This window comes from Prosthecobacter sp. Pr1 (genome assembly GCF_057652315.1).
Map to the genome: position 1 here is coordinate 114,194 of NZ_JBYFBS010000004.1, position 57,671 is coordinate 171,864.

The 57,671-nt window shown below is 60.6% G+C and carries 46 protein-coding genes and 2 tRNA genes (1 of these 48 cut by a window edge); 21 read left to right on the plus strand and 27 right to left on the minus strand.

The genetic code is table 11. The annotated features are described in order from the left end of the window. Positions 1-296, minus strand: the 5' portion of a protein-coding gene (locus AC24GY_RS08135) for an NAD(P)-dependent oxidoreductase (RefSeq protein ID WP_487681854.1). The gene continues 532 nt to the left of window position 1, outside the view; only the first 296 of its 828 coding nucleotides appear in the window; it begins with the start codon at positions 294-296; its stop codon lies off the left edge, out of view. A gap of 116 nt (positions 297-412) precedes the next feature. Here AC24GY_RS08135 and AC24GY_RS08140 point away from each other — a divergent pair, with 116 nt between their 5' ends. Next, a complete protein-coding gene (locus AC24GY_RS08140) occupies positions 413-3,094 on the plus strand; it encodes a cation-translocating P-type ATPase (protein ID WP_487681856.1) in 2,682 nt (893 codons plus the stop codon). Here the strand turns inward: AC24GY_RS08140 and AC24GY_RS08145 are convergent. Further along, the gene (locus AC24GY_RS08145; RefSeq protein WP_487681858.1) at positions 3,073-4,122 is read right to left on the minus strand and encodes a peptidylprolyl isomerase; all 1,050 of its coding nucleotides are present in this window, start codon (positions 4,120-4,122) and stop codon (positions 3,073-3,075) included. The genes AC24GY_RS08140 and AC24GY_RS08145 overlap by 22 nt on opposite strands. A gap of 154 nt (positions 4,123-4,276) precedes the next feature. Here AC24GY_RS08145 and AC24GY_RS08150 point away from each other — a divergent pair, with 154 nt between their 5' ends. Together AC24GY_RS08150 and AC24GY_RS08155 are read left to right on the plus strand one after the other, a co-directional pair. Next, entirely contained in the window at positions 4,277-5,068 is a 792-nt protein-coding gene (locus tag AC24GY_RS08150; protein ID WP_487681860.1) for a hypothetical protein, read from the plus strand. A 199-nt stretch (positions 5,069-5,267) separates the two neighbouring features. Next, positions 5,268-7,019, plus strand: coding sequence for an MbnP family protein (locus AC24GY_RS08155; protein ID WP_487681862.1), 1,752 nt, complete (start codon positions 5,268-5,270; stop codon positions 7,017-7,019). A gap of 50 nt (positions 7,020-7,069) precedes the next feature. Here the strand turns inward: AC24GY_RS08155 and AC24GY_RS08160 are convergent. Then, a tRNA-Gln gene (locus tag AC24GY_RS08160) sits at positions 7,070-7,143 on the minus strand. A gap of 296 nt (positions 7,144-7,439) precedes the next feature. Between AC24GY_RS08160 and AC24GY_RS08165 the strand changes: the two genes are divergently transcribed. After that, the gene (locus tag AC24GY_RS08165; RefSeq protein ID WP_487681864.1) at positions 7,440-8,183 is read left to right on the plus strand and encodes a hypothetical protein; all 744 of its coding nucleotides are present in this window, start codon (positions 7,440-7,442) and stop codon (positions 8,181-8,183) included. 19 nt (positions 8,184-8,202) lie between these two features. On the opposite strand, the gene ptsP is transcribed toward AC24GY_RS08165, so the two are convergent. From ptsP to AC24GY_RS08190, 5 genes are all read right to left on the minus strand, one after another. Further along, positions 8,203-9,963, minus strand: coding sequence for a phosphoenolpyruvate--protein phosphotransferase (ptsP, locus tag AC24GY_RS08170; RefSeq protein WP_487681866.1), 1,761 nt, complete (start codon positions 9,961-9,963; stop codon positions 8,203-8,205). A gap of 52 nt (positions 9,964-10,015) precedes the next feature. After that, a complete protein-coding gene (locus AC24GY_RS08175) occupies positions 10,016-10,864 on the minus strand; it encodes a tetratricopeptide repeat protein (RefSeq protein WP_422318653.1) in 849 nt (282 codons plus the stop codon). Between the two features lie 129 nt (positions 10,865-10,993). Further along, a complete protein-coding gene (locus tag AC24GY_RS08180; RefSeq protein WP_487681869.1) occupies positions 10,994-12,076 on the minus strand; it encodes an alpha/beta hydrolase family protein in 1,083 nt (360 codons plus the stop codon). Between the two features lie 141 nt (positions 12,077-12,217). Then, entirely contained in the window at positions 12,218-13,879 is a 1,662-nt protein-coding gene (locus AC24GY_RS08185) for an esterase/lipase family protein (RefSeq protein ID WP_487681871.1), read from the minus strand. Next, on the minus strand, positions 13,879-14,529 hold the full coding sequence (locus AC24GY_RS08190) for a 3-keto-disaccharide hydrolase (RefSeq protein WP_487681873.1): 651 nt from the start codon (positions 14,527-14,529) through the stop codon (positions 13,879-13,881). Before AC24GY_RS08190 ends, AC24GY_RS08185 begins: the two co-directional genes overlap by 1 nt. Positions 14,530-14,595: 66 nt before the next feature. Here AC24GY_RS08190 and AC24GY_RS08195 point away from each other — a divergent pair, with 66 nt between their 5' ends. The 7 genes from AC24GY_RS08195 (at position 14,596) to AC24GY_RS08225 (ending at position 22,400) form a co-directional block, all read left to right on the plus strand. Next, complete coding sequence (locus AC24GY_RS08195; RefSeq protein ID WP_487681875.1) at positions 14,596-15,108, plus strand: gluconokinase; 513 nt, start codon at positions 14,596-14,598, stop codon at positions 15,106-15,108. Continuing rightward, positions 15,105-17,933, plus strand: coding sequence for a PD-(D/E)XK nuclease family protein (locus AC24GY_RS08200; protein ID WP_487681877.1), 2,829 nt, complete (start codon positions 15,105-15,107; stop codon positions 17,931-17,933). The genes AC24GY_RS08195 and AC24GY_RS08200 overlap by 4 nt, the downstream gene beginning before the upstream one ends. Positions 17,934-17,965: 32 nt before the next feature. Next, positions 17,966-18,703 (plus strand): 4-hydroxy-tetrahydrodipicolinate reductase, encoded by a 738-nt coding sequence (gene dapB / locus AC24GY_RS08205; protein ID WP_487681879.1) that lies wholly within the window; start codon positions 17,966-17,968, stop codon positions 18,701-18,703. Between the two features lie 375 nt (positions 18,704-19,078). Further along, positions 19,079-19,543: a 2-amino-4-hydroxy-6-hydroxymethyldihydropteridine diphosphokinase gene (gene folK, locus AC24GY_RS08210; RefSeq protein WP_487681881.1), complete on the plus strand. Its 465-nt coding sequence runs from the start codon at positions 19,079-19,081 to the stop codon at positions 19,541-19,543. Positions 19,544-19,565: 22 nt separating this feature from the next. Further along, positions 19,566-20,072 carry a hypothetical protein gene (locus AC24GY_RS08215; protein WP_487681883.1) on the plus strand — a complete coding sequence of 169 codons (507 nt, stop codon included), beginning with the start codon at positions 19,566-19,568 and terminating at the stop codon, positions 20,070-20,072. 67 nt (positions 20,073-20,139) lie between these two features. Then, positions 20,140-20,898: a hypothetical protein gene (locus AC24GY_RS08220; protein WP_487681885.1), complete on the plus strand. Its 759-nt coding sequence runs from the start codon at positions 20,140-20,142 to the stop codon at positions 20,896-20,898. Then, positions 20,895-22,400, plus strand: a complete 1,506-nt coding sequence (locus AC24GY_RS08225; RefSeq protein ID WP_487681887.1) for an NAD(P)H-hydrate dehydratase — start codon at positions 20,895-20,897, stop codon at positions 22,398-22,400. Before AC24GY_RS08220 ends, AC24GY_RS08225 begins: the two co-directional genes overlap by 4 nt. Positions 22,401-22,705: 305 nt before the next feature. Here AC24GY_RS08225 and AC24GY_RS08230 read toward each other — a convergent pair whose 3' ends face one another. Further along, complete coding sequence (locus AC24GY_RS08230) at positions 22,706-24,160, minus strand: DUF1501 domain-containing protein (RefSeq protein WP_487681889.1); 1,455 nt, start codon at positions 24,158-24,160, stop codon at positions 22,706-22,708. A gap of 192 nt (positions 24,161-24,352) precedes the next feature. On the opposite strand from AC24GY_RS08230, the gene AC24GY_RS08235 reads away from it, so the two are divergent. Further along, positions 24,353-25,009, plus strand: a complete 657-nt coding sequence (locus AC24GY_RS08235) for a hypothetical protein (protein ID WP_487681891.1) — start codon at positions 24,353-24,355, stop codon at positions 25,007-25,009. Between the two features lie 14 nt (positions 25,010-25,023). Here the strand turns inward: AC24GY_RS08235 and AC24GY_RS08240 are convergent, their stop codons facing one another. Continuing rightward, positions 25,024-26,553 carry an SIS domain-containing protein gene (locus AC24GY_RS08240; protein WP_487681893.1) on the minus strand — a complete coding sequence of 510 codons (1,530 nt, stop codon included), beginning with the start codon at positions 26,551-26,553 and terminating at the stop codon, positions 25,024-25,026. A 100-nt stretch (positions 26,554-26,653) separates the two neighbouring features. On the opposite strand from AC24GY_RS08240, the gene AC24GY_RS08245 reads away from it, so the two are divergent. Both AC24GY_RS08245 and AC24GY_RS08250 read left to right on the plus strand, forming a co-directional pair. Then, a complete protein-coding gene (locus AC24GY_RS08245; protein ID WP_487681895.1) occupies positions 26,654-27,673 on the plus strand; it encodes a chorismate-binding protein in 1,020 nt (339 codons plus the stop codon). Further along, a complete protein-coding gene (locus AC24GY_RS08250; protein ID WP_487681897.1) occupies positions 27,670-29,202 on the plus strand; it encodes a thiamine pyrophosphate-binding protein in 1,533 nt (510 codons plus the stop codon). The genes AC24GY_RS08245 and AC24GY_RS08250 overlap by 4 nt, the downstream gene beginning before the upstream one ends. 274 nt (positions 29,203-29,476) lie before the next feature. Here the strand turns inward: AC24GY_RS08250 and dhaL are convergent, their stop codons facing one another. The 9 genes from dhaL to AC24GY_RS08295 form a co-directional block, all read right to left on the minus strand. Then, positions 29,477-30,112, minus strand: a complete 636-nt coding sequence (dhaL, locus tag AC24GY_RS08255) for a dihydroxyacetone kinase subunit DhaL (protein ID WP_487681899.1) — start codon at positions 30,110-30,112, stop codon at positions 29,477-29,479. 95 nt (positions 30,113-30,207) lie between these two features. Further along, the gene (locus AC24GY_RS08260; RefSeq protein WP_487681901.1) at positions 30,208-30,579 is read right to left on the minus strand and encodes an HNH endonuclease; all 372 of its coding nucleotides are present in this window, start codon (positions 30,577-30,579) and stop codon (positions 30,208-30,210) included. A 36-nt stretch (positions 30,580-30,615) separates the two neighbouring features. Beyond that, positions 30,616-30,888, minus strand: coding sequence for a hypothetical protein (locus AC24GY_RS08265; protein WP_422318684.1), 273 nt, complete (start codon positions 30,886-30,888; stop codon positions 30,616-30,618). Positions 30,889-32,000: 1,112 nt separating this feature from the next. Continuing rightward, the gene (locus AC24GY_RS08270; protein ID WP_487681903.1) at positions 32,001-32,363 is read right to left on the minus strand and encodes a Crp/Fnr family transcriptional regulator; all 363 of its coding nucleotides are present in this window, start codon (positions 32,361-32,363) and stop codon (positions 32,001-32,003) included. Between the two features lie 13 nt (positions 32,364-32,376). Continuing rightward, positions 32,377-33,390 carry a dihydroxyacetone kinase subunit DhaK gene (locus AC24GY_RS08275; RefSeq protein ID WP_422318688.1) on the minus strand — a complete coding sequence of 338 codons (1,014 nt, stop codon included), beginning with the start codon at positions 33,388-33,390 and terminating at the stop codon, positions 32,377-32,379. Between the two features lie 98 nt (positions 33,391-33,488). Next, positions 33,489-34,094: a Pycsar system effector family protein gene (locus tag AC24GY_RS08280; RefSeq protein WP_487681905.1), complete on the minus strand. Its 606-nt coding sequence runs from the start codon at positions 34,092-34,094 to the stop codon at positions 33,489-33,491. A gap of 81 nt (positions 34,095-34,175) precedes the next feature. Further along, positions 34,176-34,706: a YraN family protein gene (locus AC24GY_RS08285; RefSeq protein WP_487681907.1), complete on the minus strand. Its 531-nt coding sequence runs from the start codon at positions 34,704-34,706 to the stop codon at positions 34,176-34,178. After that, positions 34,703-35,320: a ribonuclease HII gene (rnhB, locus tag AC24GY_RS08290; protein ID WP_487681909.1), complete on the minus strand. Its 618-nt coding sequence runs from the start codon at positions 35,318-35,320 to the stop codon at positions 34,703-34,705. The genes AC24GY_RS08285 and rnhB overlap by 4 nt, the downstream gene beginning before the upstream one ends. Before the next feature lie 32 nt (positions 35,321-35,352). Further along, a complete protein-coding gene (locus AC24GY_RS08295) occupies positions 35,353-36,225 on the minus strand; it encodes a hypothetical protein (protein ID WP_487681911.1) in 873 nt (290 codons plus the stop codon). A gap of 171 nt (positions 36,226-36,396) precedes the next feature. Between AC24GY_RS08295 and AC24GY_RS08300 the strand changes: the two genes are divergently transcribed. Beyond that, the gene (locus tag AC24GY_RS08300) at positions 36,397-37,269 is read left to right on the plus strand and encodes an alpha/beta hydrolase (protein ID WP_487681913.1); all 873 of its coding nucleotides are present in this window, start codon (positions 36,397-36,399) and stop codon (positions 37,267-37,269) included. Between the two features lie 154 nt (positions 37,270-37,423). Then, complete coding sequence (locus tag AC24GY_RS08305; RefSeq protein WP_487681915.1) at positions 37,424-40,234, plus strand: M16 family metallopeptidase; 2,811 nt, start codon at positions 37,424-37,426, stop codon at positions 40,232-40,234. 123 nt (positions 40,235-40,357) lie between these two features. Here the strand turns inward: AC24GY_RS08305 and thiE are convergent, their stop codons facing one another. Next, a complete protein-coding gene (gene thiE, locus AC24GY_RS08310; RefSeq protein WP_487681918.1) occupies positions 40,358-40,981 on the minus strand; it encodes a thiamine phosphate synthase in 624 nt (207 codons plus the stop codon). A 409-nt stretch (positions 40,982-41,390) separates the two neighbouring features. Here thiE and AC24GY_RS08315 point away from each other — a divergent pair, with 409 nt between their 5' ends. From AC24GY_RS08315 to AC24GY_RS08330, 4 genes are all read left to right on the plus strand, one after another. After that, positions 41,391-43,319, plus strand: a complete 1,929-nt coding sequence (locus AC24GY_RS08315) for a TonB-dependent receptor plug domain-containing protein (RefSeq protein WP_487681920.1) — start codon at positions 41,391-41,393, stop codon at positions 43,317-43,319. Positions 43,320-43,528: 209 nt separating this feature from the next. Further along, positions 43,529-44,305: a helix-turn-helix domain-containing protein gene (locus AC24GY_RS08320; protein WP_487681922.1), complete on the plus strand. Its 777-nt coding sequence runs from the start codon at positions 43,529-43,531 to the stop codon at positions 44,303-44,305. A gap of 162 nt (positions 44,306-44,467) precedes the next feature. After that, positions 44,468-44,542 (plus strand) — tRNA-Val (locus AC24GY_RS08325). 188 nt (positions 44,543-44,730) lie between these two features. Next, positions 44,731-45,666, plus strand: coding sequence for a hypothetical protein (locus tag AC24GY_RS08330; RefSeq protein WP_487681924.1), 936 nt, complete (start codon positions 44,731-44,733; stop codon positions 45,664-45,666). 71 nt (positions 45,667-45,737) lie between these two features. Here the strand turns inward: AC24GY_RS08330 and AC24GY_RS08335 are convergent, their stop codons facing one another. Next, positions 45,738-46,082 carry a hypothetical protein gene (locus tag AC24GY_RS08335; RefSeq protein ID WP_461526415.1) on the minus strand — a complete coding sequence of 115 codons (345 nt, stop codon included), beginning with the start codon at positions 46,080-46,082 and terminating at the stop codon, positions 45,738-45,740. Between the two features lie 339 nt (positions 46,083-46,421). Between AC24GY_RS08335 and AC24GY_RS08340 the strand changes: the two genes are divergently transcribed. Then, positions 46,422-51,476 carry a beta strand repeat-containing protein gene (locus AC24GY_RS08340; RefSeq protein ID WP_487681926.1) on the plus strand — a complete coding sequence of 1,685 codons (5,055 nt, stop codon included), beginning with the start codon at positions 46,422-46,424 and terminating at the stop codon, positions 51,474-51,476. Positions 51,477-51,506: 30 nt separating this feature from the next. Here the strand turns inward: AC24GY_RS08340 and AC24GY_RS08345 are convergent, their stop codons facing one another. The 6 genes from AC24GY_RS08345 to AC24GY_RS08370 form a co-directional block, all read right to left on the minus strand. Then, positions 51,507-54,428 (minus strand): transglutaminaseTgpA domain-containing protein, encoded by a 2,922-nt coding sequence (locus AC24GY_RS08345; protein WP_487681928.1) that lies wholly within the window; start codon positions 54,426-54,428, stop codon positions 51,507-51,509. A 4-nt stretch (positions 54,429-54,432) separates the two neighbouring features. Beyond that, positions 54,433-55,362: an AAA family ATPase gene (locus AC24GY_RS08350; RefSeq protein ID WP_487682358.1), complete on the minus strand. Its 930-nt coding sequence runs from the start codon at positions 55,360-55,362 to the stop codon at positions 54,433-54,435. A gap of 120 nt (positions 55,363-55,482) precedes the next feature. Then, positions 55,483-55,728 carry a hypothetical protein gene (locus AC24GY_RS08355; RefSeq protein WP_487681930.1) on the minus strand — a complete coding sequence of 82 codons (246 nt, stop codon included), beginning with the start codon at positions 55,726-55,728 and terminating at the stop codon, positions 55,483-55,485. Then, positions 55,725-56,465 (minus strand): hypothetical protein, encoded by a 741-nt coding sequence (locus AC24GY_RS08360; RefSeq protein ID WP_487681932.1) that lies wholly within the window; start codon positions 56,463-56,465, stop codon positions 55,725-55,727. Before AC24GY_RS08360 ends, AC24GY_RS08355 begins: the two co-directional genes overlap by 4 nt. Positions 56,466-56,481: 16 nt before the next feature. Beyond that, the gene (locus tag AC24GY_RS08365; protein WP_487681934.1) at positions 56,482-56,886 is read right to left on the minus strand and encodes a biopolymer transporter ExbD; all 405 of its coding nucleotides are present in this window, start codon (positions 56,884-56,886) and stop codon (positions 56,482-56,484) included. A 72-nt stretch (positions 56,887-56,958) separates the two neighbouring features. Next, the gene (locus AC24GY_RS08370) at positions 56,959-57,648 is read right to left on the minus strand and encodes a MotA/TolQ/ExbB proton channel family protein (protein ID WP_294400131.1); all 690 of its coding nucleotides are present in this window, start codon (positions 57,646-57,648) and stop codon (positions 56,959-56,961) included. Positions 57,649-57,671: the final 23 nt, after the last annotated feature.

Here is a 57,671-nt window from a genome sequence, read left to right on the forward strand (position 1 = left end):
AGCTGGGCGGCCTGCAACGTGGCTTTTTTACTGACGGTGGCGTGATTCATGACGAGATGCCCGGCCTTGAGAGCGGGCTTCATGTCCTCGATCGCCTCGATCAGCGCCACACTGTCGCGCACGAAGATCTGGATGATGCCAGCCGCCTCGGCCACCTCATGAGGTGATGCGAGAAAGTTGGGTACGGGGCGCGCGCTGCGGCTCCAGACAAACACCTCATGCCCTGCCTTGCGCAGATTGTCCGCCACACGACTGCCGATGATGCCGAGCCCGAGAATGCCAACGTTTTGTTTCATGCCCACGCCCTTAGCGCGCATTTGCCACAGCGCAACGACCGCCTCTGTGTCAGGTCATTTGCACCCATGGGGTGCATTACCCATGGCGCTTGTCGTGATCCAATTTATCGTGGGGCATGCAGGCACTTACACCGCTCATCTGGCACGCTGTAGAATCTGACAAGACTGTGACGGCGCTGCAGACCGATGCACAGGCCGGACTGAGCGGCAGCGAGGCCTCTGAACGACTGAAACAGCATGGGCTTAATGAGCTTCCAGAGGACAAGCACAAGCCGCTGTGGCGGGTGTTTGCGGCGCAGTTTGCGAGTCCCTTGATCTACATTCTGTTTGTCGCGGCGGTGATCTCCTTTGCAATGGGGCATGCCAGTGATGCGGTGGTGATCCTGATCGTCGTGCTGATCAATGCGCTCATCGGTGCGGTGCAGGAAGGCAGAGCGGAGCATTCCATGGCGGCGCTGCGCAAGCTTTCGGCGCTGAAGGTGCGCGTCATTCGGGATGGCAAGGAGTCGATCATTGAGGCACGGGATTTAGTCCCGGGAGACATCCTTTTGCTGGGAGCTGGAGATCAGGTGGGCGCCGATGCGCGGCTGCTGGAAGCCGCTGCATTGGAAGCCACTGAGGCCGAGCTCACGGGAGAGTCGCTGCCAGTGGTCAAAAGCACGGAAGTGGTGACTGAAGACGCAGGTCTGGGAGACCGCAGGAACATGATCTACTCCGGCACACACCTTACCGCAGGCCGTGGGCGTGCGGTGGTGGTGGCCACGGGCCTGCAGACGGAGGTGGGAAAAATTGCCCGCATGACGACGTCTGCGGAGCAACCCAAAACACCGCTGGAAGTGCGGCTCAAGCAGTTTGGGAACTGGCTGGTGATTGCGTCCATTGTGCTCTTTGTTTTGATCGTCGCCTTTGGCCTGCTGCGCGGCATTCCCTTCGTGACCATTTTCATGGTGGCCATCAGTCAGATGGTTTCGATGGTGCCCGAGGGCCTGCCGGTAGCCATGACGATTGCGCTGGCAGTGGGCATGCAGCGCATGGCACGGCGCGGTGCCATCGTGCGGCGACTTGCCGCCGTGGAGACGCTTGGATCCACCAGCATCATCTGCAGCGACAAGACTGGCACGCTGACGAAGAACGAGATGACCGTCACCAAGCTGATCCTGCCGGATGGACGACAAATTGAAGCGACGGGAGCAGGTTATTCGCCCGAAGGCAAACTTACCGGCGATGGCCATGACGACGATGCGGTCAAAGTTTTGCTGGAGGCCATCTCCCTGTGCAACGATGCGAATCTGGTGCCGCCAGATGGTGAAGAAACGCGCTGGCGACCGCTGGGAGACCCCACCGAGGCCGCGCTGCTCACGCTGGCGCACAAAGGTGGAGTGAAACCTGAAACGCTGAGCCTGGACTGGCCGCGCGGCGCGGAGATCCCCTTTGACTCAGCCGAGAAGATGATGGCCACGCAGCATGACAATGATGGGAAGTACCGGGTGTTGTTCAAAGGGGCGCCTGAGAAGCTGCTCGAACTCTGCGATCAAACGACGCTGGATTTGGCCAAGCTTCAGCAAACGTCCGAAGAACTCGCGGCGCAGGCTCTGCGGGTGCTCGCCGTGGCGGAGATCTATGACGTCCCGCTTGATGAGAAGGCTGGTTTTGAACCCTGGCGCGGGAGGCTGCGCTTTCTCGGGCTGCTGGGCCAAATGGATCCACCGCGTGAAGAGGTGAAGGCGGCGGTGGTCGAGTGCCTGGCGGCGGGCATCCGGCCGGTGATGGTCACGGGAGATCACAAGGCCACCGGGCTTGCGATCGCGACTGAGCTGGGCATCGCGAGGCCGGGAGACATCGCGGTGGATAGTGCCGAACTCGAAGCGATGTCTGAAGATGAGCTGCGCAGCAGCCTGGGCCGCATCTCGGTTTTTGCGCGGGTGCATCCGGCGCAGAAGCTGCGGATCGTCAAAGCCTTTCAGTCGCAGAAGCAGGTCGTGGCCATGACCGGAGACGGCGTGAATGACGCACCGGCGCTGGCCGCAGCAGACGTGGGCGTGGCCATGGGCATCACCGGCACGGAGGTGGCCAAGGGTGCGGCGAAAATCATCATCACGGATGACAACTTCGCCACCATCGTGAAAGCCATCGAGGAGGGACGGCTGGTGTATCAAAACCTCAAGAAGGTGGTGCTGTTCCTGTTTGCCACCTCCATTGACGAAGTCGTCATCCTGCTGCTGGCGCTGCTGTGCGGCTACCCGCTGCCGCTGGCGGCGGTGCAGATCCTGTGGATCAACATTGTGACCGAAGGAGCGGTGACGGTGAACCTGATCATGGAAGGGCTGGAGGGCGATGAAATGCGCCGCCAACCGACGCCCATGAACGAACAGCTCATCACAGGACCGATGCTGCAACGACTGCTGCTCATGGTCATCACCGCGGTGGTGGCGGTCTTTGGTTTCTTCATGTGGCGGCAGGCCAGTGGCGTTCCGTTTGCCCTGGTGCAGACGGAGACCTTCACCCTGATCGCGGTGACGCAGTGGTTCAATGTTCTCAACTGCCGCAGCGCCACCCAATCCGCGATCAGCCTCGATGTGCTGCGCAACCGGTGGCTCGTCGGTGGACTCATTCTTGGGAATGCGCTGCACCTCCTCGTCATCTACAACGCATCGATGAACCACATTTTCCACACGGTGCCGATCCCGCTGGCGGACGTCTTCCTCCTCGGCCTCATCGGCAGCAGCGTGCTGTGGATTGAAGAAATCAGGAAGTGGCGCGCACGCCGCCGATTGGATCAAGGTGCCGGTGCAGCGTGATCAATGACCGCAGCGTGGTAAACCACCGGCTGCGGCGAGCGTTCCCGTAGTTCAGCGAGGAGGGCCTTCAGCGCCACTTCGCGCCGTTTGGTGGTGAGCAGCGCGGTGATCTCGGGTGTCACTTCTGCCAAGGCAGGGAGCCGTGAGGCATGGCGCTCCAGCACGAGAATGAGGTGCCAGCCGAGCTGGGTCTGTACGGGCTCGCTGAGCTGGCCGACCTTGATCTTTTCGACCACCGCGATGAAATCCGACGGCATTCGCTGCTGTGTGAACCAGCCGAGATCGCCGCCCAGATTTTTGCTGCGATCGTCCTCGGAATGTTCCTTCGCAAGTTGCGCAAAGGTCTTCTCCTTTGCCAAGAGCTGGCGATGGATCTCGCGGATCTCTGCTGAACGGTCTGGCTTCGCTGGGTCATGCCGGGTGAGGAAAATGTACGCGGCATGATGTGCCTGAGGAATGCGCAGCGTCTCTTTGAATTCGGCATACCAGGCGCGCAGTTCCTGCGGCGATACAGCCTTGAATCGAGCCTGAATTGCCGTCTCAATCCATGCTTCATCCTGCTGTGCGTCCTTGATCCGGGCTTCCAGAGATTTTGGCGTGAGGTGCTGGGCAGCCAGACGTTTGGGAAATTCCGCCGCATCGGCAAACTGCCGCTGCATCCGCTCCGACTCACGTTTCACTGCGTCCTTTGACAAGCCTGTGTCGGAACTGCTTTTGCTGCGGCTGGCGCGCAGGAGGCGATCGTTCACCAGATTTTCCAAAACCTGTGAGCGTGTCTGCTGGCGAGCCTCTGGACTGAGACTGTCCCATGCTGCATTGCACTTCCACAGTTGCTCCCGCATCGCCGCCTCCAGTTCCTGCCGTGTGATCGGTTGGCCATCCACCTCTGCGGCTACTCCCCTGCCCTGACTCTTTAGACACATCTTATGCAGCGGGCCTTTGAAGGCGTACAGGTCTGCCAGAAGATAGCAGACAGCCATGAAAGCGATGGCAAGCCGCCACGGAAAGGCTTGAGAGGAACGAGACATCAGGATTCGCAGCGTAGGATCGGACCACCCATTGGCAAGCCAGCGCTTTGGCTGATTAATTAGTGGCGAAGCACTGGTTAATTGTTATATTTTTATAATTGTCATAAAAATAAAGCTAGATTTATTGAGTGATGATCATAAATTTCACATAACAATGACATTCCGAAGTCTCATTCCCCTGTTATTTGCGGCCTGCACCGTCACGGCAACGGCTGCAACCGTCAGCGTGACCGGACTGGATAACAATGGCGATGCGATTGGCGAGTATGTCATTGGCGGGCAGACCTATTGGTGGTTTTGCATCGAGCCTGGCGAGCCTGCTTTGAGCAACCAGACCATCAGCGCAGACACCTTGTCGCTTCAGAATGGCTGGACAGTGCAGAACGTTGAACGGAACAACATCTACCAGTCCGATCCTCTTTTCTATTCCGGCATCGTTCCGAAACAAGTGGCCGTGATGGAGTACGTTCTCGACACGTATCTGCCTTGGAACACCCTGGCTGGTGCCTCGGGCCGGTTCCTCGAGCAGAGCGGCGACTACCATGACTTCGGTAACAACGACCCTTTCTTCAATGCGATGTTCGCCATTCAGGACTTCCTCTCGCAGACCGCAGGCAAGCCTCCGAAGTCGGACTTCACGGACATGAGCGACTACCTGGACTACTTTGCCACGCTCGGCACGCCGACGGGTGACGCCCGCTCTGCGCTTTTCCAGAGCATCCTGAGTGACGTGGCCTCCAAAGACACCCCGGGCTTTTTCGACAGCTACGTGGCCCAGCACAGCTACTTCACCGTTAATACTTTCTATAGCGAAGCCGACCCGAACAACTGGCAGGATGGGCTCGTGATCGGTGGTTTTACCCCCGTGCCGGAGCCCGGCGGAGCCGTCCTCATTGCGAGTTGCGGCCTGGCATGGACACTGCGTCGTCGCCGTCGGATTGGCTGAAGGCGGACTAAGTCCTCTCAATGCCGGGTCCGTAGTACTCAAACCGAGTGAGCTGACTTTAAGGCATGGCACTCAGGCCACAGCTGGGACGCGGCGGCCCGTGTGTCTCCGTCTTACAAATACCTGACTTGTGACTCCAGGCTCATTCTAGAAAGTGTGCGGCCACCGATAAAGGGCGTCTTTTATGCACCGCATCTTCATGAGAACTCTGCTTTCCATGGTGCCACTTGGGGCTTGGGCGATGGTGACTTGGATGCTCGCGCTGTCTGCATGGGGGCAGGACCTGCAGTTGCAGATCGTGCCCATGGTGAATGGTCAGTCGCTACGGCTGGATGAACCGCTGGAAGTTGTGGGGGGTAGCCAGGTGACGCGACTTGATTGTCTGCTCTCAGGGCTGGCTTTGCAAAAAGAGGACGGCACCTGGCTGGAGTCGAAGGACTGGTTTGCGTACCTGAGTGCTGCGGCGGGTCGGCAGACAGCGAAGGTCTCAGGCATGCCAGCGGGCGAGTACAAGGGGATCCGCTTTCGCATCGGTGTGGATGAGGCCACGAACAAATCGGACCCGAATGGTTATGCGCCCACTCATGCGCTCAATCCTCAGGTCAACGGCTTGCACTGGGGCTGGCAGGGGGGGTATATTTTTATGGCGCTGGAAGGCCGATTCTCGAAGGACGGCAAGGAGAATGGGTTCTCGTATCACATTGCCAATGCGCCGCAGTTGATGACGGTGGAGGTGCCAGTGGCCTTTCGTGGAGGGCGACCGCTGACGGTGGTGCTGGGGTTTGATGTGCAGAGAGCGCTGGCAGGAATCGACTTTGCCAAAGATGGTACTTCGACCCATTCGCGCGCGGGTGATGCCCTCGCGGCGAAGCTCAAGGCGAACATCGAGAAGGCGTTCCGGGTGCGCAGCATGCACTACGATGTGTATCAGACACCGGCGTTTGCCACCAAGCCTGCTCCCCTTCCCGCTGGCACTCATGCGCTGACCCCGGCGATGACGCAGCGTTTTCCTCAGGTGCAGCTGCCGTCCGACAATCCGCTGACGCAGGAAGGCGTGGCGCTGGGCCGGCAGTTGTTTCATGACGCGCGGCTGTCGGTCAACCAAACGCAGTCCTGCGCCTCCTGCCATGACCAAGCGCGTGCCTTTGCCGATGCACGGCGTTTCAGCCTCGGTGCGCAGCAGCAGATGGGGAAGCGCAATGCGATGCCTTTGTTCAATCTGGCCTGGCAGCCTTCTTTCTTCTGGGATGGGCGTGCCGCCACGCTGCGGGAGCAGGTGCTGATGCCGATCCAGGATGTGCATGAGATGAATGAGACGCTGCCCAAGGTCATCGCCAAGCTGAGCGCGGATCCGGAGTGCACGCAGGCGTTTGCGAAGGCGTTTCGCTCCGCAGAGATCACGCCGGAACGTGTGGCGAAAGCGCTGGAGCAGTTTTTGCTGACACTCGTCTCGCAGGAATCACGCTTTGACCGTGCGGCACGCAAGGTGGCGGAACTGAGCGAGAGCGAGAAGCGCGGGCTGCAGCTCTTTGTGACGGAGTTTGATCCCAAGCGCGGGCTGCGCGGTGCGGATTGCTTTCACTGCCACGGAGGCACGCTGTTCACGAGCCAGCCGTTTGCCAGCAACGGGCTTGAACTTGCGGAGGATGACCTCGGACGCATGGCGGTGACGAAGAACGCCGCTGACCGTGGGAAATTCAAAACGCCGAGCCTGCGCAACGTGGCACTCACCGCGCCCTACATGCACGACGGTCGCTTCAACACGCTGGAGGAAGTGGTGGAGCATTACAGCAGCGGGGTGCGACGCAGCGCGACGCTGGACCCGAACCTGGCCAAGCATCCGGAGGCTGGCATTCAACTCACGACGCAGGAGAAAGCGGATCTCGTGGCGTTTCTCAAGACGCTGACGGATGAGAGTTTCACGGGTGCTGCTGCCACTGCCGCCCGATGATGGGTGGCGGTGAGAAGTGGATGTCACCCAATCCAACACCCTATTTGTGGTGGTTACCCCGCAAGGATTCGAACCTTGAACGAGAGAATCAAAATCTCCTGTGTTACCATTACACCACGGGGTAGGAGGTGCGCCGAGCGCGATATTAGAGCCTCATTTCCGCTGTGCAAGGACGGCTTGGCGCTGAATTAGGCAGTCCGAAGGAGATTTGCAGCGTGCACCGGGGGTAAAGGGGCGGCTCGACCAAGGTTTGAGTCACTTTTTTCACCATTGGGCGAATGACGCTCCAAGCCTTGAATCTACTAGCCTCCAGCTCCTAAAGATATCCTTAGGGTGTTGAAATTATGGAAATGCGAAATATTTATTCTTGCAATGTTTATTATAACCACCATAATAACTTTGTAATTTAAGAAAATCATTATGAAGAAGCTCATCCTCATCCAAAACGATTATCCTGGCACCGGCAAGAGCACCCTGGCGCTCTGCTTCCACCGTTACCTCCAGCAGTATGGAGTCTCTCATCAGCTCCTCTCCCTCACCGAAGAGGATTCCTACAATGCTTCCGGTGTTACCGCGCTTGATGCCAGTTCATTGACCCCGAGATCTTTCCTCGCCCATGTGGATGCCTCCCCGCTGACCATTTTGGACGTGAGCACGGGCTTGGGTGAATTCTTCAACAAGTTCTATCAAGGCTGCGAAATGGACCAGATTCTTCAGGCGGCGGGAGTGGCCCTCTCCGTGGTCTTGCCGGTGACGGTTGATCATGAGAGCTTTGATTCGGTCATCGATGCGGCGGAGGTTTACTCCGACAACGCCGAATACCTGATCGCCCATCTGGTGACGAGCTGCTATGACGAAGACGACAAGGTCTGGGACACCAGCTATGCCGCGCGTGTGATGGACATGTTTGAGGCGGTGGAGCTGCACATCCCAGAAATCACCTTCCAGGCCGAACTGAGCACTGAGCGCATGAGCCTCGACAGCGCCCTGCAGCACGATGACGCCGAGGAACGCCTGGGCAAGGAATACACCAAATGGCACCGCCGCGTGATGGGCCAGGTGGACAGCGCCCGCCAGTATCTCTTTGGTGATGCCTTCCGCCCCACGATGGCTCCGAAGCCAGCCAAGCTGATGCGCAAGAGCAAGTCCAAGCTCGCTGCTTAATCCCCTCAAAACCAAAGGACTACTCGAACAATTCGGGATAGTTCTTGTCCGCCACAGCCCGGCTGAGAGCCCGTATCTCGGCCGGGCTGGTGCATGTCAGGACGGCTTGAGCCAGAGCTTCGCACTCCGGCACGTCGAGACGACGCACGGCATGCTTCACACGGGCAATTTGCGTGGTGGCCACACTTAATTCATTCAATCCCAGACCGATCATCAAGGGAGTGAGCGTCAGATCCGACGCCATCTCACCGCACATGCCGATGCGGATGCCAGCCGCACGCGCCGCCTTGACTGACATGCCGATGAGCCGCAGCACGGCAGGATGGGTGGGCTGGTAAAGCTTTGCCACACGGTCATTGAGCCGGTCCACCGCAATGGTGTATTGAATCAGGTCATTCGTCCCGAGGCTGAGGAAATCGACTTCTGCCGCGATCAAATCTGCGGAGAGGGCTGCGCTGGGAATCTCGATCATGGCACCGATCTCGATCTCATCCGGCACATCCACGCCTTCTGCGGTGAGTTCATCCGCGCAGTCGTTGAGGACGGCTTTTGCCTCCAGCACTTCCTGGACGCCGGACACCATCGGAAACATGATGCCCACGCGACCATGCACGGCGGCACGCAGCAGGGCACGCAGCTGGCGCTTGAAGAGATCGAGCCGGCCCAGTGAAAGGCGGATGCCGCGCCAGCCGAGGAAGGGATTGGGCTCCGGCTCCACAGCGAGACGTTCGTCCACCTTGTCACCGCCGAGATCCAGGGTGCGGAACACGACGCGCTTCGGAGCCTGGGACTGCACCACTTTGCTGTAGGCCTTGGTCAGCTGATCTTCGGTGGCATCCGGATTTTCCAGATGCAGGAACTCCGTGCGGAACAGCCCGACTTCCTCGGCGCCGCTGTCCTCCACGATCTTCATTTCCTCGATGAATTCCGCATTCGCACCCACGCAGATGGCGGTGCCGCAACGTGTGAGGGAGGGTTTGTGCCGTTCCAGTTGAAAGACATCCTCGCGCCGTTCAGCTTGCTCTTCCCGCAGGCGGTAGCGCGCCAGGGTTTCAGCCGTTGGATTTTGAATCAGCAATCCGCCTTCACCGTCCAGCAGGACGGTGTCGCCGCTGTGCAGTTCATCGCAGATGCCATGAAGTCTCACCACCGCTGGCAGTGCCAGAGAGCGGGCGATGATGGCCGCGTGCGATACGGCACTGCCCGTCTCCAGTGCAAAGCCCAGGACCTTGCTGCGGTCCAGCTGCACGGTATCGGAAGGGGTCAGATCATGCGCCACGACGATGACCGGCTCATCAAACATCGGGTGATCCAGAAGTTCTCCGCGCAAATGGCGCATGACGCGATGCGTCACGTCTTTCACGTCCAGAAAGCGTTCACGCAAGTAGGCGTCCGAAAGCCCGCGCAGGGCGTCCATGTGCTTGCACATGAGCTTGTAGTAGGCCCAGTCCACACACACCTGCTGCTCGCGCACGGTTTTTTCCGTCTGCTTCAGAATCGTGGAATCCTGCAGGATCAGAAGATGAGTCTCGAAGATCTCGCTTTCGGCGCTACCGTGCTCCCCTGCCATCACACGCTGCAGTTCCTCGATCTCTTTGGCTGTGACGGCCAGAGCGGCATGCAGGCGCTCCATTTGGTTAGCTTCCGTCCCGGGCTCGATGGTATCCTCATCCGGTTCATCAAAGTGATCCTTAAGGACATGCACCACCGCATGCGCAACCCCATCGGACACCGCGGTGCCGGTCCAGGTTTTTTCTTGCAAAGGGGGTGATGAAATCATTTCCGCTCCTACCTTTCATGCGGACGAAGCGTTTGGCAAACGCCACCGTGCATCAAACTGACGCCAGAACCTTTTCCATGCGCTTTTTCAAGGCGCTGGCCTTGCCTTCCTCGCCAATGATCTCAAGCATGGCGACGTAATCGGCCCCGATGGCCTCATAGCTGCGTTCTTCCTGGGGCAGCTGGGCCTCCAAGATCCTCAGGCTTTTCTCAAAATGCTGCTGAGCCGCCTCATTATCCTTAAGTTCATGGCATGCCGTGGCCAGATTGCAGAGGGACTGGGCCACATCCCGGTGGTTCTCACCGAGGACCTCGATGCGGATCTGCAGCCCGTCCTCAAACATTTCCTTGGCCTGATCTGGAAAGCCGGCCGCGTAGTAAAGGCTGCCCAAGTTGTTGAATACGCAGGCCACGGACTCGGATTGACGCCCGCGCTTGTTTTCCAAGGTTTCCAGCGCACGCAGGTAGTGCTGCTCCGCCAGGGCAAACTTGTCCATGCACTTGTAGGTCATGGCCAGGTTGTTGCGCAGCTGGGCCGCCACCTCGAGATTGTCACCGCCCAAGGCTTCGTGGTTGCTGATCGCCTCCTCGTAATAGGGCAGCGAATCCGCCTCCCGCCCGTTGAAATCCAGCAGAGTCGCGAGACTCGTGCGAACATTGGCCATCACATCCGCCGGCATTTCAAGCTTTTTCCCAGCCTCCAGAGCATCGAGAAAGGACGCTTCCGCTCCGGCGATGTCGCCCGCGTCGCGCTGGGCATCTCCCAGCGCCTGAAGCGCGCGCACCAGACCGGGAGCTTTCCCCGGAAACTCCTTAACAGCTTCGCGCTGAACCTCCACCGCCTTGCGAGCGGCATGGATGACAGAATCGGCAGTGGCAGCTGAAGAAGTAATTTCGGGCATGATCTCGACAAAAAGCTGGTCGGGGTGGTGGAAGTGTACCTTCGTGGACAGAGCCGCCCCCCGTCAAGTGCCGCGTTTGCCCCAAAGCACAAAACTCGGGCAGACTGGACGAGCCGCCAGCCCCCTGGCTCACGGCTTGAGCCAGTATTCGAAGAAGCGGTAGATCTGCTCGTTGGATTCCTCGTTGGGATCGTGCTTCTCACGGTTCGTCATCGCCACGCGGCTGGTGACGCCGAGAAGTTGATTTACGGCGATGGCGTGATTGAGCGCGGCCCAGTGTTTTGGCGGGTCTTCGGCGCCGCCGGAGACGAGGAAAGGGCGCGGTGCCATGAGGGCATGCAGTTCCTGCAGATCGTGACCTTGTTCGATGAGCGTCTTGTAAGCGCCGGTGCGCGGGCTTTCGGCGCTGACGAGACCCGGCTTGCGGGTGAGGGCGGGATCAAGGCCAAGATACCAAGGCTCCTGATAGTTGATGCTGCCACGTGTTTCATCAAAGACGATGCCCGCATCACTCCACGCGGCGCAGGCATACTTGTCCCAGAGGCAGGAGCCAAACAGCGACCACTTGCCACCATACGAATGGCCGACGATGCCGATGCGGGCAGCATCGACCTCGGGCAGCGAGGCGAGCGCCTGCCACATGTTGGCGCTGATGTAGCCGAGGTAGGAGAGGGGCTGGCACTTGGCAGCCTCACTCAGCACGGGCTTGCGTGCATCTCCGCCGGGTGAACCGATGGAGAGCGTGACGAAGCCGCGACGCGCGAGCTGCCAGGCGAAATCGCGCAATGGTTTGGTGCTGAGGCCGGCACTTGTTTCGGGATCGTAGTAGGGCACGAAGACGGCAGGGCGCTTGCCCTCGTTCGCAGGGAGCAGCAGGTAGCCATCGCCGGTTTGTCCGGGGGCGATTTCGACGCGGACCTTGCGCTGGGTGATGCCCCCTTCCCGCTGTGTGGTTTCCAGCACTTCGATTTTTGGTTTCTCAATGACCGCAGGCCATGCGCCCATGATGGCATGCCAGTCCGCGAGGATTTCGGCGCGGCGTTTGGGCCAGTCTTCTGTTTTCTTCACCTGGCTGCCGTCTTTGAAAACGAGGGGTGATTTCCCCGGTGAGAACTGGCCGGCGAACTCAGTGGGGACCTGGGTGAAAGGGAGATCATCGGCATGAGCCAGCACTGCGGCGGCCAGCAGGCCGGAAAGGAGGAAAGGTTTCATGGGGGTGTTATTTCAAGAACGTGACTTCGCGGCGGTTCCATGCGGACAAGTCGGTGCCATCAGAATTGAATTGCCGCAAAAAACGCAAAAAGGGTCAAAAAATCCTGAGTTCAGAAGGCTGAACGACAAACACTGAGGTGTTCAGCGTGCTATGCGCCCGCTTTCCTGCAGGTGCTCGCGGAGGACGCGGACGACTTCCTGCACCACTTCGGGGCGCTCGACACAGCCGTGCCAGCAGGGGACGACTTTTTCGGACTTCGCGCCTTCCAGATGGGCGCTCCAGTAGGGGACTGCGCCGTCGGAGCTTTCTAGGAGGGGCTTGCGACCAAACTGACCGATGATGGAGTGGTAGGGCACGGGAATGGGCACGGCGTTCAGCCCATCATAAAAGGGATGCTCATTGGAAAGGGTGCCGATGCTGAGGAAGGCGAAGAAGCCCCAGTCGCGAATCTGCGGCGAGAGCGCGTCGGTGTTCCCCTTGAGCAACTGCTGTGACATGAGCAGCGTATCCACCGGCAGGCGAATGAACGAGGCGAGACGACGCACGATGTTCTTGCCGGCGAGATTGCTGCCGCGCTGTGGCGTGGTGATGAACAGCAGACGCTTCACCTCGGGCTGAGGCTTGAATTTGAGGGCGCTGACGATGCGCGCGCGCACAGGCTCCGAAACGTCCAACTGCTCCGGCGGCTTGCGAAACATGGCGTCCCACAGCTTGTCTTTGGGATCGATGGCCTGCATACGGCTGAGGAGCCCGCCCATGCTATGGCCGACCAGCACCATTTGGCTCATGCCGGGATCGTTATGATCAGGATCGAAGTAATCACGGGCCTGCTGCAGCGAATTGCGCAGGCGTGCGGACGTCTGCGGCACACTCAGGCCGGTGGGATACAAAAAGTACCAAGGCTGATACTTGGCGCGCAGTTCGGGGTCTGAGCTGATGGCATTGACGGCGTTCAGCCAGATGTGCGGATCCGACATGAGGCCATGCACAAAGACGACGGGGATGCGCTGGGGATCATAGCCGTCCATGCAGTAGAGATGGCTGTCTCCCAGCGTGCGTTCGGGATAGAACAACCCCAGCAATGAAAAGAGGCCGAGGGATTTTTTGGACAGGGCCAGATCCTTGGCTGCGGTGAAGTTTGCCGCGAGCAGGCGCTCATCACTCTGCACCTTCACGGTTTCCACGTTGAGGGCATCGTGCAAATGCAGGCGGCAGCGCCGTGGGGTGGCGGGATCGGCGTCATCATCCGCCATCTCCAGCACGGCGGTGAGGGTGAGGTTGCCACCGTTTGGTGGCAGGAAGGGCTGCTCTTTGCGCGTGGTGTCCGTGCGGTAGATGTGGCCAACGACGGGCACGCCCAGGCCGGACCGCTCCGAAAGCGTGTCATCCCCGCGTGACCGTTTGCGTGAAGCGAGCAGGAGTTGGTCAAGCTGCTTGGGCAACACCTCGCGTTTGGCACTCGTCTCGTTGGTCAGTTCGATCTGAAAGGACTGCTGCCTGGAGATGAACTCGGTGCCGCTTTGCCAGTAGCGCGGGCACTGATGGGAGTCCCATTCACGCAGAAACTTGGCGAGTGCATTTTCATAGCGATCCTCGGCTGCCCGCCGTACGGTGGACTTGCCGTGCTGCATGCCGTCCCAGCCAGAGGCCACTTCATCCAGCAGCGCGGCCATGTGCCGCTTCTCGCGCGTGGTGAGCTCGGTCTCGGCGCGCGTGACCTCCACGCGCAGGACGGAGTGGCAGGAGGTCAAGGCTCCGCAAAATGCGAGAGCGAGGAGGCGCAGCGCAGAGATCGGTGGCATCACTTCGGCTCTGTGATCGGAGTCAGCTTGACGTTGCGGATCGCGGCCATGGTATTGAAGGTCGTGAGCGAGAGCGGCAGGTAGCTTTCGATGGGGCCGGAACGAACGCTGATTTTTTTGCCTTCGATGTCCTCGTCGATGATCTGTTTGTCCCCCAGCCAGACGCTGATGTTTTTCGGGGTGACGCGCAGCTTGATGGCGTACCACTCGTCATCCTTGTAACGCTGGTAGCTGGAGGTGTTGTTGTCGGAGGCGTCCATGCCGTCGATGCAGGAGATGCCGGTCACGCTGCCGCCCCAGCCGCCGCAGATCAGGCTGGCGCAGTGTTTGAGATCGCCCACGGGAAAGGTGAGGCCCACGAAGAAATCGACGCCCTGCATGCGCTTGGCTTCCAGCGTGATCTCGTAGTTGGTCGTTGGCAGTGCGGCAGCTTTCTTGTAAATGGCACCGCTCACATTCTCGCCCTGATTGATAATCATGAGACCACCCTCCAATTCCACCTCACCGCTGCCGCCGACGTCCACGGACTCCCAGTCGTCGAGGGATTTGCCGTTGAAGAGCATGATCTCCTTGGCAGCGGCAGGTTTGTCTTCAGCAGTGGCAAAGGCGGTGCCGAGCACCAGAAGAGCGGTCAGGATCGAGTATTTCATGGCTTCGGCCCGCACCCTCAGCGTGGCATGCCCCACGGTCAAGCTTCACAAAAATCACCTTCACACATGCTCCACCCCGATCTAAAAACCATCATCATCATGGGCGTCTCCGGCAGCGGCAAGTCCGTCGTCGGCAGCCTGCTGGCCGCCAGGCTCGAAGGCGTCTTCGAGGACGGCGACGATTTCCACCCGCCGTCGAACAAGGCCAAGATGTCCGCAGGCACACCGCTGAATGATGACGACCGCTGGCCTTGGTATGCGACGCTGCGCCAGCGCATCGAGGACATGCGGCACCTCACGCCGAACTACGTGCTGGCCTGCTCCGCGCTGAAGCCGATCTATCGTGACAAGCTGCGTGCGCATGATCAGCCCGAGACGCTGCGCTTTGTGCTGCTGGACGGCACGAAGGAACTCATCGCCACCCGTCTTGCGGGGCGCAAAGGGCACTTCATGCCGCCTACTCTGCTGGACAGCCAACTGGCCACGCTGGACCCGACGCCCGACATCATCCGTGTTTCCATTGATCAGACGCCCGAGGAGATCGTGAACGACATCCTCAAGAAGCTGGAACACTCATGAGCGCCCAGATCCAGCGGCTGTTCTGGGGCTGGGATGCACCCGTGCTGGACCAAGCCGTGGCATTGTTCTGCCGCGACTGGGATTCTGCGCGTGCGCTGGATCTCAGCAGCACGCTGCTGCTGGTGCCAAACGGTGAAGCCGGACGACGCCTGCGCGAGGCGCTGGCGGTGGTGACGAATGAGACGGGGACCGCCGCCATCGTTCCGCATCTCTGGCTGCCGGAGCAGGCGCTGCTGCCGCAGACACGCCGCTTTGAAGCAGCGACTGCGGTGCAGTCACAGATGGCGTGGCAGCGGGCGCTCGAACGGGTGCCGCTGGATTCACTCACGGCGCTGTTTCCCAAGGCACCCACTTCTTCCGGCTGGGGCTGGCAAGCGGAAACGGCACGCATGCTGGCGGAACTCAAAATGCTGCTCGGCACGGGGGGGCTCACTTTTGCAGACACCGCTGACCATCCCGCTGCGCAGCGCGAGGCCGCACGCTGGCAGGACCTCGCGAAGATCGAGCGGGTGTACTTTGAGGAACTTGCGCAGGCCCAAGTGGCGGATGCACAGGTGCTCAAGCGTGGGTATGCGCATGAACCGGCGGTGCCGGAGGGAGTGCGGCGAATTGTCGTTCTTGCCTCACCGGATTTGCCGCCGCTGCTGGATGACTGGATCGCTGGCTGTGCCAAACGCGGACTGCAGGTGGACATCGCAATTCAGGCCCCGCAGTCGATGGCGCACACCTTTGACGCCAGCGGACGGCCCCTGCCGGAATGCTGGGGCGAAGACGCGGGGTGCAGCCTGCCGTTTCAAGATGAGCAGATCCATGTGGCGCGCGATCCTGCCACGCAGGCAGCGCTGACGCTGGATCACATGCGCGAGCTCGTGCCGACGGGCCGCACGGCGCTGGGTGTGTGCGACGCGGAAGTCGGCAGCCTGCTGCTGGAAAAGCTGACGCTGGAGGAAGCGCGCAGTTTTGAACCGGGTGGAATTCCGGTGCAGCGTGAGGGCATGTGGCATGTGCTGGATTGTTTCCGCCTGCTGCTGAGTTCTGGGGCCTGGCGTGCCTTTGCCGCGCTGCTGCGCATTGAGGAATTTCGCAAAGCCGTCATTCCAGGCAATGAGAGTACGGCCCAACTGCTGCGCGAGGCGGATGACTTTGCCGCTGAGCATCTGCCCGTGACTCTGGCGCATGCGCTGGAACTGCCGCTGGCGGACTGCCCTGCCCTGCTGCCAGCCATTGAGAATACGCTCGCCTTGCTTGATTCGCTGCGCCGGCTCTCTCCCTCCAAAGCGGCACGCACGCTGATCTTGAAGCTGCTGGGCGAACAGGAATTCAATCCCGATGCCCCTGGTGATCGTGAACGAACAGAACTGGCCACGGAGTGGCTGCGCATCACGGAAGAGCTTGAGCAGGAGGCGCAACGGTTTGGTTTGCAGCCCAAGGCTGAAGACACCTTCTCGCTGTCACTTGAATGCCTCGCGCAGAGCCGTCTCGCTGAGCCGCGTGGGGACATTGATCTGGTGCTGCAGGGCTGGCTTGAACTGCTGTGGGAAAAGTCGCCGAACTTGATCGTCACCGGTCTCAATGAAGAGCATGTGCCGGGCATCTTCATCAGCCATCCGTTCCTGCCGGACAGCCTGCGCAAGGCGCTGGGACTGCCGTGTCAAAACACCCGCTTCGCGCGTGATGCCTTCATCCTCGCCGCGCTGGCGCAGCAGCGTCTGGGTAAACGCGGACGCCTGCGGCTGCTGTGCGGGCAGTGGAGCGAAGATGGCGATGCCCTGCGCCCCTCCCGGCTGCTGTTTTTATGCGACAACGCGGTGCTGCCGCAGCGCGTGGCCCATCTGTTTCCGAAGGAGGAGGATCAGCCTTCCGCAGCCGAACCGCCGCGCACGCTGGCGTGGAAGCTGCAGCCGGACTGGAGCGCGAAGCCGCTGGACACGATCTCGCCTTCACGCCTGCGCGAGTATTTGAGCTGCCCGTTCCGCTACTACCTGAGCTGCACGAAAAACATGAGCTCCATCGAGACGGGCAAACGTGAGTTGGATGCCGCTGAGTTTGGCAATCTCATTCATCATGCGTTTCATCGGCTGAGTCTGGACCCCGGCATGCGCGACAGCACGCACCCCGCACACATAGCCGACTGCCTGGAAGCCGCAGCACGTGACCGGGTGAGGGAAATTCATGGTCAGCGACCTGCGCCACTGATCACGCTGCAGCTGGAAAGCATTTTGCAGCGGCTGCGGAAAGCGGCGGAGATCGAAGCCAGGAACCGGCAGGAAGGTTGGCAGTGCATTGATGCGGAGCTGCTTATCGGCGACAAGGAGGATGCCATGCCCTTCCTCATCGCCGAAGCTCGTTTGAGAGGCCGAATTGACCGGGTGGAACGCCATGTGGACGGCACCCTGCGCATCGTCGATTTCAAGAGTTCGGACAAACCGCGCACGCCGCAGGAGGCGCATGTCAAAGTGATCACGGCCCGCACGAAGCTCACCGAGGCGGATGAATGGAAGTGCTTTGACCTGCCCGATGGCAGGCGCGGACTGTGGCTGGATCTGCAGCTGCCGCTCTACGCTGCCGCCCTGCAGAAGCGCGGTCAGTCCATCAGCAGCGTGGCCTACTTCGCGCTGCCGAAAAGCATTCAGGACACCGCCATTCTGCCGTGGGAGGGGTTTGATGCAGAACTGATCGACGCCGCGCATCAGTGTGCCGCCGAGGCAGTGCAGCGCATTCGCAGCGGCCAGTTCTGGCCTCCGGCGGAACGCTCTCCGAATGCTGACTTCGATGGAATCCTGCTGCACGACCCACTGCACAGTGTTCAGCCGCCTCTTGCATAATTACTGCGTCCCGTTTATCAACCCCGCTCATCATGTCCGACATCAAACTCCTCATCACCGGCAGCAAAGGCCGCATGGGCCAGGCCATCATCCGTGCCGCCGAGGCTCAAAACGTCACCGTCGCCTCCACCGTGGACGTGGGCGATGCATTGTCCCCGGCGCTCGCGAAAGCGGACATCGTGATCGATTTCTCCTCCCACACCTTCTGCGATGAACTGCTGGGCGAATGCCTCAAGCAAGGGAAGAGCCTGGTCATCGGCACCACCGGCCACACCAATGAGGAACTGGCCCACATTCGCGAAGCCTCCAAGGCCCTGCCGATCGTCTTCGCCTCGAATTACAGCATCGGCGTGAACACTTTGTTCTGGCTGACACGCAAAGCCGCCGAGTTGCTCGGCCCGGACTTCGATCTCGAAGTCGTGGAGATGCATCACCGCATGAAGAAGGACTCCCCCAGCGGCACTGCACGCACGCTGGTCGAGATCCTCGCGGATGTGCGTGGCCTGGAGTATGACAAGGACTGCAAGCATGGCCGCTTTGGCGATGTGGGAGCCCGCACGCCGAAGGAAATCGGGGTGCACGCCATTCGTGGCGGCGATGTCGTGGGCGATCACACGGTGATTTTTGCCAATGTGGGCGAGCGCGTGGAGCTCACGCACAAAGCCAGCAGCCGTGACACCTTTGCCACAGGTTCTGTCCGTGCGGCCCAATGGCTGGCGGGGAAACCAGCGGGACTGTATGACATGCAGGATGTGCTGGGACTGAAGTAAGAGTTTGCGGTGGTTGGCAAATCGCCGCAAATGCCCCTCAACTCTTCCCTTTCCCCCGGTGTCGTCTTCGCTTACTATCTGCATGCCTCATGATGTCCCAGATTCAAGCCAGCCAGCCGCCTGTGAAGCCGCTGCTCACTCAAGAGCAGATGGCGAGGATCTTATCGTCACGGCGCTCGCTCACCTCCGAGGAAGTCTATCGGCAGATGGAGGCTCACATGGGCCGCCCTCGCTCGCCCGGCAGAAAAAAAACCGTCGTGAATGGGCGGGAAGTCTGGGTCTGCTGCTAGACGCATCCGTTCTCGTGCCCAAGCTGGAGCGCGGTGGCATGGAGCACGACTTCGCCACGGATCGTTATTTAAAATACTCTTCCCAATGAACTTCGGCATCGCTCTTGGCTCCAATCTTGGTGATCGCGCTGAGAACATGCGGCGTGGCGTTGAGCTACTGATGGCACGTGTGCCGGGCATCAGGCTCAATGCGAGTGCGCAGGTGTATGAGACGGAGCCGGTGGATTGCGCGCCGGGGACGCAGGCGTTTTTGAATACGGTCATTGAAGTCTCCGCCGACTGTGCGCCGCATGAACTGCATGCGCACCTCAAGGCTATCGAACAGGCGCTGGGGCGGCCGGAGCAGCGGGAGCGCAATTCGCCGCGCACGCTCGATTTGGATCTGCTGTATGCGGATGATGTCGTGAGCGATGATCCCGTGCTCACGCTGCCGCACCCGCGCATGCACCTGCGGCGCTTTGTGCTGGAGCCGCTGGCGGACATCCGGCCGGAGCTGGTGCTGCCGGGGCAGAAGGTGTCGGTGGCAACTTTGTTGCTGCACCTTAAGTAAACGCCTTCACAGTGACAGCACCATGCAAACCAAACGCTCCTTCCTTGCGTTGCTCACTTCGACGGCAGGCATTCATAGGCTGGCCTCAGCGCAGTCCGATGATGGGCCCAAGCCGCTGCGGGAACGTGAGGTGAGTCTGAAAGGAAAGCATCAGAGCCTGAAGGAGTATTACCTCGAACTGATTTCCCAGGATGCTGAGATCAAAAAGCAATTTCAGAAGCTGGAGAACGAGCTGGTCGGAGAAAGTAAAGTCCATTATCAAGGCCCCGGAACCCCCATTGTCATTTCCTGGGTGCCACATTCCACGGAATTTGGACACGCTAAAAACGACAGGAAGGAACGCTTCCTGATCCTGCATCCTTTGGAATGGGCTCATTCCCACCACTTTTGGACAGAGGATGCCATCTTCAGCGAATTCGAATGTGTCACAACACATCTCGATGATGACTCTGGCTCAGACACCGAAGTGAAGGCCGTTTACAAATTCTTTGGCTTTCGAAAGGTGAAACTTGAACCTGTCACCGCATGAAGATGCGCGGGGTCGAAAGCGGATTCTGCGTGGCATGAAGCGGATTCTTGCTATGGAGTGAGATCCCATGACTGAAGCCCAACCCACCTCTGCTGATCCTGGACGCTGGATTCGTTTTGCCCTCGTCATGCTGCCTGTGGGCACGATTCTGCTGGGGATTGCTTCCTTTGGCATCTGGCAGTGGAAGAAGGACCAGGCGGCGGATCGTTCCTTCAAGTATGCGCTGGCGCTGCGGCGGCAGATTAGCCCGGAGAGCATCGAACGGTATGCGGGGATCGTGCGCACGGCTTTGGGCAAAGCGGACCGGGACCTGAGCATCCCGGGCTATCTTGAGTCCACGATGGGTGCTGAGAACATGGGCTACACGGTGCGGCGCGGGCGCTTTGGCGACGAGAAGTCGGTCATTGATGCCGAACTGACGGGCATCAAACGGCCGCTGGAAATCGTGATGGTCCTGGCTCTCTACGGTGGCCCGGCGGATCAGCAGGAAAGCACGGTGCAAGCCATCGCCGAATCCTTGGCTGTCGCGCATGAACTGACGGGTGAGAAAGTGGTGCGTTCATTGCGCTTCGCCTTCATCCCAGACACACCGGAAGCGCTGAAGCAGCTGAAGGATGGACTGCAGCGCGATGGTGAACGCCTGATGCATCTGCTGGTGCTTGGTGGGCCCGAAGTGGCAGCTATTGAAGGCATCTCCAAAGCCTTGGACACCACGGCCAAAGGCACGCGCGTCCTTTCTCTGCCTGCCACCAAAACAACCCAGGAAACGGTGCAGTCGGCCCATCAACTCAAAGGCATGCTGCTGGAAGCCGCGGAAATCCCATGATCGTCACGTGCCGCCAGATGCAGCAATGCGAAGAGGCCGCCTTTGCACGCGGCGTGAGTGCGGCGGCATTGATGGAGGAGGCGGGACGTGGCATCGCGAATGTGGTGCGTCAGTTTGCGCCGCGTGCTGGATCGCTGGTGCTGTTTCTCGGCAAAGGCAACAACGCGGGTGATGCGCTCGTCGCGGCGCGTGAACTGGTCGCTGATGGCTGGCGGTTGTACGCCCGGCTGAGTGCGGAGCCCACGGCGATGAAGGCGCTGCCGCGCACGCATCTAAACGTGCTGGGCAGTCTGGTTCGCATTTTGGAGGATGCCACGGCGTTTGATTTTCCCGCAGGATCGATCGTGAGTCTGGATGGGCTGCTCGGCATCGGTGCCCTGGGGCCGATGAAGCCGGAGCTGCAGGTGCTGGCGCGTGAAATGAACACGCTGCGCACGCAGCGGCATGCGGTGACGATTGCGATGGACATTCCCTCAGGTCTCGACGGCGATCATGGTGACGCCTGCGAGGACGCGGTGGAAGCCGATGTGACCGCTGTGGTGGCGCAGATCAAAGCGGGGCTGCTGGAGGATGGGGCTGATCATTACGTGGGGCGCATCGCGCTGGTGCCGCTGCCTGATTTGTCGCAGACGGATGGCGATGCGCAGGCTGAAGTGCTGACGCCCCGGCTGCTGCGTTCCTGGCTGCCGCGCCGTGCCAATGACATGCACAAAGGAGATGCAGGGCGCATCGGCATCCTGGCCGGCTCGCCGGGATTTCTTGGGGCTGCGGAACTGGCCTGCCGTGGCGCCATTCGCGCTGGCGCGGGACTCGTCACGCTGCTGGTGAAGGAGGAGTTGTACCCGCTCATCGTTCACCGTCTGCCTGCGGAGGTGATGGTGAAGCCGATCGACGATTATCGTGATGTGCTGGAAATGAACTTCAATGCGCTGGCCATCGGGCCGGGGCTGGGCTTTGCCCATGACAAGGAAGTCCTCGAAGTGCTCAAGCGGGCGAAGGTTCCCACCGTCGTGGACGCCGATGCGCTGACGATGCTGGCGCAGCATCCCACTATCCTTGATGAAACTGGCAGGCTGCCGCGCCTCATGACGCCGCATCCGGGTGAGATGGACCGCCTGCTGCGCAATTTCCCCGGCTGGCATGGCATGAGCCGCCGCATGCTCGTCGAATCGCTCACGGAAACCGCACCAGGGCGCACGCTGCTGCTCAAAGGCACGCGCACGGTGATCGCCACCCATGGCAAGCCGACCTTGTTCAACACGACGGGCCACGCCGGCATGGCCAGCGGTGGCATGGGGGATGTTTTATCCGGCGTATGCGCCACCTTTGCCGCGCAGCATCTCACGCTGCATCAGGCAGCGGGTCTTGGGGCGTGGCTGTGCGGTCGTGCGGCGGAGAGGTTTGTCATTCAGGAGCGCACGGCCATGGAGTCTGTGGGCGCGAGCGATGTCACGGCGCATCTGGGTGGTGCGCTGCTGGATTTGAAGGAAGGCCGCTTCTGAGGAAGTGGCCTGGTGCGTGCCGTTTTAGAGCGCTGTAAATTATGTTACCGCCCTTTAGCACATAACATTGTGCGGCCACAAAGCTGATCCCCTCTCCCCGCCGCTGATGGGGCAATGCTCAAGAGGTTCTTGGGGGAGAGGTAGGGTGAGGGGCATCCCACCCTGTCGAAAGGCACGTGTCGTCCCCTCACCCCAACCCTCTCCCCGAAGAAAAAGCCTCGTTGTCGCCGTATGTCAGGGGCGGGGAGAGGGAGTCCCGCTTTGGCCGCCCTGGATTTACCTGCCCCATCATTATTCAAAACGCTTTAAGCCAGCAGCTTGTGCAGGACTTTGCCGTGCACATCGGTGAGGCGGAAGTCGCGGCCTTGGAATTTGAAGGTGAGCTTCTCGTGCTCGAGGCCGAGGAGATGGAGAATCGTGGCGTGCAGGTCATGCACGTGGGCGGGGTCTTCGGCGACGCCGAAGCCGAGTTCGTCGGTCTTGCCGAGGGTCTGACCGGCTTTCACGCCGCCACCGGCGAACCACATGGTGAAGGCGTCGATGTGGTGATTGCGGCCGGTCTTGTCGCGGTTTTCGCCCATGGGGGTGCGGCCAAACTCACCGCCCCAGATGACCAGTGTCTCTTCCAGCAGACCGCGTGATTTCAGATCGCGAATCAGTGCGGCGCAGGCTTGATCAACGTCTTTGACGACTTTGGGAAAATCGTCTTCGAGGGTTTCGCCTTTGCCGCCGTGATTGTCCCAGCTGGTGTGGTAGAGCTGCACGAAGCGGGTGCCACGCTCGACGAGGCGGCGTGCCAGCAGGCAGTTGCGTGCAAAGGAAGGCTGGGAGGGATCGACACCGTAGAGATCGAGGGTCGCCTTGGATTCGCCCTTGAGGTCGATCAGCTCCGGGGCGCTGCTCTGCATGCGCCAGGCCATCTCGTAGGCGTTGATGCGGGTTTGGATTTCGTCGTCACCGGTTTCCACGAGGCGGGAGAGATTGAGCTCGCGCGCGGTGTCGATGACACGGCGCTGGCTGGCCGCGCTGTAGCTGGCGGGCGTGGAGAGGTTCAGGATGGGCTCGCCGGTGCCACGCAGCGGCACGCCTTGATAGGTGGTGGGCAGGAAGCCGCTGCCCCAGAGCACGGCACCGCCGCGGGGACCGCGCGGACCGCTCTGCAGCACGACGAAGCCGGGGAGATCGCTCGATTCACTGCCGATGCCGTAAGTGACCCAGGAGCCCATGGAGGGCCGCCCGAACTGGCCGCTGCCAGTGTTCATGAAGAGCTTGGCCGGGGCGTGATTGAACAACTCCGTTTTGCAGGTGGTGACGATGCTGATGTCATCCACCACGCCCTGCATGTAGGGCAGCATGTCGCTGACCCAGGCTCCGCTCTGGCCGCGCTGCTGGAACTCGCGGCGGGTGCCGAGGAGCTTGAAGCCGTTGCTGGTGCCCATGAAGGCAAAGCGCTTGCCCTCGATGTAGCTCTGCGGGATCGGCTGACCGTTTAACTCAACGAGCTTCGGCTTGTAATCAAAGAGCTCCAGTTGTGAAGGCCCGCCGGCCATGAAGAGGTAGATGACGTTCTTCGCGCGGGGCGTGACGTCCGCCTTCTTCATCACGCCCGGCCCTGCCGCCGCCGCAGCGCTGGCGGCATGCAGTCCGCGCTCTGCCATCAGCGATGCCAGCGCGACGGAACCAATCCCCATGCCGCACTGGCTGAAGAAGTGGCGGCGGGTCTGGTCGCGGAGAGCGGTGTCTGAGGGTGGGATGGGCATGCGGTGAGGTGAGAGGAAAACGCCGTGTGGAGGGGGGGATCTTGCGGAACAAGAACGACTACTTGGCCCACGTGGCATGGAGTTGCATTGGAAGCGGAGCCCCCATTCAAATTCTGGCCCCAAAAAGCACCGAGAGCAGCTTGCTCCGGAGATTCATTGGGTGAAGATTGCAAGAGGCAAGTCAGTACAGCCATGAACGACCAAGAGCCCAACCTAGGTGAGCGCGTCGACGGAGCGGAAAGAGAAAGCATGCCGATGAGCGGCCTTGAAAAAGCCAGGAAGACATTCCGTGATGCTGGTTTGGCGTTTCCGCAGATTCCCGAGGAGCTTGCCTGCCGACTGGAGGAAGAGGACCGATGGCTCTTTTCCACGCGCGAGGTGAAGATGTCGCCATACAACATCGACGAGTACGTGGATGAGAGTTATCATTCACCACCACCCTACGCCATGCTGGCCCATGTCGGATACGGCTTTAACTCCTACTTCCTGGCGTACTATCTGGTCTTCGGCCCGTTACGTCTGTTTCTGGGCCTTTCATTGGGTGGCGCTTACATGGACCACGAGGAAAACGTGGTCGAAATAAAGAAATGCTTCTCCTTGGCTGACGAAATCCTGCCGGCCGCCATGAGTTCGGGAAAGCTTTTTCCCGACGAGTATCTGACCATCGTATGTTCTGACTTCTACGGCAACCATTGGGGCTTGTCCTTGCCGGAATATGTCCGGCGGTCGGACTTAACCAATGATCGTGCGTCAGAATTGCTCGCCAAAATCCTGAACTGGCTGAATGATCCCAAACCCAGACGGAGCAAGCTGCATATCAAGCCTCGCCAGGCATCTAGACCAAGCTGAAAAAGTCGCGCTGCTCACACGCTCACACCGAGCGCCGCCAGTGTCTTCAGCACGATGGGTTCACCGGGCTGGAGTTTGTCGCGTTCTTCAAACAGGAGGCGTGTCACTTTTTCATAACCGGGGAGTTTGCCGGTGCGGCGCTGGGCGAGGAGGCGGACGTAGCGGACGGCGCGGTCGATGAGCTTGTTGTTGCTGGGTTTGACGTAGGTCATGAGGTTGTCGAGGTAGCGGCCCAGACGGCCCATGACGAGGGTGGAGTGGATGTTGATGAGGAGCTTCAGCAGCAGGTGGGCATGGAACTCGTGGATGCCGGTCAGATCGATCTGATGCTTGAGGCCATCGAACTCCCAGAGCATCTCCCCTGCCCCGCCGTCGATGTGAAACTGCAGATGCTCGGCGTCATGCGTGCGAATGCGGCGCCGGGCCGTGAGCTGTGCGGAGAAGTCATAGGACGCCAGCACCTCGGCTCCGGCGACGTGGCGCACGTCGGGCCATTCGAGGGTGCGTGGCTCGCGGTGCAGCAGGGCGTGCCAGGCGGCATGCGCGCCGGGCTGCTCCGGCATGAGGAAATGAGACCATGAGGCCAGGGCGGCAGGATCATCCTGCTTTTCAAACGGCACGAGGCTGAAGGTGGGGGCGCGCTCGGTGGTGTCTGTGACGACGGTGATGCCAAAGCGTGAGCTGCTGTAGAAAACATAGTCACCCCGCGCATACACCGCCGCCTCATGCTCGATGAAGGGCACGAGAAACTGGCCGTCGCAATGCGCGACGTGGCGCAGCAGTTGCAGCACCTCCCCCGGGGCGTTTTCAGGATCGTGCTGATGCATGAAGGCAAAGCCGATGGCCGCCATGAGCACGGTGCTGGCCTGCAGACGCGTGCTGCCGGAGACAGCCATGGCACCCACCGAGAGATTGAGCTTGTGGATGGCTAGATTTTCGATCACGCGTTTGGAGCGCGCGGCGGCTTTGACCAGTTGCTCGTCCGGATTGCAGTAGAGGAACCAAGGGTGATTGGTGGAGAGTTCCGCAGCGCGTTCCGTCGCACCGATGACAAAGGGGGTCTCGCCGCCTTCGGTGGTGGCGATGAGCAGGTCGCCATTGATGAAGCCCAGTTCTTCGAGCTGCCGTGCGCCGTATTCGGGATGATCCTCAAAGGTTTCGATGGCCTTGATCAGGGCGAGATCCCCGCCGGCCATGAAGGCGACGATGCGCTCCGGATCAGTCACGGGCAGGACACCCATGCGACAGAAGACCTCGATGCTCAGCGACAGCCGCCCGGTGGCGCCGCAGCCACAGAGAAACACCCGGTGCCCGGAGGCGAGGGTGGCGGCGATGGCCCGGGCGAGGTCTGCAAGAGGGGCGGATTTGGCGGCAAACTGGCGCAAAGCGAGCACATCCACCTGATGCATGAGCTTAATCGCCTCCCCCACATCCTTGCGCGCCATTTGCGACAAAGAGGTGGTGAAAGGATGCTGTGATTCCGTATCAAGCGCCCCGAGCTGGTAGTCGGTGGCGACCTTGAGGAATTCGTCAGCAGCATTCATGCAATAAGGATTCGACTGGCGAGGCGGGAAGGATGTTCACATGTGACTGTTTCCCATCTTGCACGCAGCGCGGTGCGTTTCACTATGCATGCAAAATCGCATGATGGAATTCGCATTGTTCAGGCTGCCCGATGGGCGGGCATGGCTGGGAGAAGGCCCCTTCACCGCGCTGGCCACCGCGCCGGCAGCGGGAGGAGCCTTCTATATCAATGACTTCGACCTGAAGGACCCCAAGCCCTGGAAAGTGCCTGCGCGGTTGCATGAGATCACCGCTGGCAGCCTCGCGGAGACGATTCACCTCAACGGCTCGCAAAAGCCTCAGATTCAATGGGCTAAACCCGCCACGGAATGGTTCAAGATGGCCTTCCGCCGCATCCGCCGCGAAGTCCAGGCCAAGCGACTGGAGAAAATGGTGCCCGTGCTCACGGAATCCGGCACTTTGACGGCTGGTGACCCAAGGCGGCTGCTGGATGCGATCATGCACGCCCCCGCGAACATGTGGGGCTATGCCCATGTCCAGGAGAGCGGCGGCTTTCTCGGAGCCACGCCCGAACTGCTGTTCAAGGTGAAGGCGCAGCAACTGGAAACGATGGCGCTGGCGGGCACGGCCAAGCCCGGCAATCAGGACGCGTTTTTGACGGATGTGAAGGAGATCGAGGAGCATGAAATCGTGGTGCGCTACCTCACGCAGCAGTTGCAGGCTCTGGGGGCTGTGACCCGTGATCCGCGCACCTTGTGCCAGACGTCCGGTCTTGTGCATTTTCAGTCCAGACTCAGCGTGCAACTGAACGCCGCCGCTGATCCGGCGCAGCTGGTGCCGCTGCTGCACCCCACACCGGCGGTGGGCTGCCTGCCGCGTGATGATGAGTCGATGGAGAAGCTGCGCGAATACCGTCAGCAGTTGAAGGTGCCGGGATTTTTTGGTGCACCGTTTGGCTTTGCTGAAACCGATGGCACCACGCACATCGTCGTCTCCATTCGCGGCATCTGCTGGGATGGGAATCAGATCAGCCTGCCCTCCGGCTGTGGCATCGTGGGTGGCAGCGCCTTTGATCACGAATGGCGCGAACTGCGCCTCAAACGCGAGGCCGTGCTGAGACTGCTGGCTCTTCAATCATGACGCAGACCCAGCTTATTCAACAAACCCTGCACACCATCGCCTATCTCGGGGTGCGTGAAGTGTGTGTGGCCGCCGGTGCGCGCAATGCGCCGCTGGTGTCCGCCCTGCTGGCGTGCAGCGGCGTGAAGATCTGGAATTTCTTTGAGGAACGCAGCGCGGCCTTCTTTGCGCTGGGCCGCATCATGGCCGACCGCCAGCCGGTGGCGGTGGTGACGACGTCAGGCACTGCGGCGGCTGAACTTCTGCCGGCCGTGATTGAAGCGCATTATCAAAATCTGCCGCTGGTGCTGGTGACGGCGGACCGCCCGAAAAGATACCGTGGCAGCGGGGCTCCGCAGGCCATTGAGCAGGCGGGATTGTTTGGCGTGTATGCCACCATCGTGGGCGACTGGGATGCCACGGATGAATCCCACGAAGGCCACTGCTCCGACGGGCCGATGCACCTCAACGTGTGCCTGGATGAACCGCTGGAGACGAATGTGGCTGGTGTGGATTTTTCCGCCGCTCCGCCGATGCCTGCCTCTGAAGAAGGGCCGCCCGGGCCGCTGCAGTGTGATCTGGTGCTGGCCGCAGGGATGCATCCTCGTGAAGCTGCTGATGCGGCCGCTTTGCTGGCCCGGCTCGGTGCGCCGATCATCGCCGAAGCGACCTCGAATCTGCATGGTTTCCCAGAACTTCAGCCGCTGCTAATTCCCGGTGGTGAGCGGGCGCTGCAATCCGCACGCCCGGCGCATGTGCTGCGCATCGGTGCGGTGCCTTCCTGGCGCTGGTGGCGGGATCTGGAGGATCTGCCGAAGATCAAGGTCACCAACATCACCCGCACTGGCTTCAGCGGACTGGCGCGGACGGAGAATGTGGAAACGCTGGCGTGGGAGAACATTCGCAGCACGCAGTTGACCCGCGTTGATCCGCCCTGCGGCATTCTGCGCTTTGAGCCTGACTTTGAAAAATTCCCGGAGTCTGAACCGGCATGGGTGAGCAAAATCACGAAGGCCATTCCTGCGGGTTCGCGGGTGTTTTTGGGCAACAGCCTGCCGATTCGCGAATTCAATCTGGCGCTGCAGACGACGAAACCGGGCATCGAGCTTTTTGCAAACCGTGGTGCCAACGGCATCGACGGACTCGTTTCGACTTTTCTCGGCACCAGCGCGGTGCATGGCGGCGAATGCTGGCTGATCCTCGGGGATCTGAGCGCGCTGTATGATCTGGCCGCGCCGTGGGTCATCGCCCAGATGGAGCATCCGCAGCTGCGCATCGTGGTGATCAACAACGGCGGCGGCAAGATTTTCTCCCGCGTGGCCAGCATGCGCGCCCTGCCTGAGGCCGCACGCAACGTGATCGAAAACCGTCACTCGCTGGGATTTGAACCGTGGGCGCAGCTGTGGGGCATGGAGTATCTCCAGACCGATGATGCGAATGATCTCGCAGACCTGCTGCCAGTGCCGATGGTGATCGAAATCCGCCCCGATCCCATGCACACGGAAGCGTTCTGGAAGGACTGGCAGAAGCCGGTGATCAGGCCTCGATGAATTGAATCTCTTTCATCAGGAGACGAAGGAGGCGGCCTCAGCAACCTGCAATCACCCGCGCTCACGCGAGCGCGGAGCGTCTTGGAGTGCGGCGGCAAGCCTAGGCGCGACGCCGCTTTCGCTGGCTGGACGATGGGCAGAGGCCGTAGCACACACTCTGCCTCGCGAAAGCGGTAGCTACGATGCAGGCTTGCGCCTTGCATCTGCGCGACCGCATTCCAAAAGACTGTCGCGCACTCGCAAACGACAAGGCGCTTGCATAGCGCCCCGCAAATCAGGCCAAGATGTAGTCGCGGAAGGCGGTGATGATCACCACCACGGAGCAGGCGCCGGCATCGGGGAAGCCGATGCAGGCCTCGCCGAGGGTCTTGGCGCGGCCAAACTTGGCCACCATGGCTTTGCTGGCTTCCTTGCCGGCCTCGGTGGCGGCGGCCACGGCGGTGATGGCTTCGGGGAGGGACTGAGCAGCGACTTCGCCGGCCTTGGTGGCAGCAGGTTCCATGGCATCCACGCAGGTTTTGTCGCCGATGGCGGCACCACCGCGCTGCTTCACGCCATCCACACCGGCCTGGAGGAATGCGGCCAGTGCGGCGGCGTCGAAGGATTCCTTGCCGTTGAGGGCTTTGCCGCCATTGCGGAAGAAGGTGCCGAAGATGGCACCGCTGGCGCCACCCATGCTGCTCATCATCGCCATGCCGACGGTGGAGAAGGCTTTCTCGATGCTTTCGACTTCGCCGGCATTGAGCTTCTCCGTGGCGGCACGCATGCCGCGCTCCATGCCCATGCCATGATCCCCGTCTCCGAGATCACGGTCGGCCTGGGACAGCATCGGCTCGGCAGCGATGATGCGCTCGCAGGCGAGCAGGAGCATGGCTTTGACTTCGTCTTTGGAAAGGTTGGCTTTGGGCATGGGACCGCGATTGTTGGCGCGCTGGCGGGGAAGTCAAATGCGAAGCCTGCACCCACCCCAGCGGTCACGTAGCCCCGGAGGGGAAAGGCAGTTCGTCAAAAAGTGCCTTCAACCAGCAGCAATTCACGCAGCAGGACTGAATCAGGATCGTTCATTTCCAGAACCATCACCGTCGTGCGTCCGATGGGCGTCTGCCCGTGCAGCCACGCCCCCTGCCACTTGAAATGCTCCTCCCATACATCCTGACGTGGACGAAACAGCCTGATCACCTCGCCTGTCACTGGATCAATTCCCGCCACATTGGCCCCTTTGTGCATGTTGCAGGAAAAACACGCCCAAGCCAGATTCTCCAGAACAGTGGGACCCCGATGCTTCTCCGCGATGATGTGATCTGTGTGAAACGGAAGATCGGAGACATGCTCGGGCAACCGACAGTACTCGCAGCGCCCAGCAGCCTGCGCGATCACCTGCCGTTCCAGCTTACGGGACGGTCTCGGCATAACTCATGCAGCAGCCTGTTGCAGAGAGATGCGCGCCCGGGCCTTCATCAGCTCCAACGTGCGTCCGGCTTTTTGGAAGCTCGTGAGTTCGTTTTGTTCTGCTTCGTCCAGTGCCGCTGCTTTGGCCTTCTCCAGGAGCACAAGCATCCGTTCACGATCATCCGCAGAGAATGAAAAACTCAGAATGGCAGTGGCTGCCGCCTTGTCCCATCCGCCTGTTCCCGGCTGAATGAGACGGCTTAAAATGCCGGCTTCCGTGGTGGTCACTGAGTTCATGGGGGAAAAGTATGCCTCATTCCACCCATTTCAACCCCTACCCCACTGCGCGTTTGTCGGCGCGGTGCAACCTGTCGGCCATGCTCCAGGCATTTTGATTCCTCAGCTTCTCCCCGCCCGGGTTAATACTCGGCTCCTGAAGTCCCACGGCAACTCAAGCCCCCCTTCAAGTTGCCACTCTTTCGGCGTCTATCGGCCCGAGCAACTTCCTTTATTTGCACACGCATGCCATTCCTCGCAGCCGCCTGCTCTCGGCTGCCACTGGTTGCATAGCCTTCGGAAGCCGTGTGAACAGCGTGGTTGCCGGTTGCCACCCCTAAGCACGGCAACCGGCAACCAGCGGGGGGGCGAGAGGAGAGGGAGGCCCTTGGTGGGTTAGCTTTATGGCTGCGCATTGGCACACTTTGGAAACGCGCCGCGCATCCCAAACATGGATGCCCTTGGGCACCGATGGTGAGATGAATGAAGCCATGGAGGGATGTATTATAACAGGACTCGTTGAAGGCCTGACACCCGTCTTCCCTCAAGGGCTCGATGGATGGGTCAGCCATGGCAGCCACCGCGAGCGCGGAGCGTCTTGGAACCGAAGCGCAGCGGAGGTAGACAGCCGCAGGCTGCCCGGAGGGTGAGCGAAGCGAATCAATGCGTGCGGCCCTTCTTCGCTCTGCGAGCTACGCAGGACAGGCAAGCCTGGGCGCGACGCCGCTTTTGCAGGTCGGACGGAGGGCTGAGGCCTGAGAACATTCTCCACCTCGCGAAAGCGGTGGCTCCGATGCAGGCTTGCGCCGTGCATCTGCGCGACCGCACTCCAAAAGGCTGCCGCGTGACAAGGATGTCCATTACCTCCCCTTAACCGAGCGCCGCTCACTGCCACGAATCTGCAGGTGTTCCTGCGCATCCAAGGCCGGTTTCCACATGGCAACCAGACACCCCCTCATGGTTGCCGTCGTTTTTTCGGGATGCGGCGAATCAAATGCCATTCCATATCATATTCCACCGCTGCTTGCCACGAATTGCCATCCGTTGCACAGCTTTTGAGCGCTGGCGGAAATCTGGTTGCCGGTTGCCGTGCTTAGGGGTGGCAACCGGCAACCAGAGGGGAAAAAGATCCCTTACACCTGCGCGCGTTTGTCTGCCTTGCGCAGCCGGTCGGCCATGCCTTTCATGACGTGCAGGGCAAACTGCGGCATCTCATCGACCATGTAGAGGAAGTGATGCCGGTTCACGGGGAGGAGCTTGCAGTCGGTGCGGGCGATGGCATCGGCGGAGCGTTCGGAATCCTCAATGAGGGAGATTTCGCCAAAGAACCCTTCGGGGCCCACGGTCTCGACGATGACGCCGTTGATGACGATGTCCACCTCCCCGCTCTGCACCACGAACATCTCCCCTGAATCGTCGCCTGCATTAAAGATGGCGGTTCCTTGCAGAACAGACCGCACGTTGGCAGGGCTGGCGAAGATCTCGGGGAGTTTCATGGGGTGGACGGGTTTACAGCTTGGTGTAGCCCACGCTTTCGCAGGGCAGGTCCCAGAGTTTTTTCAGCTCCGCATCCAGCTTGGTGATGCTGAAGCTGACGCCGGCCATTTCCTGGCAGGTGACGATGTTGTCGACGATGGTCTGGTGAATCTTGATGCCGCGCGCGTCGAGGATGGGCTTGGCGCCGCGCAGCAGGATGAGCAGCTCCATCATGTGCGTGGAGCCGAGGCTGTTGACGAAGAACACGATTTCATCTCCAGCGGTGAGGGCCAGATCGTCGGCAAACAGGAGATCAAGAATCTTGGCCGCCAGTTCATCGGCGGTGCACATCGGGATGAGACCCACGCCTTTTTCGCCATGGATGCCCATGCCGAGACCGATCACGTCATCGGCCAGTTCGAAGGTGGGCTTGCCGGTGGCTGGGATGCTGCCTGGCTTGGTGGAAACGCCGACGGTGCGGGTGTTGTCGCAGGCTTTTTGGGCGATGCGGACGAGTTCATCCAGGGAATCCACGGTTTGCGCGGCGGCGCCGGCGAGCTTGGTGATCGGCACGAGGCCGGCCACGCCACGACGCTTGTGTTTTTCCGCAGGAGGTGCGGAGCAGACGTCGTCGGCGATGATGACGGTTTTCACGGCGATGCCTTCATCCGCAGCGAGTTCCGCGCCAATGTCGAAATTCATCACGTCCCCGGCGTAGTTGCCGTAAAGGAAGAGCACGCCCTTGCCACGATTCACCGCCTGGGCGGCTTCCAGCACGATGTCCGGCGGCGGTGCGGCGAAGATTTCACCGACGGCAGCGCCATCGGCCATGCCCTTGCCAACAAGGCCATGATAGATCGGCTCATGCCCGGCACCACCACCCACGAGGAGCGCAGGAGCATCCGGCCGCAGATCATTCATGACGATGGAACGCGTGCCCACGCGGCGCGCCTTGCCATCATAAGCCAGCACGAGCCCCTCAAAGAGTTCGTCGGCGCACTTGAGCGGATTGTTGATGATCTTCTTGGCAGGATTGGCTTGGCTCATGGTTTGAATCGTCGGGGTTGGAAAAGAGAAACGCCATTTTTACGGCGTGCACCGGGGCTGTCAAAGCCGATTGCCACCCTTCCACCTGCCGCCTTGCCTCACTCAAACCCGTTGCCAATCAGCAGAACCAGCCGTGCTGTAATCCAAATTCCAAGAGCCAGGAGCAGGCAGGTCATGCCTTTGCGCACATTGTACAGCTTGGCCTCCAGAACGATGCATTTCGAATGAACCTGCCCCAGCACAGAGCGTTTGACCCCATCGTTCGACTGCTGGCAGAACAAATCGGCATATTCATCCCCCGGAATTTTGGCGATCTGACCTGAGAAATACAGGTTGGGATGCCGGTTCGTGTCAGGAGCTTTTTTCACGGCACGAGGAAAAGCTGCGGCAATGCCGCGACCAAAGGCAAAGCTCATGCACAGGATGAACAGAGCATACAAAGCCAGCACGACATACTCAAACAAGCGCAAGCCCGCCCAGCCATGCATGCGCAACCCGGGCCCCATGTTCACGATCATGGCCATCAGGACGGCGGAGGTGCTCAGAGTGAGCTGGGCTTTCAAATCCGCCCGGTTGATCTGATGCTCAACGTCCTGATAAAGCATGTAAATCAAGCGTGTGACATCCACCTGCGTATCCTTCACCAGAGTGGTTATGGTTCCGAGAAGGTTGGCGGCGGAGGATGAAGGTGCGACGGGCTGCATGAGAAGTTGCAGGCTCTCATAAACACCAGCACAGCGGAGGCAAGATGGAGGCCTTAAACTGTCAAAATCGTCACGTGCGAGCTACCGCCCAGCCATGGATCTGTCCGGCATCTGAAAGGCGTTCTCAATAACGTGGACACGCGGCAGCTCGCCCTCGATGAGGATGACCTCGGCAATGTCGAAGCGGAATTTGATGCGCGGATTTCCCAGCAGGCGCAGCCAGTCCATGGCTCCGCGCTGAATGAGGCGCTGTTTGTCAGGCCCTACCGCATCGGCGGGTCGGCCAAAGGCAGTGCTGGTGCGGGACTTCACCTCGATGAAGGTGAGCACATCCCGATGCCGGGCGACGATGTCCACCTCCCCACGATTGCCTCCCCGGTAGTTGCGATACAGCACTTTGCGGCCATGCGCGGAGAGCCAGCGTACGGCGATGATTTCGCCCATCTCCCCGATTTCCCCGCTGCCCATTTTTCGTCCGGCCAGACGACGCTGAAACGCGGCCAGGGGCCGTGCGCGCAGCCAGAGCACCGCTGCCCGCACACGGGCATCTCCCGAGACCCGCCGCCGCAGCCAGCGCCACAGACTTCGAGGTCGGGAAATGAGCCGCTTCATGCCAGATCGAGTTCGAGCTGTGCCACGGGTCTGAAACTGCGCCGATGATGCGGACAGGGGCCATGCTGCCTCAAAGCCGCCAGATGCGCAGGCGTGGGGTAGCCTTTATGAATTTCAAACCCATACTCCGGATGCTGCCGCGCCATGGCCACCATGAGGCGATCCCGCGTGACCTTGGCGATGATGCTGGCCGCCGCGATGGAGTAGCTGAGGCTGTCCCCCTTGACCAAGGCGACGTGATGCAGGGGGAAACGCTTCACCGGCTTGCCGTCGATGAGGGCCGCATCTGGCACAGGCTGCAAGCCCAACGCGGCACGGCGCATGCCTTCCCAGGTGGCCTGGAGGATGTTGATGCGGTCGATTTCATCTGGCTCGATGCTCACGCAGTGCCAGCGGATGCGTGCGTCACTGGTGATCTCTTCATACAACCGCTCGCGCTTCACTTCGCTGAGCTGCTTGGAATCATTGAGCACGGCATGCGAGAAATCTTCCGGCAGCACGACCGCCGCCACACACACGGGACCGGCGAGAGGACCGCGGCCGGCTTCATCAATCCCGGCCACGATGCGAAAACCCGCAGCGCGCAGCGTGTTCTCGTGGTCGATCGTTGGCATGGTATAAAGAATGGAGCCCCAAGCAGCCGCTGCTATTTCACCTCGATGGGGAGGGTCACTTGGGCAGGGGCTCCGCTTTCAGGTGCCTGCCAGCGCAGCACTTCGGTGCCCGGCTTGGCGGGATCTTTGGACAGCTTGTAAATGCGGATTTCCAGCGCGGCCTTTCCGCCCTCCGGCCTTGGCACCGGCTTCATGTGCAGGGTGATTTCGTTGTGCCCGTTGACGAGACCGCCGATGAGAATCTGCTGATCCAGCCCATCCCGCACGGGATCGTAGGTGATGCCGTTCATGCTCATGGTCGTTTCATAGCCGAAGCTCTGCAGCTTGCTGCCCGCCTTGTAATCCGGGACACGGCACAAAGGCGGCGGTGGCGGCATGCTGCCGGGCGGCGTGTACTCGGGGGAGTCGAGAAAGTCGGGACGCTTGCCGGCTTTCAGTTCCTTGACCACGTCCGGTGCGCCGTCCATGCGGGAGATGCGGTTGCTGTCATACTTCCACACCCCGTTCTCACGGCCGAACTTCAGTTTCAGAAGATTTTCCCGGATGAGTTCCTTGTCCTGCCCCATGTCGATCCGGCCAAAATATACGAGGTGCGCGGTGTTCCCCACCGCCTGCGCTTCCAGCAGGCGGAGCCCGGCCAGGGCCGGAGGCTGCACATCGGAGGCAAAGACGGCATCCGGGAACGTCTTGCGCTCACTGACCACCATGTTGCGAATCACCGTCTGACGGTAGAGGGTGATGCTTGACGCCCAGGCCCTGGCATCTTTGCTCTGCATGGCATCGCGCCACTTATAGTAAGCTTTTTCAAGCACCGCCTGCAATCCGGCCTCGTCCTCCTGAGCAAAGGCAGGAGGGCAGAGTTGAAACAGGCTTAATCCAAGGAGCAAAGAGAGGAATTGGCGCATGGCGGTCGTGATTGGGACTACGAACAAGGGCACGTTTCACGCAAAAACAACCGGTCTCCATCATTTTATAATTAGCATCCCGGGAAATTTGCTGTGATAGTTTTAATCCAGAGTAAAACCATTTGCTGATTTGGCGATTCTGGTAAACGTCAACGTCTTTACCCCCAAAACATGGAGTCCCACAGTGAAGGTCAGCCCCGCACACCCCCGATTGATCGCAATCGGGAGTTGCTGAAGACCGCCCGAGAAGAAATCTACAAGACTGTCGGTGGTGTGAACCTCTCGGCTTATATTTGGGAACCCGAGATGGACAAGGCGCCCTCGTACCCCAAATCCGTGGCGGCTTTCTTTTTCAGCAGCGGCTGGGACAACGGCCAGGTGGCGCAGTTTGCCCCGCATTGCGTCTACTTTGCCTCACGCGGCATGACGACGATCTGTTTTGATTACCGCGTGGCCACTCGTCACGGCACGGGCCCGGTCGAAGCCATGGCCGATGCGCGCTCCGCCATTCGGTGGATTCGCATGAACGCTGTCGAACTGGGCATCAACCCCGGCAAAATCGTCGGTGTCGGTGGTTCGGGTGGTGGCCATGCCATCGCTTCTTCAGCCATCCTCAGTGGTTTTGATGATCCTTCTGACGCCCTGGACTGCAGTCCGGCGCCCAATGCCATCGTGCTGTTCAATCCGGTGATGGACACCTATTCCAAGTACGCTTTTGGTCGTGACCGCTGGCCGGACCAGGCCACCTGCAAAGCCGCAGACCTCATCCGCGCCATTCGCCCCGGTCTGCCTCCCATGCTCATCATGCATGGCACGGGTGATCGCGTCGTCCCCTTTGACGGCTCCTATGAATTTGCGCGCAAGTCGAGCAAGAAAAAGAACCTCTGCCGTTTGATCGAGTTCGAAGGCCAGGGCCACGGCTTCTTCAATTTCAATCTCTCCTTCGAGATGTACGAGGCCACGCTCATGGCGATGGACGAGCTCTTTGTGGAACTCGGTTTCCTCGAACCCGACCCCGAAGCGGGCCTGGGCAAGGTGGAATAGCCCGCCGACCGCCAGCGGCGGGAATGACGAAATCAGAACAACGAATGACGAAATTCCGCTCACACGCCGTTTCGTCATCTGAACACTCGCGCATTCTTTCGTCATTTTGAGTTTGCCACTCGTTACCCTTTCCAACCCAACGCATCGAACATCCATGCTCCGCTCTCTCCTTCTCGCCGCAGTCGTCTCCACAGCCCATGCCGCCGACTGGCCGCAGGACCACAGCGATCTCAAACCCGATCCCAAAGCGCAGTACGGCACGCTCCAAAACGGCGTGCGCTACGTCATTCTGCCGCATGATGAACCGCCGGGCCGCGCGAGCATCCGCCTTTATATGGATGTGGGTTCACTGATGGAGCAGGACGACCAGCAGGGCATGGCGCACTACCTCGAGCACATGGCCTTCAATGGCTCGCGGCATTTTAAAGGCGGCGAGATGGTGGAGTACTTCCAACGCCTGGGCATGGGGTTCGGTGCGGACACCAACGCGCACACCTCCTTCAAGGAAACGGTGTACATGCTAGAACTGCCCAAGGTGGAGCCGAAGTACATCGCCGAAGGCCTTCAGCTTTTCCGCGATGACCTGGACGGCATGCTGCTTAACGAATCCGAGATCGACAAGGAGCGCGGCATCATTCTCAGCGAGAAGCTCAGCCGGGACTCCATCGAGTACCGCACGATGATGGCGGGCTACAAATTTGCGATGCCGGAGTCCATCCTGCCAGACCGCATGCCCATCGGCACGGAGGAGATGATCAAGACGATGAAGCGCCCGCGCTTCGCGGACTTCTACGAGAAGTATTACACACCGAAGCGTGCCGTCATTGTGGCCGTGGGGGATTTCAAAGACACCGACGCCGTCAAAGCGGAGATCGAAAAGCAGTTCGCCGATGCCAAGCCCAAGCACGGCGAAGCTGAAGACCCCAATCTTGGCAAGGTGACCTCCGGCTACGGCATCATCGCCAAGCTGCACACGGAGATGCAGGCCGAGGCGCTCACCCTTTCCATCGAAATCCCCCGCCCTGCCAAAAACAAGCCAGACAATGCGGCCACACGCCGGGAAAAGACGATCCGTGATCTCGCAGACATGATGATCAACCAGCGCCTGTCCAAGCTCTCGAAGGCTGAAGGCGCGCCGTTCATGGGTGCTGAAAGCTACAGCTACGAGTACCTCGAGTTCGTCAGCGTGAACGGCATCCAGGCCCAATGTGATCCCAAGAACTGGAAGGCCACGCTCACGCTGCTGGAAACCGAGCTGCGCCGTGCCATCGAGCACGGATTCACGGAAGCCGAATTTGAAGAAGCAAAGGCCACCATTCTCAAAGGCGCCAAGCTGCGCGCCGATCAGGCCGACAGCCGCAAATCACGGGATCTCGCCAGCGGCCTGGTGACCATTCTTGCCAGCAAGAAGGTCTTCACCCATCCGGCGGATGACCTCGCCCGCATCTCGACCGTGCTGGCCAGCCTGAAGGAAGAGGACAGCCACGCGGCGCTCGTTGCCGACTGGAAGGGCGACGACGTGCAGATCTTCCTTGGCGGCAATTTGAAGCTCGAAGGTGATGCCTCGAAGCAGATCATCGACACCTTCAAAGCCAGCCGTGCCAAGCCGGTTGCAGCCCCGGTGAAGGAAGAAACAGCCGCTTTTGCCTACACGGAATTTGGCCCTGCGGGCAAGGTTGCCAGCCGTTCGGAAGCAAAGGATCTCGAAATCAGCCAGGCGGTGTTTGAAAACAACGTGCGCTTCAACTTCAAGCACACCGAATTCGAAAAAGGCACCATCCGCGTGCTGATCAATTTTGGCGGTGGCAAGCTCAGCACACCTACTGACAAGCCGGGCATCATCCCCTTTGCGCAAAGCACCTTCCAACTGGGCGGCCTGGAAAAACATGGTGTGGATGATATCCGCCGCATCTTCGCCAGCCGCACCGTGGGCAGCGATTTCGCCATTGGTGATGAAGCTTTCCTGCTCAGCGGCCGCACCACGCCGGCAGACCTTGAGGCCCAGCTGCAGCTGCTCACCGCCTATCTCGTCGCACCGGGGTATCGCGAAGAAGCGGCACGCCAGTTTGAAAAGAACCTGGAACCGCTCTACACGCAGCTGCAGCACACTGCGGAAGGCGTGATGAACAATGACGTCGTCTCCTTCATGCACTCGGGTGATGCACGCTGGGGCTTCCCCAAAATCGAAGAACTGCGCAAGCGCACGCTGGCGGAACTCAAAGCCTGGCTCACTCCGGCGCTCACGCAGGATTATCTGGAAGTCACCGTGCTGGGAGACGTGGATGCTGAAACGGCACTCAACGCCGTGGCCAAGACCCTCGGCGCGCTGCCGAAGCGTGCTGAGAAGAAACCTGCGTATGAAAAAGAACGCATGGTTGCCTTCCCGAAGCCGGAGGCCAGCAAGACCTTCCCCTTTGACACCGAAATTCCGAAAGCCATCGCCACGGTTTACTGGCCCACCACGGACATGCTCAACATCAAGCGCACCCGCCGCCTGACGGTGCTCGGCTCCATTCTGGACGACCGCCTTCGCATCAAGGTGCGTGAAGAACTGGGAGACACCTACAGCCCGGCCTGCTACCACGTGGCGAACGACACCTTCACCGGTTACGGCTACATGACGACGATGATCGAGTGCAAGCCGGAGCTGGCCGTCTCACTCACCAAGCTGGTGACGGAAATCGCCGACAAGCTCTCAGGCGGTCCGATCACCGATGATGAATTTGACCGCGCCATCAAACCGATGCTGGCCCAGCTGGAGCAGATGCGCCGCGACAACCGCTACTGGTCCATGAACGTGCTGCGCTGTGCGCAGGAGCACCCTGAGCGCCTCGACTGGGCACGCAGCTTCGTCAGTGATTTCTCCGGCATCAAGAAGGAGGAGCTCGAAGCCCTCGCGAAGGAATATCTGGGCGCCAAGCGCGCGGTGTCTGCTGACATTATTCCGATCGAGAAGAAGAAGTAAAGCAGCGCCTAGGGCGACGGGGTCTAACGACCCCGTCTCGGGTCGAGTATTGTAGTACCGGCTTTAGCCGGTTCTGGGTAGCGCGCCCAGACCGGCTAAAGCCGGTACTACAATACCCAGAGATCAGATCAGTCTGCTCTTCAGCGCACTCACTTCCGCGCTCACGTTTCCTGCCAGCAAGAACGCGGACACGACCACCACGCGCCGCGCACCTGCGGCGATGATCTCATCCAGCCTCCCGGCATTCACGCCGCCGATGCAGAAGATCGGGAGGGTGACGCGGCGGTGGACTTCGGTGATGTCATTTAAACCGATGGGCACGTAGTCCGGCTTGGTGCCTGTGGCATACAGCGGGCCAAAGCCAATGTAGTCGGCACCTTCCTCCTGCGCGGCGACGGCCTGCGCAAGGCTGTGGGTCGATTTGCCGACAAAGCATGCCGGGCCTACGACTGCGCGCGCCTTGGCCACCGCATCATCATCCTGCCCGACGTGCACGCCTTCACTGCCAATGGCTGCGGCGATTTCGAGATGGTCATTGATCACCAGCGGCACGCCATGGGAGCGGGTGATGGGCAGCATGAGCCGGGCGAGGCGTTCGATTTCCTGCGGTGCCAGCTTCTTGGCACGCAGCTGCAGCACATCCACGCCGCCGAGGCAGAGCTGATCGGTCATGTGCTCGACGTTTTCCGCCGTGACATAACCGAGGTCAACGATGCCGTAGAGCCGTGCGTCTTGAATGCGTTTCATGGGTGCGCTTTGCATGAGTGGGGATGCAGGTTTCTGCAAGGGTGAGTTTCCGGTTGCCCCGGTTAAGCTCGGAGCCTATGACAACCCATGGCGGCGGGCATCCTCGTGATGCCCCCGTTTTCTTTATCTGCAGGGCGCGCAAGCGCCGTGCAGCCGTTCGCAGATGCAGGGAAGGCCGTGAGAACCGGCCACAGTGGCGCTGCGGTATCGGGTAACGACCCTCCATTCATGTCTGCGGACATGGAGCAAAGCCAATCGGGAGCAATCCTTGGTGAAGGCGGAGGCGAGGAGCGGCGGTCAAACGTCGCGCAAACCCGGAGTCCGAACATCTCGCTGCGAACAAGCTCATCCGACCCGCCATGTGGCGGTGCCCGGATGATTTCATCGAACCAATGAAACCCAAACACCCATGTTCATCCACATCTCCCGTGGACGCAGCCTCACGCTCGCGTCCCTGTCCCTGCTCCTCAGTCCCCTGTCCTTGCTAGGCGCCGAGCCGACCCAAAAGCCGGACGAAAAAGCCAAAGATAGCGCCTCCGCTCCCACGCCTCTCACAGAGGTCGTTATCACCGCCACCAAGACGGAAACCGAACGCTGGCGTACCGCCAGCAGCGTGACGGTCATTGACCGCCAGCGAATCGAAGAGCAGCAATACAAGCTCGTCCCAGATGCCCTCCGCCAGGTCCCAGGCCTCACCATCGCTGACCGCGGCACTCCCGGCTCAGTCAATGGCATCTTCCTCCGCGGTACCAACAGCGACCAAACCCTCGTCGTCATCGATGGCCGCCCCGTGCCTGCCAATCTTGCCGGCCTTTACAACATTGAGACCATGACGCTCGACAACGTCGAGCGCATTGAAGTCCTTCGCGGCCCAGCCGCCAGCCTCTATGGCGGCAAGACCCTCGGCGGCGTCATCAACATCATCACCCGCAGCGGCAAAGGCCTCAAAAAGCCAGAGACCAGCCTTTCCTTTGAGGCGGGCAGCTACGGCAGCTTCCGCGAGAGCCTCGGCACCCGTGGTGCCGCAGGCATCTACGACTGGAGCCTTGAACTCAGCCGTCAAGACACCCAAGGCTACCGCATCAACAGCCAGTTCCAGCTCAGCAACGTCGCCGCCAAGTTCGGTGCCCAGCTTGCTGACACTCTGCGCTTTGATCTCGACCTCCGCTACTACAATGCAGACGTAGGTGCCCCCGGCGCCGCCACGGGTTTCGGTGCCAATGATCCCGATGCCCATGTCCTCAGCGAATACTGGAGCATATCCCCCCGCATCGTCTGGGAAACCAACGACCGCTGGACGCAGACACTCACGTACCAATTCGGAAACTTCCGCCAGGCCTCCACCAACTTCAACTTTGGCGGCGGCAACAACCGCATCACCTCCCGCAATCACTTTTTCGAATACCAAAGCGTCTTCAAGGCCACCGACAAGTGGAGCATCACCGCAGGTGCGTGGCTCCAGGACATCGGCTACTCCCGCTACAACGATGACGCCCCCGGCCTCTTCAATCCCGGCGGCAAAAGCTATGACGTGGATCAGGCCGAGACCAACTGGGCGCTTTATCTCCAGTCTCAGGCCGAAATCCTCACCGGCTGGAACATCAACACCGGCATCCGTCACGACTCCTACTCAGACTTCCAGGACGCCACCACCTGGCGCGTGGGCACCAGCTGGCTCGTGCCTTGGACACAGACCATCCTCCACGCCAACTACGGCACCGCCTTCGCCCCTGCCAGCCCCCAGAACCGCGAAGCCGCCCTCTTCGGTGATCCCACCTTTCTCAAGCCTGAAAAAAGCAAGGGCCTGGAATTCGGCATCGAGCAGCCCTTCGCCAACAAGAAAGGCAGCGTCAGCCTCACCTACTTCCGCAACAGCATCGAGAACCTCATCGTTTACCTCCCGCCCTTCGGCCCCCTGCAGCAGATCAACAACGCCCGCACCTCAGGCCTTGAGGCAGCCTTCAGCTATCAGCCCAGCACCCGCTACGGCTTCACCGCCCAGTACACCTACCTTGATGCCAATGACCTGACCGCCGGCGTTCGTCTCGTCCGTCGTCCCCGTCACACGGTCTCCGGCGATGTCTGGGTCAAACCGGTCGAAAAATTCCGCATCGGCATCGGTGCCATTTACCTCATCGACCGCGAAGACGGCTTCGGTGCCGCCCAGGCCAATGTGGAAGATTACCTCCGCCTCCGCCTCACCGCCAGCTATCAGCTCACTCCCAACGTCGAGCTCTTCGCCCGCGTCGAAAACCTCCTCGGGGAAAAATATTCCGAAGTCCTGGGCTACCCCGCCATGCGCACCGGTGCCTACGGCGGTTTTCGCATTCGCTTCTAAAAACCTCTTTCCAACCGTTTAAGCCTTCAATAGGCCCTATGAGTTTCACACAACTCATAGGGTCTTTTTCTTTCCACCTCTGCTTGCCGGCCGACACCGCAAACTTCTTTGTCATTCACCTCTCTTCGAGGTCCCCAGCCCCCTCATGAGCACCGGCACCTAAGCCGGACTGCGTTTGCGCTTCTGATCGAAGTGGCTAACACTCCCGCGTGAGCAGCCCACCGCCACGCCCCGAATCTCCTGCCGCACTGCGCGAACGTTTCATCCGTCGTGTCAGTGCGGACAGTCCTTTTTACCGGCTGTTCGATCACCTGCCGGACCTCGCCTTCTTTGCGAAGGACAGCGACTTCCGGTTCATGTGCGCGAGCCGCCGGTTCATGGACCGCTTTGGCATCACCGAAGAAGCCGGCATCGTAGGCAAAAACGACTTTGACCTCTTCCCTGCCCGCCTCGCGGAAAACTTCCGTCGGGATGACGAGGAAGTGCTGCGCACCGGCAAAGCTGCGCTCAACATCGTGGAGCTCTTCTTCACCGATCAGGGGCTGCCGGACTGGTTCGTCACGAACAAGCTGCCACTGACTGATGCCAAGGGCCGCGTCATCGGCATCATGGGCACCGTGCAGAGTTTTGAAGGCAAGAAGCAGATGCTGCAGCCCTACCTGCAGATCGACCGCGCCCTCGCCTACATCCGCGACCACTTCCGCACGGGAGTCTCCATCACCGAGCTCGCGCAGATCGTCCACCTTTCGCCACGGCAGCTGCACCGGAAATTTGTGGAGACCTTCGGCGCCAGCCCGCAGGCCTTCATCATGAAGCTGCGCATCCAGGCCGCCTGCGAAGCCCTGCAACGCGAGGGGGCCAATATCTCCGACGTCGCCCGCGACCTGGGTTTCTGCGATCAAAGCGCCCTCACCCACCACTTTCACCGCCACATGGGCATGACCCCGCTCAAATACCTCCAGCAGTTCCGTTTGCGGCGGGTGTAGGTGGGGGGGGCATCTTGCTCATCACTCTTCGTAATGGAGCCCCTCCTTTAGGCGGTCTGGAAGACTTCCAGATTCCGGCTGAAGCCGGCACAACAAAACGGCGCTGCAATTTCTGGTTGCTCCAATGCCGAAGCCCGCTTAAAGACTCCGCCCACGATTTTCGCGCGATTAGCTCAGTGGTAGAGCATTGCCTTCACACGGCAAGGGTCGCAGGTTCGAACCCTGCATCGCGCACCATTTTGCCTCTCTTCGCCATGGCGCGATTTTTACTACAGGAGGCAGCTTATTTAGGACTGATCACAATTTCATTGCGCGGTGGCGCGTGTTTCCAGTGATTGACTTTCACGGGCCTGTCACAATCATCGCCAGTCATGATGCTTCATCGTCCATTCATCCAATGTGGAATTCTCATCGTGTGCCTGAACATGTCCTATGGCCCCGGTGCTGCTGCGGCGGCGGAGGCAGCGCTTGCTCCGGAGGTTCAGCAGAGGCTGGCGTCGCTCAAGAGCGGTTATGAGTCCTTCGTGCTCCGAAACGTCCGCATCCCCTATGAACAGGGAGTCAATGCACTGAACGCGCGAGTGAAGCCGGCGCTTGAGCGGGAGGGCGGTGCTGCGGCGGCACGCAACGATCTGGACGGGCTGGTGCGGATCAAGGCTGACATCGCACGCATGGACAAAGGGCAGGCTTTGACGGACACGGCCGAGCCGCCGCCTGAGGCGCTCAAGCAGGCCTATGCCAGCTACAAGCTGGAACTGGCCAAGGTGGATGCCGTGCAACAGACGGGGCTGACGGATGCGCTGAAGCGCTACGATGCGGCGCTGGTCCAGGTGCAGAACGAGCTGACCAAGGCGCAGGATACGGCCGCCGCCCTGCAGGTGAAGCAACTGAGAGAGGAGCTGACAAAAACGGCCGCCACCGCACCGCCCGTGCAGCGCCCCCTCACGGCCCGCAACCCCGATGGTCTGGCCGGTGTGGAGATGAGCGGTGAGGTGACGCCTTTTGAACAGGGCGCCCAGCCCTACACCAACCGGTCTTATTCCATCGGCAAGCTTAACAGCACGCTGAGGAAGATGACCTTTGTCAAAAAAGCCGGGGGCGCAAAGTCGCCCACCCTCGTCAACGTGGTGTCTCCTGGAAAAATCTATGTCGCCTGCGCGGAGGTGGAGGGCGGCAGGCCTCTGAGCAAGGACCTGAAGCACCTGCAGAGCCTGGGTTTTGAAAAAACGCGTCACAAGTTTGAGATCTACAATGTGGAGATGGTCATCTGCACCAAGGACGTTGACGCTCCCTTGACGCTGGACCCGGCCGAATCATTTGCAGGCTTTCTGGTCATCGGGCGCGTGAGCGCCAAACCGTGACGAACGCGCCTCACGAAGCCTGTATGAACCATGCCCGCAGGGGGGGATGCTCCTGCCCTGCCGCGAGTGACTCAGCCCAGCTGCGCTATCAGTTCGCTCTCGCGCACCAGTGCTCCGCGCTGAAGGAAAAGCTGACCGTCCTTGATGGTGAAGAATTCGAAATGGGGATCGACGGCGTCATCGTCGATTTCGCAGCGCAGTTCGCCTTCGGCCTCGCCGAGGGTCTTGGCGACTTCCATGAACAGCTTCAAGATCACATGGTCGCGCTCCAGGCCCATCCATGAGAATTCAAGGGATTGCAGGGCCAGGTCCACTTCGATGCCCTTCTCGGCGAAGAGGTCGTCCAAATGGTCTGCCTGCTCGCGGGAGAGGATCTTGAAGGTGAAGTAGCCGTCGTAAGTTCTGATTTCGCTCATGCACCGGATGCTTGGCAGCTTTTGTTCAGGAAAACAGCACTTAACTTCCATTCATCTCAAAATTTTCTGAAGCCAGTCGTTGCGTTGCAGGCGGGGCATTTCATACGCATCGTTAAAGCTTTGTTTCATGCTCCTTGTGGTGCTTTGCGCCACTTGCTCCATGTGGAGCACTCTGATTTTGAACTTGTGGTGTTTCTGGGGTATCCAACAGCCCCCAACCCTCGCTTTTCGAATTCCGAAAGGCCCCCCCAAAAAAAGACCATGAGTGCTTCGCTACTCAAAAGGCCGCTTCGTCGTCGTGCCTTTTGCTCCATCCTCCATGCCGTTTCACTATTCCCGGTGTTATTGCTGACCCATGCCAGCGTGGCCGCAGATGCCAGCTGGACCGGCGGAACCGGCACGCAGCTCTGGTCCACTGGCACCAACTGGAACCCCACCACAGCACCGGGAGCCACCTCGGGCACCACGAGTGCGGACACCGCCACATTCAATACTGCATTGGGTGCGACCACGATCACGATCGACACCGGACGCAATCTCCGCAATCTCATCTTTACCAACACCGCAGGCAGCACCTTCACGATTGGCAGCGCGGGCGCCAATGCGGGAGAGACACTGCTGCTGACCAATGGCGGCACCACAGCGATGAACGCAGGCAACACCGCCACGGTCACGCTGAATGCCCCCATGGTCATCGAGCCGACCACCGCCACTGGCACGGCCTCCTACACCTTCACCAACAACTCCACCAACAACGCTGGTGACCTCAATCCCTACAAGATGACGATCAACGGCAACATCAGCGGCGGCGCCACGACCGGGCTGATCACGCTCAATTTCACCGGCTCCACCGGCAACCGCAGCGGTGACACCACCGGCAACTTGATGAACGGGATCATCTCAAACGGCTTGTCCGGCGGCCTCAGTGTCATCGTCACCGGCAACGGGCAGACCGGCGTCTGGCAGTTCACCAACAGCAGCAGCTACACCGGCGGCACCACCGTCACCTCGGGCACGCTCATTTTTAACAGCATCGCCAATGCCGGACAGAACAGCTCCATCGGCGCAGGCAGCACGCTGACCTTGGGATCCGGTACGTTCGTAAAATACGCCGGCGGAGTTGCCGCCACGGACCGCACCATCACCGGTACCGGCGCATTTTATAACATTGGCAGCGGTGCGCTGACCCTGAACGGCAGCGTGAATGCGGGCATCATCTACCGCGGCAATGGCAGCTTCATCATCAACGGCCTCGTCACCGGCAGCGGCACCATGTCGCGCACCGATGGCGGCAGGGTGTTTCTCAACAACAACAGCAACTCCTTCGTCGGAGACGTCTCCATCTCCGACGGTGCGTTTCAGGCCACCACCATTTTCAACAACGGCACCAACTCCTCCGTCGGCAGCAACGGCAGGCTCATGTTCGGCCAGGCCAGCACCACAGTCGGCACCTTTGAATACGCAGGAAACACCACCTCCACAGACCGCCTCATCGTCATGAACAACGCCGCCGCCGGCAACACCGGGCGCGGCATCATCAATGCCATGACGGCCGGTCAAACGCTCACCTTCACCAACGGCGTCCGCGTTGCCACGGGCAACACCGTCACTTCCAACGCCAACTACTCAGACCTCACACTGACCGGCAGCGGCAATGGCGAGATTCAGGGGCAGATCGGTGGCACCACGGGTAACGCCGCCACCGTGGTGAACATGCAGATCATCAAATCCGGCACCGGCACCTGGACGCTCTCTGGTACCAACACGTACCTCCTCCAGACCCTTGTCAATGCAGGCATCCTGAACATCCGCAACAGCAGCGCCCTGGGTGCGGTGGTGACCAATGAAACCGTCCCCTCTGCCGCCAACGCAGGCACCGTCGTCGCCAGTGGTGCCACGCTTCAGCTGCAGAACAACATCAGCGTAGGAGCCGAAGCTCTCACCCTCAGCGGCACCGGTGCCACCGGACAGAATGGCGCGATTGTCAATGTCAGCGGCACCAACAGCTACGGCGGCGCACTGACCTTCGGCACTGCCAATGTCGCCATCTCATCAGACAGCGGCAGCCTCGCTCTTACCAGCACCACCGCCATCGTCGGCGGCACCCGCAGTCTGACTCTCACCGGCGCGGGCAGCGGCAGTCTTGCAGCAGCCATGGACACCACCGTCTCCGGCCTGACCAAGAATGGCACCGGCACATGGACCCTCTCAGCAGCCAGCTCCTACACAGGTGCTACCGCGGTGAATGCAGGCACGCTGAATGTCACCGGCTCGCTCGGCAACACCGCCATCACCGTCGCAGGTGGCGCCACCCTTGCCGCCTCAAGCACGCTCGGTGGCAGCCTCACCGTGGCGAATCTTGGCACCCTCAGCATTGGCAATATCCTCACCGCCGGGAGCACCGGCACCCTCACCATCGGGGGCAATCTCGTGCTCAATGACAGCAGCTTGCTCCTGTTTGATCTCGGCACCAGCAGCGATCTCATTCAGGCCAATGGCTCCCTCATCACCCTTGATGGCGTCGTCTGCGTCACAACAGGCGCAGGCTTCACCGCCGGAACCTACAAACTCATCGGCTACACCGGGACACTTACCGACAACGGCCTCGTGGCCCAGATGCTCGCCGGATACAATACGAGCATCGTCGTTGATACCGTGAACAAAGCCGTCAACCTCGTCGCCACCGCCATCAGCGCGCAGCACTGGGACGGCACCGACACCGTGGCAGACAACCTCGTGGACGGCGGTGACGGCGTCTGGACCAATGTCGGCACCAACTGGACGCTGGCAGACGGCAGCAACAACACCAGCTGGTCCGCCTCCGTGGAAAAGATCGCCGTCTTTGGCGGTGCCACCGGCGGCACCGTGCAGGTGCAGGACACCGTGGTCGTGAACGGACTCCAATTTGCCAAAAGCTACACCCTGGCCAACGGCGGAGGCAAAATCTCCATCTCCAACGCAGCCACGGAAGTTCGCGTGGATACCGGAGTCACCGCCACACTGGCAGCCCCGGTCATCGGCTCAGGTGGCCTCAACAAAACGGGAGACGGCACCCTCGTTTTCACCGCAGCCACCGGCTCAAACACCTACAGCGGCACGACTCTGATCACCTCAGGCACGCTGAAGATCGGCGCCACCGACACCCTGCCCACCGGAACCGCCGTTATCGTCGGTTCCGGAGCTTTCACCGGCACGCTCGATCTCAGCATCGCCAGCCAGCGCATCGCCAGCCTGCAGATCGCATCGAACAACGCCAATCTCAGCAGCACCGTCACCATTGGTGCCGGGCAGACACTTACCGTCAATGGTGGCTTCTCCACCGGAGTCAGCGGCACGGTCAAGGCCACCACCTTGGCCACCGTCACCGGCGCAGGCTCCCTCGTCGTCAGCAGCACCACCGCCCACTTCGAGGCCGGGCTGCAGACCGTCACCTCCCAGGCTGCCGCAAATGCCATCCCGGGCGCAGCCACTCCGTTTGACAATCAGGGCAACACCAACACCACCATCACCGACTTCAGCGGCCTCGGCTCCTTCACCGCCAACGTCAATGAATTCCGCGTGGCCCACGGCCTGAACAACAAGAGCACCCTCTACCTCTCCAACACCGCCAACAGCATCACCGCCAACACCGTGCAGATTTCCAACAGCGCTGACTTCAATGCTGGAAACGGCATTCTGTACCTCGGTACTGGCACCAACGTCATCTCCACCAATGCGCTCAACATCGGCGTGTCCAAAGGCGTCGGCACCGTGCAGTTCCTCTCTCAAACTGCAGGCAGCGCAGGCACCGTCGTCATCGGCGGGAAGACCGGCGCCACCACCAACATCACCGTTGGCAGTTCACTTGCCACCGTCACCGGCGCATCACCCACCGGCACCCTCGACCTCCGCGGCCACAATGCCACCGTCACTGCGGGTGCGCTCATCATCGGCAAACGCAGCAGCAGCGGCGCAGGCGGGGCCAGCGGGACCGTGAGTTTTGACACCGGCACTTTCACCGCCAACTCCGTCGAACTCGGCACCATGAGCGGCAATGCAGGCACGGTCGTCGGCTCACCCACCGCCAGCGGCACTCTCAACATCGGCGGCGGCACTTTCACCGTGGATGCCGGCGGCAGCTTTGTTTTGGCTACTTACGCGAATACCAACACCTTTGGAAAGGTCACAGGCACGCTCAACATCAGTGGCGGCACCCTCATTTCCAACGTTAATATCACCGAAGGCGGCAGCGCAGGCTCCACCACCAGCAACACCATCAGCACCATCAACCTCACCGGTGGCACACTGGACATGACCGGGCACAGCATTGGCGACGCCATCAACGTCATCGACGTCATCCAGCTCGCCTCCGGCACGCTCAAAGACGTGAGCGAGATCAACGGCGGCGCCGCCGTGTCCAAGACCACCAGCGGCACCCTCACGTTCCTCGGCACCAACACCTACACCGGAGCCACCACCATCAGCGCAGGCACCCTGCAGATGGGCAATGGCGGCACCTCAGGGACGTTGGGTTCTGGGAATGTCATCGACAACGCCGCGCTGGCCTTCAACCGCAGTGATCTCCTGACGGTGACCAACAATGTGAGCGGCTCAGGAGTGGTGAATCAAACTGGCAGCGGCACCACCGTCGTTAGCGGTGTGAACACCTACACCGGACAAACCACGGTCAGCGCCGGCAGCCTGCTGGTAAACAATGCGTATGCCGGCACGGATTCCGCCACCGGCACCAACACCGTGCAGGTCAATGCGAATGCGACTCTCGGTGGTACGGGGAGAATCGCCGGTTCCGTCAATCTCGCTGCAAATGCGACACTGGCACCCGGTGGCAATGCCGCCACCATCGCCGCTGGCACCACAGGGCTGAGCACGGAAATCGGCACGGTTCTCATCGGAGGCAATCTCAACGTCGGAGCCTCCGCCACGCTGGCCCTGCAATTGAAGAGCGGCGACACCGGACTGAATGCCACCTTTGATGCCATCACCAACCGCCTGACCAGCGTCAGCGGCACCGCCACGGATGGCGGCAACGACCGCATCATCGTGAATGGCACCCTGTCTCTCGATGCGGCCTCATCCATCAATGTCACCTTGGGGACAGGCTTCGCGCCCACCTATCATGCCGTCTTCGATCTGGTGGACTGGACCGGCTCCAACATTGCGCTGGCCTACTATGACTCAGGCACCGGCATGCGAGTGGGAGGCAGCGCTGACAATGCGGGCTTCGCACTCGACCTTCCAGATCTCACCATTTACAACAGCAGCTGGTATTGGGATGTGAGCCAGTTCGGCAGCACCGGAGTCATCGCCATCGTGCCGGAACCCAGCCGTGCCCTGCTGCTTCTCGGCGGCTTGCTTGCCTTGAGTCTGCGGAGAAGAAGGCTGCCAGCACTCTAAGAATGTGATGTGCAGGCTGCCTGCTTTGAATCACTTTGAGCTGGGGGTCAGCCGCTTTGGCTTGAAGCGCAGCACGGCTGCTTTGAATTGATCCAACACCTCATGCGAGGAACCGTAGCGGCCGGACACATACATGGCGACCAATGGATCAAACTGAGGAGCGAGATCGGGGCGTGCTTCCGCGACGCGTCGGGCAAAGGTCAGCGGGCCTTCATTGGGCATCCAGGTCTTCACCCCGGCTTTGCCCACACGGCTGCAGGCGCGATGCCACAGCCGCATCCAAGGATCGGCATGACGCGCGGGACGCCGCAGCCATAGGGCGACGAGCAAGACACCCACCACCACGAAGGCGGCACTGGGGATGAGCAGCACCAGCTTGCTCTGGCGCAGACCGACGCTTTCCAGCAGGCCGCGCTGGGATTCCTGATTGTAGTCGATGACCTGGTTTTGCCAGTCGTAGTTGACGCTGTCCCACCACAGCCGCAGGCGCTGCAAAGAACGCCCCCACAGGGTGCGGCGCTGGCGTTCTGCCTCCTCGGCACCTCCGGCCAGGAAGGCTTGCAGGTCAATGTTCACCCGGTCAGGCGCGAGTGCTCCGGTGGGATCAACACGATACCACCCGTAATTTTCCAGCCACACTTCCGTCCACGCATGCACATCACTTTGTTTCACGATGAGGTAGCCACCATTGTGGTCGGAGTATTCACCACCAAGGTAGCCGACGACGATGCGTGACGGCACTCCAGCCATGCGCATGAGCGTGGCAAAGCTGGCGCTGAAATGCTCGCAGAATCCAATGCGGCGTTTCAGAAAGAAGTCTTCCAGCGCCTGCGGCCCCTTGTACTCTCCCGGCTCCAGCGTGTAGCTGAAACCCTGGGTCCTGATGTAGTTAAGCGCTATCTGCACAATCTGCTCATCCGTTTGCGTCACCGATTCCCAGTAGTCAGTGAGCTGCTTAAGCTTGGGGGAGATGTTTGGCGGCAGTTGCAGCGCGGCTTCCCGGTGATCCTCTGGCAGTTCACGAAAGGGCGGCAGTTCGAAACGCGAGACCACCTCGAAACGCTCGGAATTCTGCACCATGAAAGGAGAGCTGAGCGATTGATCGAATTCGGGAGACAGCCGCTCGCCACGCAGCTTGGCCATGATGGGCAGATCCAGCGCGGGCAGCCAGCGTTTGCCGTGCGCCTCAAGGTCGATGATCTGACGCAGATCCATGCCGCTTTTCGGACGAGGCAGCTGGGGGGCAAAGCTGAGACGGTCACCCCGCGTCCAGCGCATGCCTTCACAGTCCCAAAGCGTGATGCAGCGCCAGTAGCGGGTCTCGTTTGAAGGCAGTGTACCATCAGGAAAGCGTACACGGAAGGCCACATCCGAACTCCGCGCCACCTGGGCGATGTTGCCGGGATCGAGAACATTATCGAGGCCCGTTTCACCAAAGCGGCTGCGGCCGAGCGCGGACCCCAGATCCAGCAGCCCGCGCGGAAACACAAAGAACAGGAGCAAGACCAATGGCAGCGCCTGGGCAAACAGCATGCCCGTCACACGCAGCGGTTCACGCGCCCCCGGAATGCTGCGGCGAAAGCGCACCATGCAGGCGGTGATGAACAGGACAACCACCACCGTCCACACAGACCGCGCGAGGTGGTTTTCCAGCAGCACTGCGCAGAAGGCGAGAAACCAGCCGATGAGCGCCAGCACCTGAAACTCACGTGGGGTGCGGCTTTCCAGCATCTTGGCGCCGGCGAGCACCAGCAGCAGCGCGATGCCGGGCTCCATGCCGCCCAGCTCGCCATAACTGAAATACACCGCGGTGGCACCTGCGATGATGACGCCAAGGCGTACCAGCAGATGCGGCACCGCCATGCGCAGCACCCCGCGCCAGATGAGGCACAACGCACACACCACCAAACCTGGCGTGGCGATGTAACCGCGCAGCGGCAGGATGGCGAGAAGCAGCGCGAGACTGAGAAACAGCAGCGGTCGTTTGGTCAGAAAGGTGGACTGCTCCAAACTTAAAACGTTGTCCACTTTGCTTGACTGCAATTCATCCGACAGGGCAGATCCGGCATCCGTGCCCGACTGCAGGGAGAGTGCATCGAGGCAGCGCCGCAGATGGGCGGGACCATGGCCCGCGCGAATGATGAGTCCGGGCATGCGAAGTTCGTACGGCTTTCCTTCGTCTTCACAGGTTTCCATCCACCGGGCGATTTGTGCAGCACGGGCAGGCACATCGAGTTGTAAAGCATTCCAGTCGAGCACCACGACACCCTGGACGCCGCTGCTCCATGATTTGACCATCAGAGGGCCGCCACGCGCCGCCGAACGCCAGTCGATGTGTCGCGGTGAATCTCCCGCACGCCACTCACGCAGACCGGCAAAATCATCACCGCCGCCCGCATTCCCACGGGAGGAGGAGACGGCGATGGCATCTCCCTGCCGAGTGGTGTCTGGCGCAGGCAGTGGCAAATCACCCGCAGCCTCGGGATGCACGCGGCGCACCCACTTGGTCTCGACCAAGCACTCCGCCGAGAACAGGCCCAGCGGGTAAACACTGCGCACCACCAGCTGCAATGCGCCGCTGGTATGGTGAAGGGGCGGAGGCAGATCGACGACCACCGCGCCACCTGCCGGAACACGCTCAACAAACACGGGGGTGGTGGCACCGACAACGTACACTTCGAGTCCACATGGAGATACCGCGCCCGTGGCACGCAGCTCCACCGGAATGCACTTTTCTGCATCCTGGGCGGCAGGTCTGGCCCCGATCAGCCGGACACTCAACCCACGCAGATTCGCACGCGCATGCAGCCATGAGAGCAAGCCCATCGTCGCAGTGAGCAGCGCGATCAAATGTGCAGCCCCATTGGACTGCGCCTCCGCCGCATACCACATGCCCGCAACGATGGCGAGCAGCGCCAGCGTGTGTCGGTTCCAGCGCACGCGCACTTTCATGGCATCAAGGCACCGGAGTTTCAGCGATCAACTGCCGCGCGAGTTCCACTCCGGTCATACCATCGGCGGCATGTTCGAGGCGATGTCCCATGACGACGACGGCCACAGCCTGAATGTCTTCCGGCAGCACCATCGCCCGTCCACTGAGCAAGGCCCAGGCACGGGCGGCGGCAAGCACTGAAAGCCCGGCACGCGGAGAGAGCCCGTGCCCCTGCACACGGCTGGCGGCCAGCAGGTCCTGCAGGTAATCGAGCAATGCAGGCGAGGCGTACACCGCACGCGTCCAGGTTTGCAGCTGCTGCAGTTCAAGGAAGGTCATCGCCGGCTGCATCGCGCGCAGCATCTCACGGCGCTCCTGGCCTTCCAGCAGCGCACGCTCAGCAGTACGGTCTGGAACTCCAAGCGCGAGACGCATGAGAAAGCGGTCCATCTGCGATTCCGGCAGCATGAAGGTGCCGATTTGTGAAGAGGGGTTCTGCGTGGCGATGACAAAGAACGGTTCCGGCAAAGGATGCGTGGAACCATCCGCCGTGATCTTGCCTTCCTCCATGGCTTCGAGCAGAGCTGACTGGGTCTTGGGCGTGGCACGATTGATTTCATCCGCCAGCAGCACCTGGGTGAAGACAGGGCCGCGATGGAAATGAAACGCCGCCGTGTCACGGTCATACACTGAGGCGCCGAGGATGTCTGCAGGCAGGAGATCACTGGTGAACTGCACGCGGCGGAAACCCAGACCCAGCGCCTGTGCGAGCGCCTGAGAGAGCATCGTTTTGCCGACGCCGGGCTGGTCTTCAAACAGCAGGTGTCCACGTGCCAGCAGACAGGTCACCGCAAGGCGCACGACATTCTCTTTGCCAAGAATGATCTGCGACACGCTCGAGATGATGGTTTCGATTTGTTGGGACGCTTGCAGGGCAGTGGCGGCGGGCAGCATGGCGTCGGTGGGGGAATGAGATGTGCGTGAGGACACGAGAGGAAGGATTATGCCGTCAAATGTCGCCGATATGGCGGATGGAAAGCAAGCCTGCATTCGCCTGCGCTGACAAATTGATGCTTAGATCTGCGGCAGCTTGTTCCGCTCGTTCGGCGTGTGGCAGACAGGGCAGATGGTCACGTCGATCTTGCGTTTGGCCTCGCATGCATAGGCGGTGCCGCAAATACGGCACTGGATTGCGATGCGCCGCCGATAAACTTCGCGTTTTCGATCGCGCCAGAAGCTGTGAAACCACAGCACGCAGACCGTGGTGACTCCGACCGCCATGAACAGAATGATCAAACCACCGAGCGGAATGGGGATCATGGCGTGGCAGCCACCTCCCAGCGGAAAGAGATTTCGCCCCACTCGACACGCTTGACCTCAGAAGGGGTGAACCGCAGCGTGCGAATCGCTGATTGCAGCTGCTGCATGATTTCAGCATCTTCGACACTGCTCAGCGGCAGTGCAGTGACAATCTGTCCGGCACTGCCAATGGCGACACGGAACTGAACCCGCGTGGGCTGGGTGAGCTTGACGCCGTTCAGCTCCACATTGGCCGGGCCGCGCTTTGCCAGAGAAGGACTCAGGATGGCATGCAACTTCGCGGCGGGTGGCGCGGCCACAGATTTGACGTCACGGCGTGGCACCGGAGGCAGCACATCTGCAGCTGCGGTGAACAGACGAGGCTGATGGATGGCGGCAGTCGCAGGCTCGAGCTCGCGCAGCTTGATTTCATGGCCGGCAAAGGAGGGGTGAAATGCCAGCAGCTGGCTTTGGACCGGCGCCACGGAGTCGGAGTCGCTCAGCAGGGCAAAGCTGCGGTCCTGCGCGCGGTGAATGAGTGCGAGCTCTGCGGGGTTGTTGGGATCCAGCGAGATCACATGCTGCGGTGTGACCGGCAGCCGCTGCGATACTGGATGAACAATGCGGAAGATGAAGAAGAAACCAGACATCGCGGCCATCAGCACCACCAGCGCACCGACCAGACGCCACATCGAATGATCGCGCACATCCCAGGCGAAGATCAGCCCGGGGGTGTTTGAATGCGGTTTCGTGGACATCGTGATCTGCGGCGGTTCAGGCCTTGGGCGGCACGGTGGAATACGCGACTTCGTAACCGAGCTCGAGGGCGATGTTGCCGATCTCGATCATACGGCCGTGGGCCGCCTGTTTGGCGCCGTGAATGATGGCGCGGCGTTCGCCTTCACGGTTTGCCTTGAGCTTTTCCCGCAGTTCCGCGGTGGTGAGGCGCACCCCGTCAAAATACAGGGCATTCTCCAGTCCTGCTGGAACGGTGATGATGTGAGCGCGATCGAAACCCGTCAGCCGCGAGTTTGACTGCGGCTGCTCCACCTTGATGCCGGACTGTACCACAAAGTTGCTGGTGAGGAGGAAATACACCAGCAGCAGCAGAATCGTGTTCAGCAACGGCACCGTGTACAGCCAGGGGCTTTGCTTGGGCAGATGACTCTCGAGCTTCATGGTTGATACGGCGGTAGGCGCAGTATCGGAGGCGCGAAGTGGTTGGGCCAGCCGAAAATGCGCTGCGGGCGCTTATCCCTTCATCCCGCGGCCACGCGATTTCGTCATCGGCGGCGCGGCTTCCGCCGGGCGGAATTCCACGATGTTGTCAGTGCTGTTGGCGTCTTCGATCAGATTCACGATTTCGATGCCGGCGCGCTCCAGATCATGCATCAAGGAGCGGGCGCGGGCGCTGAGAAAGGCAAAGGAGAGATAAGCAGGGATCGCCACGACCAGACCGAGCGCCGAGGTGATGAGGCTCTGATACACACCGCGCGCCACGTCCGCCTGCGTCGCGACACCATTGGCGGAGGAGAGGCTGGTAAAGCTGTCCAGCAGGCCGATCACGGTGCCCAGCAAGCCGATGAGCGGGGCCGCATGCGCGATGGCGTTCAAGATGCCTAGGAAACGCTCCAGACGGGGGACTTCAAGCTGACCCGCCTCTTGCACGATTTCTTTGAGCTGCTCGCGCGGCGCATGATGCCGCAGCAGCGCCGCGTGGATCACCCGCCCGGCCGGCACCCGTGTGGCCACGCACTCTTGCAGGGCCTCGGCGAAGTTTTTGCGACGGATCAGGCTGGCCAGTCCGGCCAGGAACTCACCGACGTTCATGCTCGCCCGGTGAAAGTAGGCCAGACGCTCGATAAAAATAGCTCCGGCGAAGCACAGGCACCCTATGAGGAGCCATACGAGCGGTCCGCCTTTGGAGATAAGATCTATCATGAGCCGAAAATCAGAAAGAGTAT

Coding starts and splice junctions, on each gene's coding strand:
- AC24GY_RS08285 (WP_487681907.1), bottom strand. CDS start 34,706: ATGAAGCGGCTCATTTCCCGACCTCGAAGTCTGTGGCGCTGGCTGCGG.
- AC24GY_RS08370 (WP_294400131.1), bottom strand. CDS start 57,648: ATGATAGATCTTATCTCCAAAGGCGGACCGCTCGTATGGCTCCTCATA.
- folK (WP_487681881.1), top strand. CDS start 19,079: ATGAACTTCGGCATCGCTCTTGGCTCCAATCTTGGTGATCGCGCTGAG.
- AC24GY_RS08185 (WP_487681871.1), bottom strand. CDS start 13,879: ATGCCACCGATCTCTGCGCTGCGCCTCCTCGCTCTCGCATTTTGCGGA.
- AC24GY_RS08195 (WP_487681875.1), top strand. CDS start 14,596: ATGCTCCACCCCGATCTAAAAACCATCATCATCATGGGCGTCTCCGGC.
- AC24GY_RS08275 (WP_422318688.1), bottom strand. CDS start 33,390: ATGAGCCAAGCCAATCCTGCCAAGAAGATCATCAACAATCCGCTCAAG.
- AC24GY_RS08350 (WP_487682358.1), bottom strand. CDS start 55,362: ATGCTGCCCGCCGCCACTGCCCTGCAAGCGTCCCAACAAATCGAAACC.
- AC24GY_RS08140 (WP_487681856.1), top strand. CDS start 413: ATGCAGGCACTTACACCGCTCATCTGGCACGCTGTAGAATCTGACAAG.
- AC24GY_RS08250 (WP_487681897.1), top strand. CDS start 27,670: ATGACGCAGACCCAGCTTATTCAACAAACCCTGCACACCATCGCCTAT.
- AC24GY_RS08355 (WP_487681930.1), bottom strand. CDS start 55,728: ATGATCCCCATTCCGCTCGGTGGTTTGATCATTCTGTTCATGGCGGTC.
- AC24GY_RS08180 (WP_487681869.1), bottom strand. CDS start 12,076: ATGAAACCTTTCCTCCTTTCCGGCCTGCTGGCCGCCGCAGTGCTGGCT.
- ptsP (WP_487681866.1), bottom strand. CDS start 9,963: ATGATTTCATCACCCCCTTTGCAAGAAAAAACCTGGACCGGCACCGCG.
- AC24GY_RS08365 (WP_487681934.1), bottom strand. CDS start 56,886: ATGAAGCTCGAGAGTCATCTGCCCAAGCAAAGCCCCTGGCTGTACACG.
- AC24GY_RS08360 (WP_487681932.1), bottom strand. CDS start 56,465: ATGTCCACGAAACCGCATTCAAACACCCCCGGGCTGATCTTCGCCTGG.
- AC24GY_RS08335 (WP_461526415.1), bottom strand. CDS start 46,082: ATGAGCGAAATCAGAACTTACGACGGCTACTTCACCTTCAAGATCCTC.
- AC24GY_RS08270 (WP_487681903.1), bottom strand. CDS start 32,363: ATGAAACTCCCCGAGATCTTCGCCAGCCCTGCCAACGTGCGGTCTGTT.
- AC24GY_RS08295 (WP_487681911.1), bottom strand. CDS start 36,225: ATGCGCCAATTCCTCTCTTTGCTCCTTGGATTAAGCCTGTTTCAACTC.
- AC24GY_RS08315 (WP_487681920.1), top strand. CDS start 41,391: ATGTTCATCCACATCTCCCGTGGACGCAGCCTCACGCTCGCGTCCCTG.
- AC24GY_RS08165 (WP_487681864.1), top strand. CDS start 7,440: ATGAAGAAGCTCATCCTCATCCAAAACGATTATCCTGGCACCGGCAAG.
- AC24GY_RS08245 (WP_487681895.1), top strand. CDS start 26,654: ATGATGGAATTCGCATTGTTCAGGCTGCCCGATGGGCGGGCATGGCTG.
- AC24GY_RS08220 (WP_487681885.1), top strand. CDS start 20,140: ATGACTGAAGCCCAACCCACCTCTGCTGATCCTGGACGCTGGATTCGT.
- AC24GY_RS08235 (WP_487681891.1), top strand. CDS start 24,353: ATGAACGACCAAGAGCCCAACCTAGGTGAGCGCGTCGACGGAGCGGAA.
- AC24GY_RS08150 (WP_487681860.1), top strand. CDS start 4,277: ATGACATTCCGAAGTCTCATTCCCCTGTTATTTGCGGCCTGCACCGTC.
- AC24GY_RS08200 (WP_487681877.1), top strand. CDS start 15,105: ATGAGCGCCCAGATCCAGCGGCTGTTCTGGGGCTGGGATGCACCCGTG.
- AC24GY_RS08265 (WP_422318684.1), bottom strand. CDS start 30,888: ATGAACTCAGTGACCACCACGGAAGCCGGCATTTTAAGCCGTCTCATT.
- AC24GY_RS08345 (WP_487681928.1), bottom strand. CDS start 54,428: ATGAAAGTGCGCGTGCGCTGGAACCGACACACGCTGGCGCTGCTCGCC.
- AC24GY_RS08300 (WP_487681913.1), top strand. CDS start 36,397: ATGGAGTCCCACAGTGAAGGTCAGCCCCGCACACCCCCGATTGATCGC.
- AC24GY_RS08155 (WP_487681862.1), top strand. CDS start 5,268: ATGAGAACTCTGCTTTCCATGGTGCCACTTGGGGCTTGGGCGATGGTG.
- AC24GY_RS08225 (WP_487681887.1), top strand. CDS start 20,895: ATGATCGTCACGTGCCGCCAGATGCAGCAATGCGAAGAGGCCGCCTTT.
- dapB (WP_487681879.1), top strand. CDS start 17,966: ATGTCCGACATCAAACTCCTCATCACCGGCAGCAAAGGCCGCATGGGC.
- AC24GY_RS08230 (WP_487681889.1), bottom strand. CDS start 24,160: ATGCCCATCCCACCCTCAGACACCGCTCTCCGCGACCAGACCCGCCGC.
- AC24GY_RS08305 (WP_487681915.1), top strand. CDS start 37,424: ATGCTCCGCTCTCTCCTTCTCGCCGCAGTCGTCTCCACAGCCCATGCC.
- AC24GY_RS08280 (WP_487681905.1), bottom strand. CDS start 34,094: ATGCAGCCCGTCGCACCTTCATCCTCCGCCGCCAACCTTCTCGGAACC.
- rnhB (WP_487681909.1), bottom strand. CDS start 35,320: ATGCCAACGATCGACCACGAGAACACGCTGCGCGCTGCGGGTTTTCGC.
- AC24GY_RS08190 (WP_487681873.1), bottom strand. CDS start 14,529: ATGAAATACTCGATCCTGACCGCTCTTCTGGTGCTCGGCACCGCCTTT.
- AC24GY_RS08240 (WP_487681893.1), bottom strand. CDS start 26,553: ATGAATGCTGCTGACGAATTCCTCAAGGTCGCCACCGACTACCAGCTC.
- AC24GY_RS08145 (WP_487681858.1), bottom strand. CDS start 4,122: ATGTCTCGTTCCTCTCAAGCCTTTCCGTGGCGGCTTGCCATCGCTTTC.
- AC24GY_RS08330 (WP_487681924.1), top strand. CDS start 44,731: ATGTCCTATGGCCCCGGTGCTGCTGCGGCGGCGGAGGCAGCGCTTGCT.
- thiE (WP_487681918.1), bottom strand. CDS start 40,981: ATGAAACGCATTCAAGACGCACGGCTCTACGGCATCGTTGACCTCGGT.
- AC24GY_RS08175 (WP_422318653.1), bottom strand. CDS start 10,864: ATGCCCGAAATTACTTCTTCAGCTGCCACTGCCGATTCTGTCATCCAT.
- dhaL (WP_487681899.1), bottom strand. CDS start 30,112: ATGCCCAAAGCCAACCTTTCCAAAGACGAAGTCAAAGCCATGCTCCTG.
- AC24GY_RS08215 (WP_487681883.1), top strand. CDS start 19,566: ATGCAAACCAAACGCTCCTTCCTTGCGTTGCTCACTTCGACGGCAGGC.